Origin of the sequence: Gordonia sp. WA4-43 (assembly GCF_020520305.1) — a bacterium.
In the GTDB taxonomy this organism is placed as follows: domain Bacteria; phylum Actinomycetota; class Actinomycetes; order Mycobacteriales; family Mycobacteriaceae; genus Gordonia; species Gordonia hongkongensis.
The window spans coordinates 4655159-4711881 of record NZ_CP084736.1 but is presented as its reverse complement, the minus strand read 5'-3'; the positions used below and the strand labels follow the sequence as shown (position 1 = coordinate 4711881).

General features: G+C 68.6%; 54 protein-coding genes and 1 pseudogene (2 of these 55 running past the window's edge). 33 read left to right on the top strand and 22 right to left on the bottom strand.

Annotation, left to right across the window (positions count from 1 at the left end; genetic code table 11):
- The 6 genes from LEL84_RS21325 to LEL84_RS21300 form a co-directional block, all read left to right on the top strand.
- Positions 1 to 1251: the final stretch of a 2Fe-2S iron-sulfur cluster-binding protein gene (locus LEL84_RS21325; RefSeq protein ID WP_226512728.1), read on the top strand. Its footprint begins 1587 nt before the window's first position; the window shows 1251 of its 2838 coding nt (coding positions 1588–2838); its start codon lies off the left edge, out of view; the stop codon is at positions 1249 to 1251.
- Positions 1244 to 1843: a sarcosine oxidase subunit gamma gene (locus tag LEL84_RS21320; RefSeq protein WP_226512727.1), complete on the top strand. Its 600-nt coding sequence runs from the start codon at positions 1244 to 1246 to the stop codon at positions 1841 to 1843. Before LEL84_RS21325 ends, LEL84_RS21320 begins: the two co-directional genes overlap by 8 nt.
- A gap of 9 nt (positions 1844 to 1852) precedes the next feature.
- A complete protein-coding gene (gene purU / locus LEL84_RS21315) occupies positions 1853 to 2701 on the top strand; it encodes a formyltetrahydrofolate deformylase (protein WP_068972041.1) in 849 nt (282 codons plus the stop codon).
- A 57-nt stretch (positions 2702 to 2758) separates the two neighbouring features.
- Positions 2759 to 5215 (top strand): GcvT family protein, encoded by a 2457-nt coding sequence (locus LEL84_RS21310; protein ID WP_226512726.1) that lies wholly within the window; start codon positions 2759 to 2761, stop codon positions 5213 to 5215.
- A gap of 107 nt (positions 5216 to 5322) precedes the next feature.
- Positions 5323 to 6138, top strand: a complete 816-nt coding sequence (locus LEL84_RS21305; protein ID WP_226512725.1) for an IclR family transcriptional regulator — start codon at positions 5323 to 5325, stop codon at positions 6136 to 6138.
- Between the two features lie 58 nt (positions 6139 to 6196).
- Positions 6197 to 7291: an XdhC family protein gene (locus LEL84_RS21300; protein ID WP_226512724.1), complete on the top strand. Its 1095-nt coding sequence runs from the start codon at positions 6197 to 6199 to the stop codon at positions 7289 to 7291.
- Between the two features lie 14 nt (positions 7292 to 7305).
- On the opposite strand, the gene LEL84_RS21295 is transcribed toward LEL84_RS21300, so the two are convergent.
- The gene (locus LEL84_RS21295; protein ID WP_226512723.1) at positions 7306 to 8037 is read right to left on the bottom strand and encodes an enoyl-CoA hydratase; all 732 of its coding nucleotides are present in this window, start codon (positions 8035 to 8037) and stop codon (positions 7306 to 7308) included.
- 53 nt (positions 8038 to 8090) lie between these two features.
- Here LEL84_RS21295 and LEL84_RS21290 point away from each other — a divergent pair, with 53 nt between their 5' ends.
- The 6 genes from LEL84_RS21290 (at position 8091) to LEL84_RS21265 (ending at position 14588) form a co-directional block, all read left to right on the top strand.
- Positions 8091 to 9260, top strand: coding sequence for an NAD(P)-binding domain-containing protein (locus LEL84_RS21290; RefSeq protein ID WP_078113440.1), 1170 nt, complete (start codon positions 8091 to 8093; stop codon positions 9258 to 9260).
- Between the two features lie 46 nt (positions 9261 to 9306).
- Positions 9307 to 9630 (top strand): helix-turn-helix transcriptional regulator, encoded by a 324-nt coding sequence (locus tag LEL84_RS21285; protein ID WP_058251583.1) that lies wholly within the window; start codon positions 9307 to 9309, stop codon positions 9628 to 9630.
- Positions 9627 to 10241 (top strand): hypothetical protein, encoded by a 615-nt coding sequence (locus LEL84_RS21280; protein WP_058251584.1) that lies wholly within the window; start codon positions 9627 to 9629, stop codon positions 10239 to 10241. The genes LEL84_RS21285 and LEL84_RS21280 overlap by 4 nt, the downstream gene beginning before the upstream one ends.
- A complete protein-coding gene (locus tag LEL84_RS21275) occupies positions 10238 to 11134 on the top strand; it encodes an ABC transporter ATP-binding protein (RefSeq protein ID WP_211540090.1) in 897 nt (298 codons plus the stop codon). Before LEL84_RS21280 ends, LEL84_RS21275 begins: the two co-directional genes overlap by 4 nt.
- On the top strand, positions 11131 to 12360 hold the full coding sequence (locus LEL84_RS21270) for an ABC transporter permease (protein ID WP_211540088.1): 1230 nt from the start codon (positions 11131 to 11133) through the stop codon (positions 12358 to 12360). Before LEL84_RS21275 ends, LEL84_RS21270 begins: the two co-directional genes overlap by 4 nt.
- A gap of 560 nt (positions 12361 to 12920) precedes the next feature.
- Entirely contained in the window at positions 12921 to 14588 is a 1668-nt protein-coding gene (locus LEL84_RS21265; protein WP_226514379.1) for an HNH endonuclease signature motif containing protein, read from the top strand.
- A gap of 220 nt (positions 14589 to 14808) precedes the next feature.
- Here the strand turns inward: LEL84_RS21265 and LEL84_RS21260 are convergent, their stop codons facing one another.
- The 4 genes from LEL84_RS21260 to LEL84_RS21245 all read right to left on the bottom strand — a co-directional run bounded on the left by LEL84_RS21260 (position 14809) and on the right by LEL84_RS21245 (position 18917).
- Entirely contained in the window at positions 14809 to 16161 is a 1353-nt protein-coding gene (locus LEL84_RS21260; RefSeq protein WP_413466992.1) for a cryptochrome/photolyase family protein, read from the bottom strand.
- On the bottom strand, positions 16158 to 16526 hold the full coding sequence (locus LEL84_RS21255) for an FKBP-type peptidyl-prolyl cis-trans isomerase (protein ID WP_058251588.1): 369 nt from the start codon (positions 16524 to 16526) through the stop codon (positions 16158 to 16160). The genes LEL84_RS21260 and LEL84_RS21255 overlap by 4 nt, the downstream gene beginning before the upstream one ends.
- Positions 16527 to 16582: 56 nt before the next feature.
- Positions 16583 to 17905, bottom strand: coding sequence for a citrate synthase (locus LEL84_RS21250; RefSeq protein ID WP_078113443.1), 1323 nt, complete (start codon positions 17903 to 17905; stop codon positions 16583 to 16585).
- A gap of 61 nt (positions 17906 to 17966) precedes the next feature.
- Positions 17967 to 18917: a carbohydrate kinase family protein gene (locus LEL84_RS21245; RefSeq protein WP_211540761.1), complete on the bottom strand. Its 951-nt coding sequence runs from the start codon at positions 18915 to 18917 to the stop codon at positions 17967 to 17969.
- Positions 18918 to 19044: 127 nt separating this feature from the next.
- On the opposite strand from LEL84_RS21245, the gene LEL84_RS21240 reads away from it, so the two are divergent.
- From LEL84_RS21240 to LEL84_RS21215, 6 genes are all read left to right on the top strand, one after another.
- The gene (locus tag LEL84_RS21240) at positions 19045 to 19710 is read left to right on the top strand and encodes a 5-oxoprolinase subunit B family protein (protein WP_211540760.1); all 666 of its coding nucleotides are present in this window, start codon (positions 19045 to 19047) and stop codon (positions 19708 to 19710) included.
- On the top strand, positions 19707 to 20579 hold the full coding sequence (locus LEL84_RS21235) for a biotin-dependent carboxyltransferase family protein (RefSeq protein ID WP_226512722.1): 873 nt from the start codon (positions 19707 to 19709) through the stop codon (positions 20577 to 20579). The genes LEL84_RS21240 and LEL84_RS21235 overlap by 4 nt, the downstream gene beginning before the upstream one ends.
- Before the next feature lie 126 nt (positions 20580 to 20705).
- The gene (locus tag LEL84_RS21230) at positions 20706 to 21101 is read left to right on the top strand and encodes a phage holin family protein (RefSeq protein WP_035718303.1); all 396 of its coding nucleotides are present in this window, start codon (positions 20706 to 20708) and stop codon (positions 21099 to 21101) included.
- Positions 21102 to 21359 (top strand): DUF3618 domain-containing protein, encoded by a 258-nt coding sequence (locus LEL84_RS21225; protein WP_068970279.1) that lies wholly within the window; start codon positions 21102 to 21104, stop codon positions 21357 to 21359.
- Between the two features lie 65 nt (positions 21360 to 21424).
- Complete coding sequence (locus LEL84_RS21220) at positions 21425 to 21694, top strand: DUF4235 domain-containing protein (protein WP_058251595.1); 270 nt, start codon at positions 21425 to 21427, stop codon at positions 21692 to 21694.
- A gap of 54 nt (positions 21695 to 21748) precedes the next feature.
- Positions 21749 to 22813 carry an oxygenase MpaB family protein gene (locus LEL84_RS21215; protein ID WP_226512721.1) on the top strand — a complete coding sequence of 355 codons (1065 nt, stop codon included), beginning with the start codon at positions 21749 to 21751 and terminating at the stop codon, positions 22811 to 22813.
- 15 nt (positions 22814 to 22828) lie between these two features.
- Here LEL84_RS21215 and LEL84_RS21210 read toward each other — a convergent pair whose 3' ends face one another.
- Positions 22829 to 23902: an isopenicillin N synthase family dioxygenase gene (locus LEL84_RS21210; RefSeq protein ID WP_137810791.1), complete on the bottom strand. Its 1074-nt coding sequence runs from the start codon at positions 23900 to 23902 to the stop codon at positions 22829 to 22831.
- Positions 23903 to 23946: 44 nt separating this feature from the next.
- Positions 23947 to 25215, bottom strand: a complete 1269-nt coding sequence (locus LEL84_RS21205; RefSeq protein ID WP_065630765.1) for an MFS transporter — start codon at positions 25213 to 25215, stop codon at positions 23947 to 23949.
- A 158-nt stretch (positions 25216 to 25373) separates the two neighbouring features.
- Here LEL84_RS21205 and LEL84_RS21200 point away from each other — a divergent pair, with 158 nt between their 5' ends.
- A complete protein-coding gene (locus tag LEL84_RS21200; RefSeq protein WP_165630397.1) occupies positions 25374 to 25820 on the top strand; it encodes a hypothetical protein in 447 nt (148 codons plus the stop codon).
- Between the two features lie 25 nt (positions 25821 to 25845).
- Here LEL84_RS21200 and pdxH read toward each other — a convergent pair whose 3' ends face one another.
- On the bottom strand, positions 25846 to 26541 hold the full coding sequence (gene pdxH, locus LEL84_RS21195) for a pyridoxamine 5'-phosphate oxidase (protein ID WP_413466991.1): 696 nt from the start codon (positions 26539 to 26541) through the stop codon (positions 25846 to 25848).
- Positions 26542 to 26708: 167 nt separating this feature from the next.
- Here pdxH and LEL84_RS21190 point away from each other — a divergent pair, with 167 nt between their 5' ends.
- The 5 genes from LEL84_RS21190 to LEL84_RS21170 all read left to right on the top strand — a co-directional run bounded on the left by LEL84_RS21190 (position 26709) and on the right by LEL84_RS21170 (position 32206).
- Positions 26709 to 27836 (top strand): citrate synthase 2, encoded by a 1128-nt coding sequence (locus tag LEL84_RS21190; RefSeq protein ID WP_165630399.1) that lies wholly within the window; start codon positions 26709 to 26711, stop codon positions 27834 to 27836.
- A 175-nt stretch (positions 27837 to 28011) separates the two neighbouring features.
- On the top strand, positions 28012 to 28908 hold the full coding sequence (locus LEL84_RS21185; protein WP_226512719.1) for a hypothetical protein: 897 nt from the start codon (positions 28012 to 28014) through the stop codon (positions 28906 to 28908).
- Positions 28909 to 29093: 185 nt separating this feature from the next.
- Entirely contained in the window at positions 29094 to 30239 is a 1146-nt protein-coding gene (gene serC / locus LEL84_RS21180) for a phosphoserine transaminase (protein WP_159370288.1), read from the top strand.
- A gap of 233 nt (positions 30240 to 30472) precedes the next feature.
- On the top strand, positions 30473 to 31438 hold the full coding sequence (gene sepH / locus LEL84_RS21175) for a septation protein SepH (protein WP_137810787.1): 966 nt from the start codon (positions 30473 to 30475) through the stop codon (positions 31436 to 31438).
- The gene (locus LEL84_RS21170; RefSeq protein WP_068970273.1) at positions 31439 to 32206 is read left to right on the top strand and encodes a DUF6928 family protein; all 768 of its coding nucleotides are present in this window, start codon (positions 31439 to 31441) and stop codon (positions 32204 to 32206) included. It begins immediately after the preceding gene.
- Here LEL84_RS21170 and LEL84_RS21165 read toward each other — a convergent pair.
- Both LEL84_RS21165 and LEL84_RS21160 read right to left on the bottom strand, forming a co-directional pair.
- The gene (locus tag LEL84_RS21165; protein WP_058251607.1) at positions 32203 to 32502 is read right to left on the bottom strand and encodes a DUF2537 domain-containing protein; all 300 of its coding nucleotides are present in this window, start codon (positions 32500 to 32502) and stop codon (positions 32203 to 32205) included. The genes LEL84_RS21170 and LEL84_RS21165 overlap by 4 nt on opposite strands.
- Positions 32499 to 33353, bottom strand: coding sequence for a TrmH family RNA methyltransferase (locus LEL84_RS21160; protein ID WP_226512718.1), 855 nt, complete (start codon positions 33351 to 33353; stop codon positions 32499 to 32501). Before LEL84_RS21160 ends, LEL84_RS21165 begins: the two co-directional genes overlap by 4 nt.
- An 80-nt stretch (positions 33354 to 33433) precedes the next feature.
- On the opposite strand from LEL84_RS21160, the gene LEL84_RS21155 reads away from it, so the two are divergent.
- Entirely contained in the window at positions 33434 to 34657 is a 1224-nt protein-coding gene (locus LEL84_RS21155) for a GNAT family N-acetyltransferase (RefSeq protein WP_226514377.1), read from the top strand.
- A gap of 175 nt (positions 34658 to 34832) precedes the next feature.
- Here LEL84_RS21155 and LEL84_RS21150 read toward each other — a convergent pair whose 3' ends face one another.
- Together LEL84_RS21150 and LEL84_RS21145 are read right to left on the bottom strand one after the other, a co-directional pair.
- Positions 34833 to 35297 carry a MarR family winged helix-turn-helix transcriptional regulator gene (locus tag LEL84_RS21150; protein ID WP_137810785.1) on the bottom strand — a complete coding sequence of 155 codons (465 nt, stop codon included), beginning with the start codon at positions 35295 to 35297 and terminating at the stop codon, positions 34833 to 34835.
- A 105-nt stretch (positions 35298 to 35402) separates the two neighbouring features.
- Positions 35403 to 36971, bottom strand: coding sequence for an NCS2 family permease (locus LEL84_RS21145; RefSeq protein WP_226512717.1), 1569 nt, complete (start codon positions 36969 to 36971; stop codon positions 35403 to 35405).
- Positions 36972 to 36995: 24 nt separating this feature from the next.
- On the opposite strand from LEL84_RS21145, the gene LEL84_RS21140 reads away from it, so the two are divergent.
- Positions 36996 to 37244, top strand: a complete 249-nt coding sequence (locus tag LEL84_RS21140) for a DUF2530 domain-containing protein (RefSeq protein ID WP_058251612.1) — start codon at positions 36996 to 36998, stop codon at positions 37242 to 37244.
- Here the strand turns inward: LEL84_RS21140 and LEL84_RS21135 are convergent.
- The 4 genes from LEL84_RS21135 to LEL84_RS21120 form a co-directional block, all read right to left on the bottom strand.
- Positions 37241 to 38752 carry an APC family permease gene (locus LEL84_RS21135; RefSeq protein ID WP_226512716.1) on the bottom strand — a complete coding sequence of 504 codons (1512 nt, stop codon included), beginning with the start codon at positions 38750 to 38752 and terminating at the stop codon, positions 37241 to 37243. The genes LEL84_RS21140 and LEL84_RS21135 overlap by 4 nt on opposite strands.
- A gap of 22 nt (positions 38753 to 38774) precedes the next feature.
- The gene (locus tag LEL84_RS21130) at positions 38775 to 39845 is read right to left on the bottom strand and encodes a phosphotransferase family protein (RefSeq protein WP_226512715.1); all 1071 of its coding nucleotides are present in this window, start codon (positions 39843 to 39845) and stop codon (positions 38775 to 38777) included.
- 13 nt (positions 39846 to 39858) lie between these two features.
- Positions 39859 to 41109 (bottom strand): acyl-CoA dehydrogenase family protein, encoded by a 1251-nt coding sequence (locus LEL84_RS21125; RefSeq protein WP_226514376.1) that lies wholly within the window; start codon positions 41107 to 41109, stop codon positions 39859 to 39861.
- A 70-nt stretch (positions 41110 to 41179) separates the two neighbouring features.
- Positions 41180 to 43768: a PQQ-binding-like beta-propeller repeat protein gene (locus LEL84_RS21120; protein WP_226512714.1), complete on the bottom strand. Its 2589-nt coding sequence runs from the start codon at positions 43766 to 43768 to the stop codon at positions 41180 to 41182.
- Positions 43769 to 44095: 327 nt separating this feature from the next.
- Between LEL84_RS21120 and LEL84_RS21115 the strand changes: the two genes are divergently transcribed.
- Positions 44096 to 45355 (top strand): HNH endonuclease signature motif containing protein, encoded by a 1260-nt coding sequence (locus LEL84_RS21115; protein ID WP_226512713.1) that lies wholly within the window; start codon positions 44096 to 44098, stop codon positions 45353 to 45355.
- Between the two features lie 156 nt (positions 45356 to 45511).
- Here LEL84_RS21115 and LEL84_RS21110 read toward each other — a convergent pair.
- Positions 45512 to 46082: pseudogene (locus tag LEL84_RS21110) on the bottom strand (SPASM domain-containing protein); the annotation flags it as partial.
- 271 nt (positions 46083 to 46353) lie between these two features.
- A complete protein-coding gene (locus LEL84_RS21105; protein ID WP_226512712.1) occupies positions 46354 to 46935 on the bottom strand; it encodes a phosphatase PAP2 family protein in 582 nt (193 codons plus the stop codon).
- A gap of 110 nt (positions 46936 to 47045) precedes the next feature.
- Here LEL84_RS21105 and LEL84_RS21100 point away from each other — a divergent pair, with 110 nt between their 5' ends.
- The gene (locus LEL84_RS21100; RefSeq protein WP_226512711.1) at positions 47046 to 47768 is read left to right on the top strand and encodes a hemerythrin domain-containing protein; all 723 of its coding nucleotides are present in this window, start codon (positions 47046 to 47048) and stop codon (positions 47766 to 47768) included.
- A 19-nt stretch (positions 47769 to 47787) separates the two neighbouring features.
- On the opposite strand, the gene LEL84_RS21095 is transcribed toward LEL84_RS21100, so the two are convergent.
- Entirely contained in the window at positions 47788 to 48927 is a 1140-nt protein-coding gene (locus tag LEL84_RS21095) for an acyl-CoA dehydrogenase family protein (protein ID WP_058251620.1), read from the bottom strand.
- An 88-nt stretch (positions 48928 to 49015) separates the two neighbouring features.
- On the opposite strand from LEL84_RS21095, the gene LEL84_RS21090 reads away from it, so the two are divergent.
- Complete coding sequence (locus LEL84_RS21090) at positions 49016 to 49612, top strand: TetR/AcrR family transcriptional regulator (protein ID WP_226512710.1); 597 nt, start codon at positions 49016 to 49018, stop codon at positions 49610 to 49612.
- On the opposite strand, the gene LEL84_RS21085 is transcribed toward LEL84_RS21090, so the two are convergent.
- Entirely contained in the window at positions 49569 to 52385 is a 2817-nt protein-coding gene (locus tag LEL84_RS21085; RefSeq protein ID WP_226512709.1) for a sacsin N-terminal ATP-binding-like domain-containing protein, read from the bottom strand. The two genes, LEL84_RS21090 and LEL84_RS21085, sit on opposite strands and share 44 nt — an antisense overlap.
- Positions 52386 to 52402: 17 nt before the next feature.
- Entirely contained in the window at positions 52403 to 53209 is an 807-nt protein-coding gene (locus tag LEL84_RS21080) for a DUF3027 domain-containing protein (RefSeq protein ID WP_068971696.1), read from the bottom strand.
- Between the two features lie 87 nt (positions 53210 to 53296).
- Here LEL84_RS21080 and LEL84_RS21075 point away from each other — a divergent pair, with 87 nt between their 5' ends.
- Together LEL84_RS21075 and LEL84_RS21070 are read left to right on the top strand one after the other, a co-directional pair.
- Complete coding sequence (locus LEL84_RS21075) at positions 53297 to 55303, top strand: MFS transporter (RefSeq protein WP_413466885.1); 2007 nt, start codon at positions 53297 to 53299, stop codon at positions 55301 to 55303.
- Positions 55300 to 55812: a DUF2771 family protein gene (locus LEL84_RS21070; RefSeq protein ID WP_226512708.1), complete on the top strand. Its 513-nt coding sequence runs from the start codon at positions 55300 to 55302 to the stop codon at positions 55810 to 55812. Before LEL84_RS21075 ends, LEL84_RS21070 begins: the two co-directional genes overlap by 4 nt.
- A 6-nt stretch (positions 55813 to 55818) precedes the next feature.
- Here the strand turns inward: LEL84_RS21070 and LEL84_RS21065 are convergent, their stop codons facing one another.
- Positions 55819 to 56232 (bottom strand): cold-shock protein, encoded by a 414-nt coding sequence (locus LEL84_RS21065; RefSeq protein ID WP_004020198.1) that lies wholly within the window; start codon positions 56230 to 56232, stop codon positions 55819 to 55821.
- Positions 56233 to 56462: 230 nt separating this feature from the next.
- Between LEL84_RS21065 and LEL84_RS21060 the strand changes: the two genes are divergently transcribed.
- Positions 56463 to 56672, top strand: a complete 210-nt coding sequence (locus LEL84_RS21060) for a hypothetical protein (protein WP_058251626.1) — start codon at positions 56463 to 56465, stop codon at positions 56670 to 56672.
- A gap of 5 nt (positions 56673 to 56677) precedes the next feature.
- On the top strand, positions 56678 to 56723 hold the start of the coding sequence (locus tag LEL84_RS21055) for a flavin reductase family protein (protein WP_058251687.1). Its footprint extends 500 nt past the window's final position; only the first 46 of its 546 coding nucleotides appear in the window; the start codon lies at positions 56678 to 56680; its stop codon lies beyond the right edge, outside the window.

Below are 56723 nucleotides of genomic sequence, written 5' to 3'. Positions count from 1 at the left end.
CCTCCGTACACCCCGGTGACCTTCGCCGCGCTCGCCGGACGTGATCGCGGCGACCGGTACGACCCGGTGCGGCGGACCCCGATCCACGACTGGCACGTCGAGCGCGGCGCCGTCTTCGAAAACGTCGGCCAGTGGAAACGGCCGCGGTACTACCCGCGTGGCGGCGAGGACATGCACGACGCGGCCCTCCGCGAATGCGCCTCCGTGCGAACGGGAGTGGGCATCCTCGACGGCTCCACCCTCGGCGTGATCGATGTCGCCGGTCCCGACGCCCCGGCCTTCCTCGACCTGCTCTACACCAACATGATGAGCACCCTCGCGGTCGGCAAGGTCCGCTACGGCGTCATGTGCGGCGCGGACGGCATGGTGTTCGACGACGGCACCGTGATGCGGATCGCCGACGACCGCTACACCGTGTACACCACGACCGGCAACGCGGCGGCCGTCCTCGACTGGATGGAGGAATGGCATCAGACCGAGTGGCCGGACCTCCGGGTGTGGATGACCTCGCTGACCGACCAGGTGGCCACGTTCCCGGTGGTCGGCCCACGCTCGCGCGACGTGGTGGGCACCGTGTTCCCCGATCTGGACGTCTCGAACGATGCGTTCGGGTTCATGACGTGGCGGGACACCACCTTTCGCGGCGTGCCCGTGCGGATCGGGCGGATCAGCTTCTCCGGGGAACTCGCCTACGAGGTGAACGTCGGGGCCGGTTATGCCCAAGCGGTGTGGCAGGCACTCATCGACGCCGGTGAACCGCACGCCATCACCCCCTACGGGACCGAGACGATGCACGTCCTGCGCGCCGAGAAGGGCTATCCCATCATCGGCCAGGACACCGACGGCACCGTCACGCCCCACGACCTCGGGATGAGCTGGGCGGTCTCGAAGAAGAAGCCGGACTTCATCGGCAAGCGATCATTCGCGCGTGAATCCGCGACGGCGCCCGACCGCAAGCACCTCGTCGGACTGCTGCCGGTCGACGGCAGCACCCGGCTCCCCGAGGGTTCGCAGATCATCTCCCACCGCGTCGACCGCACCCTGCCACCGCCGCCGGTGCCGATGCTCGGGCACGTGACGTCGAGTTACCGCAGCGCCGAGCTGGACCGCCCGTTCGCCCTTGCGCTGGTGAAGGGCGGTCGCGACCTCATCGGCAGCCGGCTCGATGTCCCCATCGGCGACACGCTGTGCGAAGTCGAGATCACCACAACCGTTTTCGTCGACGCGGAAGGAGCCCGACGCGATGGCTGACACCACCGTGCATTCTCTGCCGGACAACGGCGCCCTCGAACCGGTTTCGCCGTTGCAGCACTGGTCGGCGAGGTTCGCCGAACTGGCCCCGGCCGTACTGCTGCGCCCGACATCGGTGGCACAGACGGTGATCCGACCGACCGAACCCGCCGCGGCGGAGCAGCTCGACCTGCCCGGTGCCTGCCGGATGACGCGCGACGGGGACACCACGGTCGTCTGGCTGGGTCCCGACGAGTATCTCGCCTACGCGGCCGGCATTGCACCGCACGAGTTCGCCGCGGCGATGGCCGACCGTGCGCAGGGCGGCGCGTATGTCGCCGATGCCTCCGGCCAGCGCACCCGCCTCGTCGTCGGCGGCCCGCACGCCGAGACGATCCTCGCCCACGGTTGCGCGATCGATCTGTCGCCGAGGAGCTTCGGGCCCGACGACGTGGCCCAGACACTGCTGGCCCAGGCCGCGGTGATCGTGCATCGCGTTCCCGACGGATTCGCCCTCCTCGTCCGCAACTCCTACGCCGACTACCTCGCCGCGTGGCTCGTCGACGCCGCCACCGAGTACGCCATCGTGCCCGCTCCTTCCCCGCTGCCGTAGAGGAACCACATGTCTCATCGATTCACCCTCACCCTGCGATGCCCGTCGCGCAGCGGCGTCACGCACGCGATCAGCTCGTTCCTCTACAGCCACGGTTGCGAGGTGCTCGACCATCAGCAGTACGACGACCCGATGACCCACACCCTCTTCGTACGTACCGAATTCGCGTCCGCCCACGAGTCCGGCTCGCAGCAGCTGTCGGCGGCTTTCGATCATCTCGCCACCGGTCTGGGCGCCGAATACTCGATCAACGACCAGACACCGCAGCGGATCCTGGTGATGGTCTCTCGACTGGGGCACTGCCTCAACGACCTGATCTTCCGCTGGCGTTCGGGCACCCTCGGCGGTGAGCTGGTCGCCGTCGCCTCCAACCACGCCGATCTGGCCCCGATGACCGAATCGGCCGGCCTTCCGTTTCACCATCTACCGGTCTCCCCGGAGACCAAGCCGGCGGCCGAGAACGCGATGCTCGACCTGGTGTCGTCCTACGACGTCGATCTGGTCGTCCTCGCCCGGTACATGCAGATCATCTCCGACGAGACCTGTTCGGCCCTGCGTGGCCGGGCGATCAACATCCATCACTCGTTCCTGCCGGGGTTCAAGGGCGCCAAGCCCTATCACCAGGCGCACCAGCGCGGAGTCAAGTACGTCGGCGCCACCGCGCACTACGTGACCCCCGATCTCGACGAGGGCCCGATCATCGAGCAGGAGGTCATCCGCATCGACCACACCCACGATCCGCGCCGACTCGCCACTGTCGGCAGCGACGCCGAGGCGCTGGCCCTGTCGCGCGCCGTGCGGTGGCACAGCGAGTACCGGGTGTTGATGAACGGGACCAGCACCGTCGTCTTCACCTGACCGGCCCCGGACCCGGCTCCTACAGACCCCACACCTGCCCGAAAAGGATTGTTCCCCATGGCTGCACCGAAAGTCGTGATCGTCGGCGCCGGCATCGTCGGTACCTCACTCGCCGACGAGCTCACCGAGCGCGGTTGGACCGACGTCACCGTCCTCGACCGCGGCCCGCTCTTCGCCACCGGCGGGTCGACCTCGCATGCGCCGGGCCTCGTCTTCGCGACGAATCCGTCCAAGACGATGACCGCGCTCGCCTCCTACACGATCGAGAAGTTCTCCGCGCTCGCTCATCCCGACGGCTGGTGCTTCAACCCGGTGGGCGGACTGGAAGTGGCCACCACCCCGGAACGGTGGGAGGACCTGCATCGCAAGGCCGGGTGGGCGGCCGCTCGTGGCATCGAACACCGACTCGTCGACCCCGCGGAATGCGCTGCGATGCATCCGCTCCTCGAACGCGATGCCGTCCTCGGCGGGCTGCACACGCCGAACGACGGCCTCGCGAAAGCGCTGCGCGCGGTCGAGGCCCAGGCCCGCCGCGCGATGGCGCGCGGCGCCGAGTTCCGTGGCGGACAAGAGGTCATCGACGTGGTCGAGGCCAACGGCGAGGTGCGCGGGGTGCGCACCTCGACCGGAGTCGTCGACGCCGACATCGTGGTGTGCTGCACCGGTTTCTGGGGCCGCGAATTCGGCCGCCGGGTGGGACTGACCATCCCGTTGGTACCGATGGCCCATCAATACGCGATCACCACCCCCGTCGCCTCTCGCAGGGGCGTCAACTCCGCTTTGGCCGAGGCGACGTTGCCGATCCTGCGCCACCAGGACCGCGACCTGTACTACCGCGAACACGGCGACCGGATCGGCATCGGCTATTACGGTCACCGGCCGATGCCCTCGGACGTGGGCGATCTGGACCACGACACCGCGATCACGTTGGCGGACATGCCCTCCAAGCTCATGTTCACCCCGGAGGACTTCGACGACGCGTGGCAGCGCTCGGTGGCCCTTCTACCCGAACTCGGCAACGGCAAGGTCGAGGAGGGCTTCAACGGGATCTTCTCGTTCACCCCCGACGGCCATTCGGTCATGGGCGAACATCGCGACCTGGCCGGTTTCTGGGTCGCCGAGGCCGTGTGGGTGACCCACTCGGCGGGCGTCGCGAAGACGATGGCGGAGTGGATGATCGACGGCATTCCCGGTGTCGACGTCCACGAGACCGACCTGTACCGCTTCGAAGACGACGCACTCACCGACGACTTCATCCTCACCACGAGTTCGCAGGCCTTCGTGGAGGTCTACGACATCATCCACCCGCACGATCAGCGCAAGGCCCCGCGCAACGTGCGTCTCAGCCCCTTCCACGATCGCGAGGCCGAACTCGGAGCGGAATTCTGGGAGAGCGGACTCTGGGAGCGGCCCGCCTGGTACGAGGCCAACCGTCCGCTGCTCGATCAGAAGCTCGCCGACGGGCTCGTCGTACCGGAGCGCGACAGCTGGTCGGCCCGGCACTGGTCGCCTGTCTCCGTCGCCGAGGCGGCGCATACCCGCAGCCACGTCGCGATGTACGACATGACCCCGCTGACCCGGTTCGAGCTGTCGGGTCCGGGTGCGCTCGCCCTTCTTCAACACCTCACCACCAACAAGATGGACAAGTCCGTCGGTTCGGTGACCTACACGCTGATGCTCGACGAGAAGGGCGGCATCCGTTCGGATCTGACCGTCGCCCGGCTCGCCGACGACGTGTTCCAGGTGGGCGCCAACGGTCCGCTGGACTTCGACTGGATCAACCGGCACCTCCCGGCGGACGGCTCGGTCGTCCTGCGCGACATCACCACGGCCACCTGCTGTCTCGGTCTCTGGGGCCCGCTGGCGCGCGACGTGCTGGCACCGCTCACGCCGGCCGACCTCACCAACGACGGCCTCCGCTACTTCCGTGCGCTCACCACCACCGTCGCCGGAATCCCGGTGACCCTGATGCGTGTCTCGTACGTGGGCGAACTCGGTTGGGAGATCTACACTTCCGCGGCCGGCGGACCGGCGCTGTGGGACGCGGTGGCAGCGGCGGGCGATCCCCACGGCATCATCGCGGCCGGCCGGATCGCCTTCAACAGCCTGCGGATCGAGAAGGGTTACCGGGCGGCCGGTTCCGACATGACCACCGAGCACACGCCCGCTGCTGCCGGGCTCGGTTTCGCCATCCGCAAGACCGCGGACGACTTCCTCGGCCGCGCCGCCCTGGCCGAGCGTGATGCGCCGATCACACTGCGCACCCTGCGTTTCACCGATCCGGCGGCGGTCGTCCTGGGCAAGGAGCCGGTATCGGTGGGCGGCCGGGTCGTCGGCTACGTCACCAGCGCCGGGTGGTCGGCGACGGTCGGCGCGTGCCTGGCCTACGCCTGGTTGCCCGCCGACCTCCCCGACGACACCTCGGTCGACGTCGCCTACCAGACCACCCATCACACGGCCGTCGTCATCGCCGACCCGGTGGTCGATCCCCAGATGACCCGGATCCGGAGATGAGCGGTTCCGGGTACCGACCGCCGCCCGTGAACCGCCCGGGACGGTTTGCCGCGGTTCGCGACGCGGTTCCGGTCGCACCCGCCCCCACCGGTACCCTGGGCGCTGCGATGACTGAGCAGAGTGCGGAGACCGAACGCCCGGGGGGCGCGGTCGATCGGGCACTGCAGGTGTTGGAGCTCATCGGGTCCGCCGGGTCGGCCGGCATCACCGAACTCGCCCTCGAGCTCGGCGTTCACAAATCCACCGTCTCCCGAATCGTCTCGTCACTCGAGGCACGCGGTTTCGTCGAGCAGGTACCGGACGGTCGCAAGTACCGGATCGGCCTCACGGTGGTCCGCCTCGCCGGGTCGACGATGGCAACCCTCGACATGACCAGATGTGGGCAGGACACCTGTGACGCGCTGGCCGCGCAGACCGGTGAGACCACCAATCTCGCCGTCCTCGCCGAGTCGCAGGCCATCAACGTCGTCGAGGCCAAAGGGCCGTCCGCGGTCGCCCTCCGCACCTGGGTGGGCCAGGCCTCCCCCGCTCACGCGACGTCCTCGGGGAAGGTCCTGCTCGCCGGTCTGTCCGAAGACGAGGTGCGCGAGACCTTCGCGGGCGGGTTGACCAGGTTCACCGACCACACGGTCGTCGACATCGACGACCTCGTCGCCGACCTGCGCGAGGTCGAGCGCCGGGGTTGGGCGATGGCGGTGGAGGAACTCGAGGTCGGCCTGGTGGCGATTGCCGCACCGGTACGCGATCACACGGGCACCATCGTGTGGGCCCTGAGCGTCTCCGGCCCGCGCTATCGGCTCGACCCGGACGACACGGAGGAGCTGACCGCGACCGTCGTCTCTGCGGCCGCCGATCTCAGCCGCATGTTCGGCTACCGTGCGGCGGGTTCGGCCAGCGCCCCCGGGATCATCGAGAAGTCGTGACGTCGGCCGGCCGCCGCCCACGTGGCCGCAGTCGGGGAGATCTGGTCCACTGGAGTACATGCGCGACGTCCTGCGGTCCCTGACCGAACTCCTCGACGACGACGACGCACGTCCGGTCGCACTCTGCCGGGTCGTCGGCGCGTCGGGATCGGCACCCCGCGAGCTCGGCGCGGCCATGATCGTGACCGAGGACGACACCGTGATCGGTTCGGTCTCCGGTGGCTGCGTCGAATCAGCTCTCGTGCACACCGCCCGCGACGTCCTCACCGACGGGGTCGCGATCGTCGAACAGTACGGCGTCGACGATCCCGACAGTCCCGCGCCGGGTCTGACCTGCGGCGGGCACATCGAAGTTCTCGTCGAACGTGTCGCACCGAGCAGCGGTCGGCGCGGCCAGCTCGACCGACTCGCGGCGGCGATCGACGCCGGCGAACCCGTCTCGTGGGCCACGACCCTCACCGACGAGACCGACTGGTACTTCGCCACCGCCGCCTCACAGCAGCCGTGGCGCCGCCTCGACCGCGACGTCGCCGACCTCCTCGCCACCGGCCGGACCGGCCTCATCGGCGTCGACGACTGCGATGCCCCGTCCGACGAACGTCCCCGGACCTTCGTGCAGACCTTCGGGCCGCCGGCCCGGTTGATCCTGGTCGGCGCCAACGACTTCGTGCGTGCACTCAGTTCGATCGGGGCCGGTCTCGGCATGCGGGTGACGGTCGTCGACGCACGACCGGTGTTCGCCACCCCCGAACGCTTCCCCGACGCCGACGAGATTGTCGTCTCCTGGCCGGATCGCTTTCTGGCGGAACAGATCCGGGACGGCCGGGTGGGTCCGTCGACCGCGGTCTGCGTGATGACGCACGACCCGAAATTCGACGTACCGACCCTGCAGGTGGCACTCGGCTGCCGGCAACTCGGCTTCGTCGGTGCACTCGGGTCGCGGCGGACGGTCGCCGATCGCGACGAACGCCTCCGCGAGGCGGGCGTCGACGACATCCAACTCGCCCGGCTGCGCTCACCCCTGGGCCTCGATCTCGGCGGACACACCCCGGGCGAGGTCGCAGTCGCCATCGCGGCGCAACTCATCGCCGAGCGGCACGGCGCCACCGGCGCACCGCTGCACGCCGGTGACGGACCGATCCACCGCCGGTAGCGTCGGCCTCCGCGTCAGGACCCGGTGAACCGCGGCGGACGCTTCTCGGCCCGGGCCGCGCGGCCCTCCCGCAGGTCGTCGCTCTCCCACGCACGCATCATCGCCGCCGCCCGATCCTCGGGCGCGGCGTCGCGCGCACCGTCGCCGTTCAGGACGAGCTTGTAATGCTGCAGCGTCAACGGGGCGAGGCCGGCGATCGTGTCCGCCCAGTGCTGCGCGTCGGCGAGGTCGCCGATGCGGTTGGCGAACCCGAGTGCGTGCGCACGGTCGGCGGTCAGCGGATCGCACCCGATCAGCATCCCCCGGGCCTGCCCCGCCCCCACCAGCGACACCAGGCGTCGGATGGTCCATTCGTCAACGGCGACACCGAGTTTCGCCGCCGGTATGCCCGCGATCGCATCCGGTGCCATCACCCGGAGGTCGGCGGCCATCGCCAGCTGCAATCCTGCGCCGATCGCGGAGCCGTTCAGCGCCGCGAGCACGGGCACCGGGGATGACTCGATCTTTTTCAGGGTCCCGACGAGGGTGTCGAGAAAGCCCTTCTCGTACACGGGACCGGACAGGTCGGCGCCGGCACTGAACACCGGCCCCCGCCCGGTCACCACGATGGCGCGTGCGCCGGACCCGAGGGCGGCGTCGAACGCATCGGACAGGCCGGCGACCATCTCGTCGTTCAGGGCGTTGCGCTTGTCGGCCCGGTCCAGCTCGATCGTGACGACCGCCCCGTCGGTGGTGGAGTGAATCATGGGCCCCAACCTACCCACCGCACCCATTCGACACGTCGTGACAAGGTGGGGACGTGCAGATCTCCCCGGCCGGCGCAGCGCCCGCACCGCACTCGGATGTGTTGATCATCGGCGGCGGACAGGCCGCACTGTCGGCGGCCTATTTTCTCGAGCGGTTCGGCCTCGGCGATCGCTACCAGATGCTCGACCACGCCCCCGGGCCCGGCGGGGCCTGGCAGTTCCGGTGGCCGACGCTCACCCTCGCCACCGCCAACCGCGTCCACGACCTGCCGGGGTGGGGCCTCGTCGAGGCTCTCGGCCTGGACTGTGATGAGCTCCCGGCGGCCACCGCCGTCCCCGAGTACTTCGGGCGGTACGAGGAGAAGTTCGGTCTGACCGTGCATAGACCCGTGCACGTGCGCGCCGTGCGCCGCGAGGACGACGGCTTCCGCGCCGAGCTGGGCGACGGCGGGTCGGTCACCTCGAAACTCATCGTCAACGCCACCGGCACCTGGGACCGTCCGTTCATCCCACATATCCCCGGGGCCGCCGATTTCCGCGGCCGGCAGCTGCACACGCACGACTACACCTCGCCCGCGGAGTTCGAGGGCAAGCGGGTCCTGGTCGTCGGCGCGGGCATCTCCGCCATCCAATTGTTGATCGAGATCGCCCGGGAGGCGCCCGGCAGCGAGACGTTCTGGTGTTCCCGGCGCGAGCCCGTCTTCAACCCGGAACCGTTCACCCCCGAGCAGGGGCGCGAGGCCGTCGCCCGCGTCGAACGGCGGGTGCGCGCCGGGCTCCCACCCACCTCGGTGGTGTCGGTCACCGGGCTGGCACTCACCCCCGCGATCGCGGCCGCGCAGCGCGACGGAATCCTCGCGTGGCGCCCGATGTTCACACGCATCACCGAGACCGGGGTGTGCTGGGACTGCGACGGACCATCCGGCGACTCCCCCGATCACCCGGACGTCCCGGAGCACCTGGATGTCGACGTCATCTTCTGGAACACCGGTTTTCGCAGCGCCATCGACCATCTCGCCCCGTTACGCCTGCGCGCGCCGGGTGGCGGCATCACGATGGCCGGCCGCCTCGCGACGGTCGTCGACGCCGATCCCCGGATCCAACTGCTCGGCTACGGCCCGTCGGCCTCGACGATCGGGGCCAATCGCGCCGGGCGGGAGGCGGCACGGGTCGCGGCCGAGCTGCTCGGGGTGCCCTTACGCTCTTCTGGGAACACGGCGTAGTTGTCACCACTTGACAAGGTGTTGTGTTTTCACAACACTGAGTCAGGTGAGTCCAATACGCCGTGGGGAAAAGCTCCCCATCTACAACCGCATCGGCGTGCTGCGGGCGGAGCGTCGGATGTCGCGGGCCGAACTCGCCGCAGTCGTCGGCATCAACGTCCAATCGGTGGGCGCACTCGAGCGCGGCGACAACTACCCCAGCCTCGACCTGGCGTTCCGCATCTGCGACGTCTTCGATTTACCGGTGGAGGCGGTGTTCAGCCGGCACGAGTTCGAGGCGATGTCGTCGGCGCTGTACCGGCGCCAATCGTCGCCCCGTCAAGAACTGCACCCAGCCACCCACACCGACGAGTCCGGAGGTGAACGATGAACGACCCCAATTCGGCCATCCCCGAGGAGGCCACACCCGCCCTCTGGCGCCGCTACGAGGAGTGGCGGGGCCGCCGGCACCAGGAGTTCAACGACAAGAACGCACACCGCCTCACCTCGTGGCGCACCCGGCGAACCTATCGACGACTCGTGCTCGTGCAGGCGTTCTTCGCCATCCTGCTGATCCTCAGCTCGATTCTCGCGTTCTTCGACACCGGTATCTTTCTGGTGCCCTTCCTGATCGGACTCGCCGGCATCATCACGACCCTGTACCTGACGCGGATCGTCACCGGGTCGATCGCCGACACGCCGGTCACCGCTCTCGATGAGATCCAGGTGGCGCAACGCAATTCGGCGCGTTCCATCGGTTTCACCGTTCTGTACAGCCTGATGTTCATCCCGTACGCGGTGCTGGTCGTCCTCAGCTTCGACGACCAGGTGTCCGGCCAGGCGGTCTACGGATCGGCCATCCTGCTCATCACGCTCGTCCTGGCCGCGATCTGCGTACCGACCATGCTCACCGCCTGGTGGATGGCGGATCCGGACCCCGAGGATCTCGAAGCACTGCCATCGGATACGACAACCATTCCCAGTGAGGAGAGTGCGCAATGACCGCACCACTGATCGTCGACGGGCTCCACAAACGGTATGGAGACCTCATCGCGCTGCGCGACATGACCTTTTCCGTCGACCCGGGTGAGATCTTCGGGTTCGTCGGCAGCAACGGCGCCGGCAAGTCCACCACCATGCGCATAATCCTCGGCGTGCTGGCCGCCGATGCCGGAGAGGTTCGCCTCGGCACCCAGCCGATCGACCTCGATCTGCGTCGTCGAATCGGGTACATGCCCGAGGAGCGAGGCCTGTACCCCAAGATGAAAGTCGGCGAACAGCTGACCTTTCTCGCACGGCTGCACGGGATGTCGGCGGCCGAGGCGCAGGACTCCGTCAAGCGGTGGACCGACCGCCTCGGCGTGGGCGCCCGCCACGACGACAACGTCGCCGACCTGAGCCTCGGCAACCAGCAGCGGGTCCAGCTCGCCGCCGCCCTGGTCCACGATCCCAGCGTCCTGGTACTCGACGAGCCCTTCTCCGGCCTGGACCCCGTCGCGGTCGACGTGATGAGCGACGTGCTCAAAGAGAAGGCAGCCGAGGGCATCCCGGTGATCTTCTCCTCGCACCAACTCGACCTCGTCCAGCGGCTCTGCAACCGTGTCGGCATCATCGCGCGCGGTGAGATGCGCGCCCTCGGCACGGTCGACGACCTGCGTGCACGCGAGGGCATCACCCTCGAGATCACCGGGCCGCGTGCCGATGTCGCGTGGGCCGACTCCCTGCCCGGTGTCCGCGGCGTCGACTACGGCGAGACGACCCGCCTGCTGATCGACCCGGATATCGCCGACGATCAGCTGATCCTGGCGACCGCCCTCCGGAACGGGCCGGTGCACCGGTTCGCGACCTCGACCCCGTCCCTGACCGACCTGTTCCGAGAGGTGGTTTCCGCATGACCACGCTACCCGACACCCCGGTGGCAACCACCGGTTCCGATCCGAGAGCATCTGCCGCACAGGCGATCCGACTCGTCGCCGGCCGCGAGATCACCACGCGCGCCAAGACCAAGTCCTTCGTCGTCAGTACCGCGCTGCTGATGATCGTGATCGTCGCCGGGTCCATCATCATCAACCTGTTCTCCGGCGGCGACGACGTCGAGAAGGTCGCCGTCGTGGGTCAGCCGGCCGCCGTCACCGAATCCATCGTCTCCATCGGTGAGGCCTCCGGCACGACGATCGCCACCGAGCCGGCCGACACCGTCGAACAGGCACGCGATCGGGTCAACAGCGGCGACGTGAAGGCCGCGCTGGTGCCCGGAGAGACGCCGGGATCGTATGTGATCATCACCAAGGACAGCCTCGAACCGGCTGTGGAGGGCCCGATCCGCACCGCGGTGTCGCAGGCGAATCTCTCTGCGGCACTGGCCGAACGCGGTGTCGATTCCGCCACCCTGCCGACCGTGGACATCTCGGTCTCGCAGACCGAACCGGACAACCCCGACGAGGGACAGCGCCTGCTCATCGCGATGGTCGGGGTGGTGCTGCTCGTCACCGCGATCATGATGGGCGGCACGATGGTCGCCGTCGGCGTCGTCGAGGAGAAGACGTCGCGCGTCGTGGAACTGCTCCTGGCGACCATCAAGCCGCTGCATCTGCTGTGGGGCAAGATCATCGGCATCGGTGTGGTCGCCCTCGGGCAGGTGGTGCTGCTCGGTGCCACCGCGCTGATCGCGGGCACCGCGACCGGAATCCTCACCCTTCCGGGCGCCGCCATCGGGATGTTCGCGGCGGTGATCGCCTGGTTCCTCCTCGGCTTCCTGTTCTTCTCCTCGCTCTACGCGGCAACCGGGGCCATCGTCTCCCGGCAGGAGGAGCTGAACTCGTCGTCCGCGCCGCTGACATTCCTCGCGGTCGCGGTGCTGTACTCCGGCATCTTCGGTGTGCAGGCAATGGATTCGACGTTGATCGAGGTGCTCAGCTGGATACCGCCGTTCAGCGCGGCACTCATGCCGATGCGCATCGCGACCGGTGACACCGATGCCGTCCAGATCATCGTCACCTTCGGCCTGATGGGCGCCGCCTGTGCTGCGGCCACCTGGATCGCCGCGCGGATCTACCAGCGGTCCATCCTGCGCACCGGCTCGCGGATCGGCTGGGGCGAGGTACTCAAGCTCGCCCGCTGAGCCTGAGGAGCGAGCTTGCGAGCGTCACCCTCCGGCCCCTGAGGAGCGAGCTTGTGAGCGTCACCCTCCGATCCCTGAGGAGCGAGCTTGCGAGCGTCACGAAGGGTCCTGTTGCGATGCGTGGCAGGACCCTTCGCCGCGCCCTCCGCTGGTTGAGCCGGCAACGAGCCGCTAGGCGAGTCGCCCACCCCCGCTGGTTGAGCCGGCAACGAGCCGCTAGGCGAGTCGCCGTGTCGAAACCACCTGGCGACCACCCCTTCCCTCCGCTGGTCGAGCCGATACCCCCCCTCCGCTGGTTGAGCCGGCACCCCGCTCCGCTGGTTGAGCCGGCAACGAGCCGCTAGGCGAGTCGCCGTGTCGAAACCACCTGGCGACCAGACGAACCGAGCCCACTCCAGGCCAAATCCCACGAATCGGTCTGCACACCAATACTTCTGACTACCAGACCGCCCAGCGAGTCGACCCTCCGGTTTTTGTCGGTGGTCGGGTTTAGATTGGTTGGTAACAGAACACACCCCGGAAAGGGGTGGGTCGAACAGGCGTCGGGGGGCGTTGTGCGGGTGTGGACCGATCTACCGGGCGAGTACATCGCCGGGGTCGATCCTGCCTACGCCGCCGAGTCCGACATGGTCATGTTGATGGCCGGCCTCGACGCCACCCGTCGCGGCGAGTCCTACCTCGCCTGGCACCGCTATCAGACGATCGCGGCGATGACCGACCGCCTGATCACCACCAGCGCGTCCGGGTTCGTGATGGACGGCCATGCCGATTGCGCGGCCCGCATCGCCCGCCAGGCCGGGGTGTCGCGCCGGCATGCCGAAACCCTGATCGATGAGGCGATCGCGCTGCGGGATCGGCTCCCCGAGGTTGCCGACACCCTGCGTGACGGGGTCCTGGCGCAGTGGCAGATCCGGTTGGTCATCTCCCGCACCGAACTGATCCCTACCGATGACCCGATCACCCCAGTACTTGATGCCGAGATCGCCGACACTGTGCGCCGCCGAACAGGTGTGTGGGATCGGGCGCGCCTGCGCGACATGGTCGACCGCCTCGTGTTCCGCCACGACCCCGACGCGGTACGCCAACGCCGCAAAGACGCGATGGATCAACGTGGGGTGTGGACCCACGAACTGCCCGACGGCACCGCCGAACTCACCGCCGTGATGTCGGCGGAGAACGTGCGGATCTCGGCCAAAGCCGTCGCCATCCTCGCCGACACGGTCTGCAAGCGAGACGCCCGCACCCAGGGGATACGACGATCCGATGCGATGTTCGCGCTGTTGACCCGCACCAGCTTCGACTGCCAGTGCGACGATGAACAGCCGTGCACTGCCGACATCCCGGACCCACAGAGCGTCCTCGACGCGGTCCGCGCCGAGATCGTGATCCACGTGGTCACCGATGCCGCCACCCTGGCCGGGGCACCCGGGGTCGGGTTCCTCGACGAACACGGCATCATCAGCGACGAACACGTCCGTGACCTCGCCGCCCGCCCGGACGCCACCCTGACCCCGGTCACCCCCGCCCGCACCCAACCCACCTACGTCGCCCCCAGCACCAACGACGATGACCAGCGGCGGAGCGCGCAACGCCCGGCACCAGCCGACGACACCCGAGCCGACAGCGAGAATCATTCCACCGCAACGCACTTCGGCGACTCGACCGATGCCACCGCCGCATCGGTCGCAGTGGTCTACCCGGCGACCCATCCCGGCAACGGGTACCGGCCCACCACGTCGTGCGCCGACTTCGTGCGAGTCCGGGACGGCTACTGCACCGAACCCGGCTGCACCCGTTCGGCATTCGCCTGCGATCTCGACCATGTCACCGAGTACGACCACACCGACCCCGCCCGCGGTGGGGCGACGTCGAGTGAGAACCTCAACACCAAATGCCGCCCCAGTCACCTCTTCAAGACCCACGGGGACTGGGTTGATGTGCAGTACCGCGACGACGACGGACGCCTGGTCACCGACTACGAGACCCCCGAAGGGGTCACTCTGCCCGGCGATGCCGAAACGCTGGAAGACACCTTCCCCAACCTGCGGCGCATCCGGTTCGAGCAAGCCGCCCAAGCCCCACCCACCCCACACGTCATCGCCTCCGACGACAACCCGGAGCGCACGCACAGCCGACTGGACGCCAAACTCGCCCGCCGGCGACAAGAACGCGCCCGAAACAAACGAGCCCGCGAAGAACTCGACCGCATCGACCCACCACCGTTCTGACGAACTCAGGATCTCTACGGATGGAAGGCCAGTTCGTCTCAGGACCGACTGACCCGCCCGCTCGTCCGGCAGCACGGTCGGCTGGTCGAGACGACGTGGGACGACGCAATGGGACGCATCCCTCGACGCTGGGGACAGCGGAGCTAAGGCGGGACTGGTGCAGCCTGTTGTGCGGCATGTGGTTTCGACAAGCTCAACCAGCGGGGGACGTCGCAGGAAGCTAGATCTGGCCGAAACGCCGGAGCGCTTCCTCACGCTCGGCCTTGTGATCGACCATCGGCTCGGGATAGTCGTCGGCGTCGACGTCACCGACCCAGCGTCGGATGTACTCGCCGTCGGGATCGAACTTCTTGGCCTGCGCCTCGGGGTTGAACACCCGGAAGTACGGCGCCGCATCGGTTCCCGTGCCGGCGGCCCACTGCCAGCCGTGGTTGTTCGATGCCATGTCACCGTCGATGAGCTGCTCGAGGAACCATTCCGCTCCCCACCACCACGGCAGGTGCAGGTCCTTGACGAGGAAGGACGCGGTCACCATGCGCACCCGATTGTGCATGTACCCGGTCTCCGCGAGCTGACGCATCCCGGCGTCGACGAGCGGAAAACCGGTACGCCCTGCCTTCCACGCGTCGAAACGCTCGTAGGCCTTCTTGTCGGTGTCGAGGTCGATGCCGTCGAACTGTCGATTCCAGTTGTGCCACAAGCTATGTGGCCAGTGGAACAGCACGTCGGCGTAGAAGTCGCGGAAGGCGAGTTCGCGTAGATACGCTTGCGGCCCCCTCGAGGCTCCGTCGCTGCGCTCCTTCGCACCTCGGGGAGCAGAACCAGACTTGCCGAGATCGGCGGCCATCGTGCGGGGATGGATGTTGCCGTATTTGAGATACGCCGACATCCGGCTGGTGCTGTCACCCGCGGGATCGTTGCGGCCGGAGTCGTAGTCGGCGAGACCGTTGTCGACGTACTCGGCCCACCGCTCGAGCGCCGCGTCTTCACCGGCGGGCAACGACAACCCGGTCGGCGACTTCGGTATCTTGATGCGCCCGGCCTTCGTCAGGTCCGACGGGTCGACGATCTTCTTCGCAGGCACCGACGAGTCGGCGGGCGCACGCCAGCCGTGGTCACGCCACCGCTTGAAGTACGGGGTGAACACCTTGTACGGCTCCCCGTCGTCTTTGGTGACGCGACCGGGTGAGACGAGGTACGGCGACCCGGTCGCCACGAGCTCGATGTCGCCGAGCGCGTCGGCGACGGCCTCGTCGCGTCGGCGGCCGAACGGGGCGAAGTCCTCGGAGATGTGCACCCGTTCGGCGTCGACCGCCCGGGCCAGCTTCGGGATCTCGACCTCGGGTCGGCCCCGCACGACCAGCAGCTTGCCGTCGAGCTTGTCGTCCAGTTCCCGCAGGGAGTCGAACAGGAACGCGAGCCGCCGCTCGCCCGCGGACTTCTCCAGCCGCGGGTCCACCACAAAGCAAACGAGGACCGACGAATCGGTCCTCGAGGCGGCCGCGGCGAGCGGCGGGAGGTCACTCAGGCGTAGATCGCGCCTGAGCCAGACCAGTTCGGTGGCGGACGTCAGCCCACTCCGAGCAGGTCGATGACGAACACGAGGGTCCGTCCCGAGAGACGGTGTCCGGCACCGGCGGAGCCGTAGGCCAGCTCGGGCGGAACCGTCAGCTGGCGGCGTCCGCCGACCTTCATCCCGGGGATGCCTTCCTGCCAGCCCGGGATCAACCGGTCCAGCGGGAAGTTGGCCGACTGGCCGCGATCCCACGACGAATCGAACTCTTCGCCCGTCTCGTAGTCGACCCCGACGTAGTGGACGTCGACGATGCCGCCGCGAGCGGCTTCCTCGCCCTCGCCGACGATGAGGTCGGAGATGGTGAGGTCGGCCGGCGGGGGTCCCGCCTGGAACTCGACCACTGGCTTCTCGGTGCTGGTCACTGGACTCTCCTTTGAGTCGGGTGTTCGGCGGTCAGGCGGTGCGTCGGAACGGTCGCTCAGCGATCGCCCATCTGCACGTAGTCGCGTTCGGTGTAGCCGGTGTAGAGCTGACGCGGACGGCCGATCTTGGTGGTCGGGTCCTCGTGCATCTCGCGCCAGTGCGCGATCCACCCCGGCAGGCGTCCCAGCGCGAACAGCACGGTGAACATGCGCGTCGGGAAGCCCATCGCACGGTAGATGACACCGGTGTAGAAATCCACGTTCGGGTACAGCTTGCGCTCGATGAAGTAGTCGTCGTTGAGGGCGACCTCTTCGAGACCCTTGGCGATGTCGAGCAGGTCGTCCTGCACGCCAAGCGATTCCAGGATCGTGTCGGCGGTCTTCTTCACGATGGCGGCGCGCGGGTCGTAGTTCTTGTAGACGCGGTGACCGAAGCCCATCAGCTTGACGCCGGCCTCCTTGTTCTTCACCCGCTTCATGAAGTCCTTGGTGTCGCCACCGTCGGCGCGGATGTCGTCGAGCATCTCGAGCACGGCCTGGTTGGCGCCGCCGTGCAGCGGGCCCCAGAGCGCGTTGATGCCGCCGGAGATCGACGTGAACAGGTTGGCCTGCGACGAGCCCACCAGGCGGACGGTCGAGGTGGAACAGTTCTGCTCGTGATCGGCATGCAGGATGAACAGCATGTCGAGGGCCTTGGCGACCTCGGGGTTGACCTCGTAGGGCTCCGCGGGGAAGCCGAAGGTCATCCGCAGGAAGTTCTCGACGAGGCTCAGCGAGTTGTCGGGATACAGGAACGGCTGTCCCGCCGACTTCTTGTACGCGTACGCCGCGATGGTCGGCAGCTTCGCGAGGAGGCGGATCGTCGACAGCTCGACCTGCTCGTCGTCCTTGGGATCGAGCGAGTCCTGGTAGTAGGCCGACAGCGCGTTGACCGCACTCGACAGCACCGGCATCGGGTGCGCGTTGCGGGGGAATCCGTCGAAGAAGCGCTTGAGGTCCTCGTGCAGGAGGGTGTGGCGCTGGATCTTGGTGGTGAAGTCCTCGAGCTGCGACGGAGTCGGGAGCTCCCCGTAGATGAGCAGGTAGCTCACCTCGATGAAGGTCGACTTCTCGGCCAGCTGGTCGATCGGGATTCCGCGGTAGCGCAGGATGCCGGCGTCACCGTCGATGTAGGTGATGGCCGACTTGGTCGACGCGGTGTTCACGAAGCCACCGTCGAAGGTGGTCAGATTGGTCTCGGCCAGGAATTTGCCGAGCGCGACCGAGTCGGTGCCCTCGGTGGCCTTCAGGATCGGGAGCTCCAGCTGTCCACCGGGGTAGGTGAAGGTCGCTGAGGCCGTGTCGGACGCCTGGTCGGCTGGGACTGTTTCAGCAGACACACGAACCCCTTATTCAGATCAGAGATTTTTACAGTGACCGGGTAGGACACACAGGTACAACCTAGTCGCTTCTCAGCTCGCCCGCCCACGGAGGGTCGGCGCCGGGCCTCGAGACCGTCACCGCAGCCACGTGAGCTGCGAATTCAGCCGCTTCCCGCCACTGCTGGAGGGTCAGGGATCGCACCGCTCCGGGCGTGAGTCGACCACGCCGGTCCAGGTGGTTGACAAGGCCCCCGAGCACGCTGTCCCCGGCACCGATCGTGTCGACGACATCGACGGACGGAGCCGGTGCGGTCACCTCACCGGCCGCAGTGCGAACGGTGAGGCCCGAAGCTCCCTCCGTGGTGACGACCGCGGCCACACCGTCGGCCAGCCAGTCTGTCGTCGTACTTCCCGCGGACCCCTCGTTGAGCCAGGCCGCGTCCTCGTCGGACAGTTTGACCACGTCCACCGACGACATCCAGCTCCGGAAGCGTCGTCGATAGGCCTCGGGGTCGGCGATGACCGCGGGCCGGATGTTCGGGTCCAACACCACGACTCGGCCCTCGGCCCGGCATCTGCGCATCAGGTTCTCGTACACCGTGGCACCGGGCTCCAGGACCAGAGATAGGGTCCCGAAGGTGACCGCCGCCACCGTCGGCGGCAGTGCGCCGGGATCGCCGATCGCGCGATCCGCGGTGCCCTCCACATAGAAGGAGTAGTGCGCCGAACCGTCGTCAGCGATGGTCGCGAGGGCCAACGAGGTGGGGTCGTCACGACGCTGGACCAACGCGGTTCCCACGCCGGCGGCCCGGAGTGCGTCGAGGACCGCATCGCCATAGGTGTCGGTGGACACCGCGGACAGCAGAGAGACCGCACTCCCCAACCGGCCCAGCGTGATTGCCACATTGAACGGGCCACCCCCGAGGGCGGGCTGCAACGGCGCCAGACCGCCGGCGGTCGTGTCGTGCCGGCCACCGCCCTGCTGTACGACATCGACGAGCGCCTCACCGCAGACGACGATCTCTCTCACTCTGCCTCCTCACGGCCCGCGCCGGGCACCCGCATCCGGCGTCTCGTCTCGAGTCTGCCATCGGGGCGTGGACACCTCGACGAGTTCGCGCGCCGGAACCTTGTGTCGCGCGGGGTAAGTTCGTTGGATGCACGAGCTGCCGGCGGGCCCCGACGCGGTGGTCCTCGACTTCTCGGCCGACCACTCACCGTCGGCCGCGGTACTCAGCGCGGTCGCGGCGCTCCGCGAAGCGATCCGGGGTGGTGAACTCCCCGAGGTCACCGACCTCGTGCCCAGCGCGCACACCGTCCTGGTCCAGGCCCGTCCCGACCGCGGGCTGGACGAACTCGGTGTCCGCCGGGCGCTCCGGCGTCGGAAGCGCGCGGGCGATCCCGACACCCACAGCACCGACGAGATCGTCATCCCGGTCGTCTACGACGGTGCCGACCTCCCGGATGTCGCTGCGGCACTGGAGATGACGACCGACGAGGTGATCGGGCTGCACTGTCGCACCCGATGGCGCGTCCAGTTCATGGGCTTCGCACCGGGTTTCGGGTATCTCGTCGCCGACGACGAGGCAGCGCATCCGTTCGACGCCGTCGGCCGACGCCGGGAGGCCCGCACGAATGTTCCGGAGGGGTCGGTCGCGATTGCCGCCGGGTACAGCGCGGTGTACCCGAGGTCGAGTCCCGGCGGGTGGCAGTTGCTGGGCCGCACCCATGTTCGGCTGTGGGATGCCGGTGCCGATCCCCCCGCCCGGCTCGCTGCGGGCCGGGTGGTCCGCTTCGTCGACGCCGGACGCGACGACACATGACCTCGCTGACCGTTCTCGCGACGGGACCCCTCGCGACTGTTCAGGACCACGGCCGACCCGGCTACGCCGATCTCGGTGTCCCCGGTTCCGGCGGTGCTGATCGTGGGGCCCTCGCGCTGGCCAATCGCCTTGTGGGCAACGCGGAGTGGGCGGCAGTCGTCGAGACGACGATGGGCGGGTTCCGGGCACGCGTCGACGCCGACGTCCTGGTCGCGGTCACCGGGGCGGATACCGTGGTGCGCCACAACGGGGTCCCCGCGGGGCTGGCCGCGGCACTGGTGCTGCGCGCCGGTGACGAGCTGGCCCTCGACACCCCCGGTTGGGGGTTGCGCAACTACATCGCCGTGCGGGGTGGGCTCGACGTCGAGCCCGTACTGGGTTCCCGGTCGACCGATACGCTGTCCGGGCTCGGACCGCCACCTCTCGGCACGGACGACCGTCTGCCCGTGGGCCATGCGGCGGGCGATTGGCCCACCGCGTTGTCCGCCCCCGCAGACCGCGACCACCCTCCTGTCGTCGCGCTGGAGTGCCACGAGGGTCCGCGGGCCGGGCATCTCGAGTCGCCGTCCGATCTGTTCGTCGGAACGTGGCTGGTCGGGTCCGACAGCAATCGGGTCGGGGTGCGGATCGACCGCGCGGAGGGGTCGGCGCAGCCGCTCCTCGCCCATCGCGCCGGCGCCGCCGAGCTCCGTTCGGAGGGGATCGCCCACGGGTCGGTCCAGGTCCCGCCCAGCGGCCGTCCGGTGATCTTCCTCGCCGATCACCCGGTCACCGGCGGCTACCCCGTGGTGGCGGTCCTCGCCGCGGGCGCGGTGGACCTGGCCGCGCAGCTGGTGCCCGGATCGGAGATCCGATTTCGTCGGAGCTGATCGGAGATCCGATTTCGTCGATGCTGATCGGAGATCCGATTTCGTCAGTGCTGATCGCGCGGACACGATGTTTCGCCTTCGACCGCCGCGGGAACGCATACGAGCGTCCCGATAGGAGGTACGAGCGTGAGTGATCCGTCTGTGAACGACTTGTCGACCGTGCAACTCGTCGAACGTCTGCAACAGCAGACGACGACCCTGGTGAAGACCGAACTACAGCACGCCGTCGCGGAGATGAAGGGTAAGGGCACCCGCATCGGGGTGGGTGCGGGGATTTCCGGCGCGGGCACGCTGCTGGTGTTGTTCGGGCTCGGCACGCTGGTCGCGGCGGCCGTGCTCGGACTGGCAAACGCCGTGCCGGCGTGGCTGGCAGCGGTGATCGTCGGCGTCGTGCTGCTGGTCATCGGCGGGGCCGCCGCGGCGATCGGCGCCAAGCGCGCCAAATCCGCTGTGCCCCCGGCACCGGAGCGAACCGTCGAGAGTGTCCAGCGTGACGTGGCGACTGTGAAGGAGCACCTGTAGATGAGTGAGACACATCCCGACCAGAATCCGACCGACAATCCGCCGCCGATCGAACAACAGCGGGAGGAGCTGGCCGAGACGGTCGACGCTCTCGCGGCCAAGCTGGATGTCCCGGCACGGGTGAACGAGGCGGCGTCGAAAACCGCGCATACCGCGCAGGTGAAGGCCCAGGAGAACCAGACCGTGTTGATCGGTGCGGCCGTCGCCGCGGTGGTGGCGCTGGGCGCGTTCATCGTGATCCGCCGCCGTCGTCGCTGACCGGCCGTCGTCGCTGAGAGGCCGCCGTCGGGCGGTTGTAGTCGAGCCAAGAGCAAGGAGCTGTCATGAGTGCCGTATCGAAGGCGATGTACAAACCGATGTCCCTCGCGACCAGCGTGCTCGGCGGTATCGCCGCCGGCGCGGTGTTCGGGCAGATCTGGAAGCGGATCTCCGACGACGAGTCGGCGCCCGATCCCAAGGATCTCGAGCGCAGCAACACCGAGGTTCTCGTGGCCGCCGCGCTGCAAGGACTCGTGTTCGGTCTCGTTCGCGCCGCCGTCGACCGCGCCGGAGCGCGCGGGTACCGGGCGGTGACCCACGAGAATCCGGAGTGACTCCCGGTAGACCTCGGTTGACACCCGAGTGAGACGAACCTATCGTTTCGTCTCATGGCCGAGGTTCTGCACGCTTCCCAGGACACCTGTCCCGTCGACGCCGCGTCGGCCGAGGCCACATGCCCGGCCGGCGCGGCGTCGTCGGCGACACACGGGTACGAACCCCTTGGCTCGGATTCGCTGACCTGGCAGATCTGGGGGACCTGGACGGGGATGTTCCAAGGTCTGTGGGCCGGGTCGATCCAGAACATGCATCCCAAGCTGGGTGCGGCGGTGTGGGACCACTCGGACTTCTTCGGCGAACGGTGGCAGCGCCTGATGCGCTCCCTGTACCCGATCAGCGGCGTCGTCTTCGACTCCGTCATCCCGGGTGCCCGGACGGGGGAAGAGGTGCGCGACTACCACCTCACCGTCAAGGGCACCATGGAGGACGGGTCCCGCTATCACGCATTGGATCCCGACGTCTTCTACTGGGCCCACGCCACGTTCTGGTACGGCAACGTCCGACTGTGCGAACGCTTCGGCCCCTTCCTCACCGAGGACCAGAAGCGTCAGCTCTTCGAGGAGTCCAAAGCCTGGTACGCCCAGTACGGCGTCTCCATGCGTCCCGTCCCGGAGACCTACGAGGACTTCCTGGAGTATTGGGACCACATGTGCCGCAACGTGCTTCGTGATCACGTATCGGTCCGCACGGTCCTCGACATCACCCAGCTGCCGCCCCCGCCGTTCCTGAGCTTCATCCCGACGTGGCTGTGGGACCGGTACCTGGTGCCGCAGAACCAGAAACTGTTCATGTGGCTGACCACCGGGTTCTACGACGAGCCGATCCGCGAGATCCTCGGGCTCGAGTGGACCGACAAGGACGAACGTCTATTCCGTCTGGTGGGTAAGGGCATCAACCTCGTGATGCACAAGCTCCTACCCAAGCGAGCGCTGCGCCACCCCCGACCGCGCGATGCGTGGGATCGCGTGCACGGCAAGGTCGCCGTGGATGCACCGATCGTGCACACGCCGACGCGCAATCTCCCGCCGCAGAGCGAGCGCGGCAACCCGATGCACTATTGCCCGGTGACCGCGGCACGGCGGGCGTCGTACCCGGGTGTGCTCACCGCGGACTGACATACGCCCGAACGACTACTGCTGCCCCTGGCTTCGGCGCATCGCCTGCCGGACACGTCCGGCCTCCCGAGGGGCGTGCGGGTTCGGACGGCCCGCTCGGGAGCCGGCGAGCTTCGCACCGATGTGTTCGCCCACGGTGATCGGCGAATAGCGGCTGCCCGCCCCCACGCACGACGGCAGGGTCGAGATCATCGCGTCGAGGTTGCCGTCGTGGAAATAGGCAGCCGAACGACGCCGCTCCACCGTTCCGTCGACGACGGGCGGCTTCACCCGGTGCAAGGTGGACATCCACCGCTCGTTGGTCCAGCGCGCCATCAGATCACCCAGGTTGATCAGCAACGCGCCGTCGGCGGGACTCACGTCGTGCCAGTCACCGTGCTGGTCGAGAACTTGCAGACCCTTGACCTGGTCGGCCCACAACACGGTCACGATGCCGTAGTCGGTGTGCTCCCCCATGCCGGTGAGGTCGCCGTCCAGCTCGATCTCACCGGGCGGCAGCGCATAGTTGTTCATCCGGAGCACGTCGAGCGAATGGTCGGTGAATCCCTCGAAGAAGTCGGCGGGTAGGTCGAGGGCATCGGCGAAGATCCTGGTGAGCGTGTGGGCGACGCGTCGTGCCTCGTTGAAGTATGCCGACACCGCCGCCTGGAAATGCTCGACGGCCGGCCACGTGTTCGTCGCGTAGTGGTCGGCGGGTAGATCGAGTTCCGGGTACTGCGTCGCCTCCACGCCGACGTTGAAGGCCTCGAAGAAGTCGTTCATGCGTGCCGCGGACTCGACCCCCAGCGACAACGACAGGGATTCCGACTTCGGGGGCGCGTATCCCCGATTGATCTCCGGCGGCGTGCGGTAGGTCTTCTTCAGCTCCAGTGGCAGCGCGAAGAAGACGTCCATGGCGGCGGTGAACTCGTCGATGACGGCGGCGGGGATCTCGTGTCCGACGACCTGGATGAAGCCGACCGAACTCGCCGCGTCGTCGAACCTGGCCGCCACCACGGCCCGATCGGCCGGGTCACCGTTCCGCGTGTACGGCGAGATGTCGATGAGCGGTACGTCGAATCCGGTGGCGGCGGCGGTCATGGCGTCCATGGTGGCACCGATCGCGAGACCGCGCTGGTCGGCGGAACCCGTTCTCAGGTGCGCTGACCGGCGCGGTAGTGCACGAAGGCGGGGATCAGCAACGCCGCGATGATGGTCGCGACGACGACCGCGATACCGCCGAACGCGGTCGCGGCGGCGACCCCGATCGAGGCGGCCGCGGCGCCGTGGGCGACGTCGGCGATCCGGGGCCCGCCGGCGACCACGACGATGAACACGCCCTGGAGTCGGCCGCGGACCTCGTCGGTCGCGGCGGTGAGCAGGATCGACTGCCGGAACGCCGCCGACGCCATGTCGGCCGCACCGCCGATCATCAGCAACACCACCGCGACGAGGAGCATCGGCATGGCTGTGCCGTCGGCGAACGACACCGCGATCCCGGTTCCGGTGATCGCCAGACCCCAGATGATGATGCACACGATGACCGCCAGGCCCTGGCGCTGCACGCGGGCGACCCAGCCCGAGAAGATCCCACCGACGACGGCTCCCGCGGAGATCGCCGTGAACAGCAGGGCGAAGGCGATGCCGCCGCCCTCGGGGCCGCCGAAGTTCTCGTGGGCCATCTGCGGGAAGAGCGCCCGCGGCATGCCGAAGATCATGGCGATCAGGTCGACCAGGAACGACGCCAGGAGGATCTTGTGCCCGGCGAGATACCGCAGCCCTTCGAGGACCGAACGCAGGCCGGCCACCTTGGGCGCGGCATCGCTCTCCGGCCGCAGCGACGGCAGCATCGCGACGGCGATGAGCGTCGGCAGCAGGAAGATCGTGTCCACGAAATACAACAGCGAATAGCCGAGGACGGGGATCAGGGCGCCGCCGACGAGTGGCCCGGCGATGGCGCCGGCCTGCATGACCGTCATGTTCAGCGACAGCGCGGCGGGCAGGTCCTTGGCGTCGAGCAGCCGCGGTAGCACCGCCGTCCGCGTCGGCTGGTTCACGGCGAAGAACGCCTGCTGAACGGCGAAGAGCACCAACACGATCCACACGTTCTGCCCACCCGCCGCGGCCTGCGCCCAGAACAGGGCGCTGCAGACGATGAGGCCGACGGTCGTGATGATGAGCAGGGTCCGGCGGTCGACGACGTCGGCCAGCGCCCCACCCCAGAGCCCGAACACGACGAGCGGCACCAGGCCGAAGACACCGGTCAGTCCGACGTAGGCAGAGCTACCGGTGACCTCGTAGATCTGGGCCGGCACCGCGACCACACTCAACTGCGCGCCGATGACGGTGACGATGTTCGCCAGCCACAGTCGCCGGAAGTACTGGTTGCGCAGCGGCGCGGTGTCGGCGAGGAGGCGGGGCATTTCCATGATGCTAGGACCGCCCGCCGACGTCCGGCCACGCAGGCACTCCACAAGGCCGCCTGTGGACAGTGCCGTCGCGTGGTCGCTGCCCTCCGCTATGGTCATTCCGCCCGAGGCGCACCTTGCACCTTGGTCGGGGCTCGGAGAAGGGGATGCACATGGGTGTTCGACGCTGGATGACGGTGGTGACGGTCGCGGTGGCCGTCGTACTCGGCCTCGCGGTTCCGGGGACGGCACAGGCCGGTCCGCGGTATCCGACGGCCGGCGATCGCATCACGGTGCAGGTCGCGTCGGATCAGCAGAGCGCGTACGGCTTCTGGTGGGTCGACGGTCACAACCGGATGTCACCTCGCGGGGGCCGCGTGGGCATGAACCTGCGCGACTACGATCCGAAGACCCGATTGTGGTCGACCACAACCACTTTCACTTCACACAAGCAGCGACAGCAGACAGCCGCGAACATCACGTCGTGGGGCGGTTACGCTCGCTGCACGATCTGGGTGAACGGCGTACGCGTCGCGCACCATGTGTACCGGGCACCGATCTTCGCCCAGGCGCAGTGCGGTATCGCCAGACTCGACCCGAACCGCCTCGACTACCGCTGACGGCCCGCAGAACGGGTGTCGACGCTCAGGGTTGCAGCCGTTCGGCGCCCCAGGAGTGATCGACGTGGGTCAGCCGAACCCGGTTGTGCAGGCGGTTCGCTCGCCCCTGCCAGAACTCGACCTCGACCGGGACGATGCGGTACCCACCCCAATTGGACGGGACCGGGACCTCGGCACCCTCGTCGAACCCGCCGTAGGCCTCGGCGAGTTCGGCGGCCTTCTGCTCGAGTTCGACGCGGCTGCCGATGGGCCGTGATTGCTCGGACGCGGCCGCCGAGAGCTGCGAACCGCGGGGTCGGAGCTCCCAGTACGCCTGGATCTCCAGGGCGCTGACGTGTTCGACCGGTCCGCGGAAGTGGACCTGCCGTTCCAGTGCGATCCAGGGAAACGTCACCGAGGCATACGGATTCGCGGCCAGGTGCCGGCCTTTGTCGGACTCGTACCCGGTGAAGAAGACAACGCCGTTCGCGTCGACCCCCTTGCACAGGACGGTGCGGGTCGACGGCCTGCCCTCGGCGTCGGCGGTGCCGAGGACCATCGCGTTGGGCTCGGCGATCCGGGCGTCGACGGCTTCGCGGAGCCAGACGTGGAAGAGATCGAGCCACGGCGGGTCGCCCCGCAGCCAGCTCGGGTCGAGGTTCTCGCGGATGCCGTCGGCACCGGCGGCGCGGTCGCCCTCGCCGATGTTCGGTGGGATGCCGCCGCCGTATCCGACGCGCATGTTCGGCAGGTCGATGGGGTCGCGCGACTCGTCCAGCACTTTCCTGACGCTACTCCGACCGTGCTCGTTACTCCGGGGTACACGCGGGGCGTCGTGCTGATCTACAGTTCGTCGTGGATTGCATCCCCGTGGATGCACGACACGGACGTCGAGTGAGGTGGGTTGCCATGGCCAACACTGTTCCCGAGGATTTCGTCGCCGGACTCGAGGGCGTGGTGGCCTTCACGACCGACATCGCCGAACCGGACAAGAACGGCGGCAACCTCCGCTACCGCGGCGTCGACATCGAGGACCTGGTCGAGAACAAGGTGACCTTCGCCGACGTGTGGGCCCTCCTGGTCGACGGCAGGTTCGGCGACGGCCTGCCGCCGGCCGAACCGTTCCCGCTGCCGATCCACACCGGTGACGTGCGCGTCGACGTCCAGGCCGCGCTCGCCATGCTCGCCCCGATCTGGGGTTACCAGCCGCTGCTCGACATCGACGACGAAACCGCCCGCGACAACCTCGCCCGCGCGTCGGTGATGGCGTTGTCGTACGTGGCGCAGTCCGCGCGCGGCATCCACCAGCCCGCGGTCCCCCAGCACGTCATCGACGAATGCGACACCGTCACCGCACGTTTCATGACCCGCTGGAAGGGCGACCCCGATCCCCGGCACATCGCCGCGATCGACGCCTACTGGGTCAGCGCCGCCGAGCACGGCATGAACGCGTCGACGTTCACCGCACGGGTGATCGCCTCCACCGGAGCCGATGTCGCGGCCTCGCTGTCCGGCGCGATCGGCGCCATGTCCGGCCCCCTCCACGGCGGCGCCCCCGCGCGCGTGCTGCCGATGATCGAGGAGGTCGAGAACACCGGCGACGCACGAGGACTCGTGAAGGGGATCCTCGACCGCAAGGAGAAGCTCATGGGCTTCGGGCATCGCGTCTACCGCGCCGAGGACCCGCGTGCCCGCGTGCTCCGCCGCACCGCCCAGGAATTGGGCGTCCCCCGCTTCGAGATCGCCGCCGCACTCGAGCAGGCCGCGCTCACCGAACTCCGGGAACGACGCCCCGACCGCGCCATCGAGACCAACGTCGAGTTCTGGGCGGCGGTCATCCTCGACTTCGCCGAGGTGCCGACGCACATGATGCCGGCGATGTTCACCTGCGGCCGGACCGCCGGCTGGTGTGCGCACATCCTCGAGCAGAAGCGCCTCGGCAAGCTGGTCCGCCCGGCCGCGATCTACACCGGCCCGAGCCCCCGTCGCCCCGAGGACGTCGAGGGCTGGGGTGACGTCGTGAAGCCGGGCCTGTAGGTCCGTTCCACCAGAATCGCTACTTCCCCCACAGATTCGCTATTCACAGATAGCGAATCTGTGGTCGAGGTAGCGACCCTGTGGAGGCCAATCGGCTGTGGACAACGTCTGAGTGAATTCCACAGGGACGCCGAGGCACCCGCAATCGGACCGGGGCGGCCTCACCATCGAGCGCATGCCCGACAATCACGTGATCCGACGGTCCGCTCTCGCAGCCCGTCTCGGCGAGGACGAGATCCGGTTGCGTCAGGAGACTGGCGCGCTGCGGAGCGTATGGCGAGGTGCGGTGCACCTCGGACCCGCGCCCGACGACGAGCTCGAACGCTATCGCCTGAAGATCCGCGGCGCCGTGGCCGTCGGCGGGAACGGACGCGTGGTCAGCCACGAGTCCGCCGCCGCGCTCCACGGCATCCCCCTCCTCCGACCGGACATGACCACAGTCCACTTCACCTCGTCCAAGACCGGTCGTACCGGGGACAAGATCCACATACACCGCGACAACCTGCCGGACGAGCAGGTGATGTCCGTCGACAACGTCCGGGTGACGACGCCGGCCCGCACGGTCGCCGACGTGGCCCGCCTGGGGACGTTCGAACAGGCAGTCTGCTGCCTCGACAGTGGTCTCCGCTCCGGCATCACACACGCCGAGATCCAGGCCGTCGTGGCGTCGAGCATCAAGATGAAGGGCATCCGACAACTGCGTCAGGCGCTCTCGATGGCCGACGCACGATCCGAAAGCGTAGGCGAATCCTTCAGCCGCGCAACGATGATCGCCGTCGGACTCCCGCTCCCCGACCTCCAGGTGACCATCCTCGACGGCGACGGCAGGTTCGTTGCCCGCGGCGACTTCGGCTGGGACGACAAGGTCATCGGCGAGTTCGACGGCAAGGTCAAGTACTCGGGACAGTTCGGCACGCCCGCGTCGGAAACGGTGGTCGACGAGAAACGACGTGAGGACGCCATCCGGCGAACGGGGCGGCTCGTCGTGCGGTGGACGTGGCAGGACCTCCTGGACCCGCATCACTTCCGTGGCCTCATCACAGGTGCCCTCCGCGATGCGGGACTCGTCTGACGTGCCCGCCCCAGAAGCCCTACTCGACCCAGAGGTGCGCTACTTCCAGGTAGCGCACCTTTCGATGAAACAGCGATTCTGCATGGGGCCACCGGCGCAGAGATCGCCGCTGCACCACCCGGCTGCCGACACCTAACCCGAGGCGCCCCCACAGGTGGCGAGGGCCACTCCCTAGAATTGCCGTCATGAGCGAAGCCGCCACCGCATCCATCACCCTGCCCGCCGACCTGCTGCCGTCGGACGGCCGCTTCGGTTGCGGGCCGTCGAAGGTTCGCCCCGAGCAGTTGCAGTCCCTCGTCGACACCGGCGCGTCGGTGTTCGGCACCAGCCACCGTCAGGCACCGGTGAAGAACGTCGTCGGCTCGATCCGCGAGGGGCTGTCGAACCTGTTCTCGCTGCCCGAGGGCTACGAGGTCGTGATCTCCAACGGCGGCACCACGGCATTCTGGGACGCCGCGGCGTTCGGCCTGATCAAGCAGCGTTCGCTGCACCTCACCTATGGCGAGTTCTCGTCGAAGTTCGCGACGGTCTCGAAGAAGGCCCCCTTCCTCGACTCCCCCGCGGTCATCTCGACCGACCCCGGCACCGCGCCCGACCCGGCCGCGCTGACCGTCGACGACTTCGGCGGCGTCGACCTCATCGGCTGGGCCCACAACGAGACCTCGACGGGCGTCGCGGTGCCCGTCGTCCGTCCCGCCGGTTCGGATGACGCGCTCATCGCCATCGACGCCACCTCGGGTGCGGGCGGCCTGCCCGTCAACGTCGCCGACGCCGACGTCTACTACTTCGCGCCGCAGAAGTGCTTCGCCGCCGACGGCGGGCTCTGGGTCGCGCTGATGAGCCCACGCGCGCTCGCACGCATCGCCGAGATCGCCGAGACCGATCGCTGGTGCCCGGAGTTCCTGTCGCTGCCGACCGCCGTCGACAACAGCAGCAAGAACCAGACCTACAACACCCCGGCCGTCGGATCGCTGCTGCTGTTCGCCAACCAGATCGAGTGGATGAACAACAACGGCGGCCTCGACTGGTGCGTCTCGCGCACCGCCGATTCCAGCTCGCGTCTCTACCAGTGGGCCGAGGCGAGCGAGTTCGCGACGCCGTTCGTCACCGAGGCGACCAACCGCAGCCAGGTCGTCGGCACCATCGATTTCCACGACGATGTCGACGCCGCGGCCGTCGCGAAGATCCTTCGCGCGCACGGGGTCGTCGACACCGAGCCGTACCGCAAGCTCGGCCGGAACCAGCTGCGCATCGGCATGTTCCCGGCCATCGAGCCGGAGGACGTCAGCAAGCTCACCCAGTGCATCGACTACATCGTCGAGCGCCTCTGATCCCCTGCTCGACACCTCGTCGCCGGCGCGCCGCACAGATCGTTGCGGCGCGCCGGTGGTGCTTCACCGAACCGGTAGCCTGGTTCCCACAGACCACATACGACGCATCGATCGCTGGCGTCGCTTGCGCCCCACGCGTGCTGAACTGCGGTTTTGCCGCGTGTCCCACAGTGAACCGGCAGATCGGTGAGTTAATGTGACCCCAATGCGTGCACCGACCGGAGGAGGAGCAGATGCGTGAGCTCCGCGTCGTCGGGGTGGAAACCGACGGCTCCCATGTCATCTGCCAGGACCCGCAATCGGGCGAGAAATTCCGCATCGCCTCCGACGAACGCCTCCGCGCCGCCGCCCGCGGCGACATCTCACGACTGGGACAGATCGAGATCGAGATGGAGAGTGCATTGCGGCCACGCGAAATCCAGGCACGAATCCGAGCGGGTGCAACCGTCGCCGAGGTGGCGGCCGCAGCCGGGGTGGGTGTGGACAAGATCGAACGCTTCGCCCACCCGGTCCTCCTCGAGCGCAGCCGCGCCACCGAACTCGCCGGCGCCGCGCATCCCATCCGCCATGACGGCCCGGCAGTGGCGACCCTGGTCGAGTCGGTCGCCGAGGGACTCCTCGCCTACGGCCAGAATCCCAACGACGCCGACTGGGACGCATGGAAGGGCGACGACGGGTACTGGGTGGTCCAGGTCGCGTGGAGCGTCGGACGCACCGACAACCTGGCGCACTGGCGCTACCAGCCGGGATCGCACGGTGGCAGCGTCGACCCGCTCGACGACCTGGCCGACGAACTCACCCATCCCGAGACCATCGCGCCCCGTCGTCGGCTGACCCCGGTCGCCACCCCCGAAGTCGCTGTCGAGACGACCCCGGACGGACGCGAAGAGGTCACCATCGACGCGGCCTCGATCATCGGTGCGCAGCGCGCCCGGCACGACCGCCGCACCGCGGCCGAGGACGACGGCGCCGTGCCGTTCGACTTCGGATTCGACGACGAGCCGTCCGCCGACACCGCCGAAGCCTCGGACACGGACGACGCGGCGGCCACTTCCAACGCCGACGACGCCGACGCCGACGAATCGGTGCCCGCACCGTCGTCCGGCCCCGAACGTCCGCGCCGCAAGAAGGCACGTAAACCGGCGGTCCCGGCGTGGGAGGATGTCCTGCTCGGCGTGCGCAGCAACGGGAACAGCTGAGTGTCCTCCGCGCGCGCGGCGACGGTCTGGTTCATCGACACCGACGACCCGGCCGCGATTCTCCGCTCGCATCCGGCCAACGACTCGCAGCACGCCCAGCAGGTTGCGACGACCGTCTTCGGTGACAGCGTCCTGGTCCCTCTCGTCGACACCGATCTCGCGTCCGCTGCCGCGGTCCGCGACACCCACGTCTACGCCGGGTTCTACGGCCCGCTCGCCGTCGTGTCGTGTTCGCTGTTCGAGACGACCACGCCGTCGACGCTGACCCGCGCGCTCGCGCGGATTCGTCCCAGCGCGACCACGACCCTCCTCTACACCGAGCCCGACTCCTCACTCGGAGTGTTCGCCCGGTGGGAGTCGGGGACGCTTCGACGCTCCTTCGCCGCCGACCCGGTCACCATCCACGAGGACCACGGCCTGCCGTTCACGTTCGAGAAGCCGTTCTGGGGTGGCGAACACCCGCTCAGCCACGCCGAGGGCGTGCCCACCGCACCCATGTCGCTCCCCTTCCATCCCGCGCACCTCGCCGAGGAATCGAACCGTGCGTGGCTCGGGTTCCGCTACACCCACCCGCTCGCGGAGTCCGATCTCGACCCGGCCCAGATCACCGTCACCTGCTTCGCGTTGCATCCGACCGAATACGAACCGACCGCGGCCGACTACGAGAACTACCGCGCCGCAACGGCTTCGCGCGCCCGGGAGCGGACGGGATCGCCAGGTCAGGACGCTCGCAAGCGCGGGCGCATCCGCGAGTACTTCGGGTTCTAGGGTGCGGGGCGTCCCAGCGCGAGCAGCGCGATCGACGACGCGACCCCGGCGAGGAAGCCGAGCAGCAATCCCCACACGACCCACCGCCACACGGGCCGCGCCCGGAACTCCCAGAGGGTCCACCCGAGTCCGCCCGCGACGACCAGTACGGCGGCGATTCCGAGGAACCGCAGGATCTCGCCGATGAGCAGGTAGACGCCGACCAAGACGAATGCGGCGAACAGGGCGCACGAGGCGCCGACGATCAGCCCCAGGGCCCACGGCGTCGGTTCGACACCCTCCCGCTCGACGGTCACGATCCCATGGTGCCCGACCGGGCGCGCTCGTAGAACGCAACGGCCGCAGCGGTCGCCACGTTCAGCGAGTCGGTGCCCCGGCTCATCGGGATGCGCGCCTTCACGTCGGTGGCCGCCATCGCCGACGCGGTGAGACCGGGGCCCTCCGCACCGACCAGGAAGCCGACCTTCTCGGCGGTGACGGCTTCGGCCAGGGTCACGGCGGCGGGATCGGGCGTCAACGAGACCAACTGGAAGTCGCGTTCGGCCACCAGGTCCAGGCCGCGCGGCCAGTCGTCGAACCTCGCGAACGGCACGAGCAGTGCATGGCCCATCGACACCCGCACGCATCGGCGGTACAGCGGGTCGGCGCAACCCTGACCGAAAAGCACTGCGTCGACGCCCAATCCGGCGGCGTTGCGGAAGATCGACCCGATGTTCTCGTGGTCGTTCACACCTTCGAGGATCGCAACGGTCCGCGCGCTCTCGAGGACCTCCGGCACCGTGAGCACGGGCGGTCGGCGCGACACGGCGAGCACGCCGCGGTTGAGGTGGAAGCCGACGATCTCGGCCATGACCTCGGCGGTGGCGCGGAAGAACGGGACACCGGCCAGCCCGGGATCACGGAGATCGGCGTCGAGCTCGTCGAGGCGTTTCGCGACACCGAGGAAGGCGTGGGTCGCGAACCGTGACGCGATCATCCGCTGGGCGACGAGAACGCCTTCGGCGATGACCAGACCGCGGCCCGGGCGCCCGCCGGGCAGAACCGGGAGATCGGGCCGTCGGTCGACGGAGTTGAGGTCGCGGAAGTCGTCGACGCGCGGGTCCTCCGGGTCGTCGATGTCGATCACGTTCACTGCGAGCCCGGGCACCGCAACAGTCTGCCACCCGGACGAAACCGGCAGCGCACGGGTGTGAAACTGTGGAGAGCGTGACCAGCGATTCGACTCCGATGTCACGTCTGTCCCTCACCCGCGCCACCGACGCGGACTGGGCCGACATCATCACCACCGATGCCCGCGCGTTCGCCATGCGCAATCCGCTGCCCGACGACGAGGTCGCCGATCTGCGCGGCAAGGTCGCCGACGACGACGTCGTGCTGGTGCGCGACACCGGGTTGGACACGCGGCCCCTCGTCGGGGTGGCGATGTTCTACCGGATGTCGATGTCACTGCCCGGCGGTGGGGTGTCCGACGCGGCCGGACTGTCGTGGGTCTCGGTGGCGTCGACCCACCGGCGGCGTGGCATCCTCCGCCGCATGCTCACCGAACTCGTCGAGCAGTGGGAATCGGAGAAGTACACCTTCGGAATCCTCACCGCGAGTGAGGGCACCATCTACGAACGCTTCGGCTTCGGACCGGCGTGCTTCGCGAACTCGGTGTCGCTGAGCCCGGGCGCCCAGATGCGCGCGGCCCAGCCCAACGATGCCACCGTCCGGTATGCCGACGCCGACGCGGTGGCCGCCGCGATCCCCGACCTCCACGCACGGTGGACGCTGACCACCCCGGGCGCGCTCACCCGCACCCCCGCCTGGTGGAATCCCATCCTGGCCGACCGGGCGTCGGAGCGGCCGCTGTCGGCGAGCGGTCTGCACTACCTGCTCCACGCCGACGGCTACGCGAGCTATCGCATCTACAAGGACGAGACCGGCGCGGTGCGCGGCGAGGTCAACGAGGTCTTCGCGGTCACCGACGACGCACACACCGATCTGTGGCGCGTCCTGATCAGCCTCGACCTCATCCCCTCGCTCACCGCGACCATCCCGGTCGACGACCCGCTGTCGCAGAAACTCGTGAATCCGCGGTCGGTGTCGGTCACTGGGACCGCCGACACGATGTGGCTGCGCATCCTCGACGTCCCGGCCGCCCTCGGCGCCCGTCACTATGCCGCCGACCTGGACGCCGTGATCGAGGTGACCGACGAATTCCGCGGCCACGGAGGAGTTTTCGACATCTCGGTACGCGAGGGCGGGGCGATCGTCGCGCCGGCGAAGTCGGGAGCGACGCCCACCGTCTCGCTCGACATCTCGGTGCTGTCGAGCATCTACCTCGGCGGGATCCGACCCTCGGCCTTCGCGGCGGCGGGACGGTTGCGCGTCGACTCCCCGGCGACGCTGCGCGCGCTGGACCACGCGTTCATGACCGACCGCGCACCCTTCTCGGGCACGTTCTTCTGACCCTTCGAGACGTCCCTCCGCAAGCTCCGGGACTCCTCAGGGAGCGGTGAGACGTCCCTCCGCAAGCTCCGGGACTCCTCAGGGAGCGGAGAGACGTCCCTCCGCAAGCTCCGGGACTCCTCAGGGAGCGGAGAGACGTCCCTCCGCAAGCTCCGGGACTCCTCAGGGAGCGGGATTAGATCGCGCGTGAGCGCGGGACGTCGGTGTCGGCCTGCCCGAGGATCTTGTTGGCGATGCGCACGGCCTCGCGCAGGATGTCCCGCTCCTCGGCGGACAGTTCCGCGAGGCGGTCGCTCAACCATGCCTTGCGGGCGGCGAGTTCGTCGGTCACGACTTCGACGCCTTCCGGGGACAACGTCACGATGGCCTGACGGCCGTCGGTGGGATGGGGTTCGCGCTTGATCATCCCGAGATCCGACAGCGAGGCGATGACCCTGGTCATCGACGGCGGGCGAACCCGCTCGGCGGCCGCGAGCGCACCTGGTGTCATCGGGCCCTCGTGGTGCAGCGTGTTGAGGGCGGACAGCTGAGTGAGCGAGACCAGCTTGTTCTCCCGCCGACCTCGGAGTCGGCGCGCCAGGCGCACCACGGCGAGGGACAGGTCGCCGGACAGACTTCCGTCACCATAAGGTGCATGCATTGCCAAATCGTAGGCCAGGAAATCGGCCTCACTGCCCGTCCGCGACGAAATTGAACCGGGTGGACTACACCGAAACGGGCAAACCCGGACAGACGACCAAGTCCGTCAGCCGATGAGGTCGGAGATCGGTCCGCGCGCGAAGTAGGCGACGAAGATCGCGGCGACGAACCAGAGCAACGGATGCACGGTGCGGGCCTTGCCCGCCGCGGTCGCCATCACGACCCAGCTGATGAAGCCGATGCCGATACCGTTGGCGATCGAGTACGTGAACGGCATCGAGACGACCGTCAGGAAGGCCGGCAGCGCGTAGTCGAGCCGTTTGAAATCGATGGACGTGAGCTGGCCAATCATCATGGCGCCGACGACCACCAGCGCGGGGGCGACCGCCTCGAGCGGGATCACCTCGTAGAGCGGCGTCAGGAACATCGCCACCAGGAACAGGATTCCGGTCACCACGTTGGCGAGGCCGGTGCGCGCACCTTCGGCGATACCGGACGCGGACTCCACGAACACCGTGTTCGACGACGCCGAGGCGGCACCGCCGGCGATGGCGCCGGTCCCCTCGACGACGAGCGCTCGGCCGATACCGGGCAGGTTGCCCTTCTCGTCGGCGAGCCCGGCCTCCTTGCCGAGGCCGGTCATCGTGCCCATGGCGTCGAAGAAGTTGGAGAGCACCAGCGCGAAGACCAGCACCGATGCCGCGAGCACACCGATCCGGGTGAACGCGCCGAACAGGTCGACGTCACCGACCAGGCTGAGATCGGGCAGACCGCCGAGGGCGCTGGGGATGTCGGGCACGCTGAGACCCCAGCCGGAGGGGTTGTCGACGCTGGACCCGTAATCGAAGATCCGCTCCAGCACGATCGACAGCACCGTCGTGATGGCGATACCGATCAACAGGCCACCGGGGACCCGACGCACCACCAGGACGCCCATCAGCAGCACCCCGACCGCGAAGATCAGTGTGGGGATCGTGGAGATCGAGTTGTCGCTGCCCAGCTGCACCGGGACGGTGGTGCCGGCGGCATCGGGGATGCGCTTGACGAATCCCGCGTCGACGAAACCGATGAAGGCGATGAACAGACCGATCCCCGCCGCGATCGCGGCTTTCAGTTCGGGGGGCACCGCGTTGAACACCGCGGTGCGGAATCCGGTGACGGCCAGCAGGACGATGATGATGCCGTCGACGACCACCAGACCCATTGCCTCGGGCCAGGTCACCTGCGGCGCGATGGACACCGCCAGCAGGCTGTTGATGCCGAGACCCGCCGCGATCGCGAACGGATAGTTGGCGACCAGGCCGAACAGGATCGACATCACGCCCGCGACGAGCGCGGTGACCGCGGCGACCTGCGCCAGCGGCAGGACGTCGCCCAGGACGTCGGTGTTCTTGTCCCCGCCCGGGATACCGCCGATGATGATCGGGTTGAGCACCACGATGTAGGCCATCGTGAAGAACGTGACCAGGCCACCGCGGAACTCGCGGTTGATCGTCGAACCGCGTTCGGAGATCTTGAAGAACCGGTCGAGCGGGCCGCGCGGGACCGCAGAATCCGGCCCCGGGGTGGTCGCGGGAAAGTCGGGCTCGGTGGGGAGGTTCCCCTTCGACATGTCCGCACCCGGGGTGTCGGAGGACCTCAGATCGCGAGACTCACTCGGCTCATCGTGTGGCACGTTCCGAAAGCTACCCTGTTGTCCATGTCCACGACACTCGAGATCCCCGAACTCCCCCGCGCGTTGCGCGCCCCGGAGCCGGTGATCGTGGTCGGGATGATCGGGTGGGTGGTGGCGACCGTGATCGTCGCCCTCACCGATCTCGGTGGCGACCGCGCGCTGCCGGTGTGCCTGGTGGGCCTGGCCGTCGGTCTGCTCGGGACGACGATCGTCCTCGTCCAGCGCGCCGGTGTCCGACGCGGTGATCGGGGCGCGCAGGAAGGTCTCGACTAGCTTCTGTCCGGTTCAGCCCCGTCCGGTTCTGCGGCCGCGGCGAATTCGTCGACACCGGGTTCGTGTTCGAGGACGCGACCGGGCCCGAAAAGCAGGGCGACGAAGTAGAGGCCGCCCGCCGCGATCAGCCCGAGCACGATCAGGGTCGGCACCCGCGCGTCGTCGGGCGTGACGAGCACGAACAGGGCGACCCCCACCCAGATCAGCGCGGCGACCGCGACCGGCATCTCGAGGCGTCCGAGACTGAACCCACCGGACTTGCGCTCCAGACGCTTTCGGACGACCAGGTACAGCACGACGGTCCCGCCGTAGATGAGCGCGGGCAGGATCGTCGACGCGATGATCAGCTCGATCAGCGCAGCCCCGGGCAGGGCCAGCATCAGCACCACTCCGACGCCGAGGATGAGCAGCGTCGCCGGTACCGGGGTCTGGGTCCGGGGGTTGACCCTGGCCATCAGCCGGTGCGCCGGGAAGCGCCGGTCGCGGGCCATCGCGAAGACCTGCCGGGCGCAGGCCGCCATCACCACCATGCCGGCGCCGAACATCGCGAAGACGATGCAGGCGAGCAGGATTCGCTCGGCGACCGGCCCGAGTTGTTCCCGGATGATCGCGGCGACCGGCGACCCGTCGGCCGTGACCGCCTGAACGTCCTCGATCGCCGTGGTCAGGACGATGAGGAAGACCAGTCCCAGGACCGCGGCGGCCACCACCGATCCGACAATCGCCCGGGGGACGCTGCGGAACGGATCCTTCGCCTCTTCGGCGAGGTTGGCCGCGGAATCGAACCCGACCAGGGTGGTGAGTCCCATGACCATCGCGGCCATCACCCCGCCACCGATCGCCCAGTAGTCCGGTGCACCGGCGGCCACCCCCTCGGACACCAGGTTGCCCGGGTGACCGCTACCGCTGAACACCATCACCGCCGCGAGCACCAGGATCAGGATCGTCACGATCGCCAACTCGACCGCGACCGCGCCGGAGGTGAACAGGCCGAGCAACCGGGTCGAGGCGATCACCAGCACGGCCTGGATGACGAGCACGACAAGGGTGATGACGCGGGCGACGTCCTCGTCCTCGGCCATCCCGGCGAGCGGCATCAGCGCCTGACTGGCCAGCGCGTTGTCCATGGCGACCACGCCGATCGCCAGGTACCAGAAGCTCAGCCAGCCGAAGAACCAGCCGACCTTCGGGTTCGCCAGCCTCGACGCCCACTGATACGACGACCCGCTCAATGCGATCCGGGCGGCGAACTGGGCGACGACCAGCGCGATCAGGGTCTGGCCTACCGCGGCGGCGATCCACAACCAGATCCCGACCGGACCCGCCGTGGTGAGCACGCTGCCGTAGGTGGCGAAGATCCCGACCGCGACGGAGATGAACGCGAAGGAGATCGCGAACACCGCGAACCCGCCGAGCGTCCGGCGCAACTCCGGACGGTAGCCGCTGATGCGGATCTCGTCGGGTGATCCGCTGCCGGCACCCGCCGGGGTGACCACGTCCTCCGCCATGGCGGTCCCTTTCGTCGGGTGGTTACACGAGCAGGTCGTCCAGCCGTTGCGCGATGATCCCGACCGCGTATCCGAGACGTTCGAACGCCTTGTTGGTGGTCTGGCCGTGGTAGTAGCGGTAGTAGATCTGCTGGGCGATCACCCCCGCCCGGAACAGTCCGAACACCTCATACCAGCGCCAGCGTTCCGGTGTCATGTCGAATCCCATGCGCTCGCAGTAGTTCTCGACGAACTCGGCACGACTGAGCATGCCGGGCAGGTGCGTCGGGACACGTCGCATGAGCTGCATGGCATCCGGGTCGTCGGCCTGGATCCAGTAGGCCATCGAACCCGCGACATCCATCAGGGGATCGCCGAGGGTCGCCATCTCCCAGTCCAGGATGCCGATCACCCGCGTGGGATCGTCCTTGTCGAGGACGACGTTGTCGAGCTTGAAGTCGTTGTGGATGACGCAGTTGGCGACGTCGTCGGGCTGGTTGTCGGCCAGCCACGTCATCGTCGACTCGAAGTCGGGCACGTCGTCGGTGTGCGCGTTGCGGAATCGCGCCGACCAGCCCTCGACCTGCCGTCGCACATAACCCGGCCCCTTGCCGAGATCGGCGAGTCCGGTCGTGCTCGGATCGACCGAGTGGACCTCGACCAGGGTGTCGATGAAGTTCAGACAGAGCCGGCGTGCCTGCTCGGCGTCGAGCGGGACGTCGGCGGGCCACTCGGTCCGCGGGATGACACCGTCGATGCGGCCCATCACGTAGAAGTCCGCGCCCAGGACCGACTCGTCGTCGCAGAAGGCGATCATCGGCGCGATGTAGCGGATGGCGGTCGCGAGTTCGGACTGGATCCGGTACTCGCGTGCCATGTCGTGCGCGCCCCGCGCCTTGGTACCCCGGGGCGCCCGGCGCAGGATCAGGTCCCTGGACGGATAGCGCAGCAGGTACGTGAGATTGGAAGCGCCACCGCCGAATTGACGAACTTCCGGCACGGCGTCGAGACCGGTCGGGTCCGCGGCGTTGGCCTCCAGCCACTTGGCCATCGCCTCGACGTCGAATGCATCCTCGGTGCGGACCTCGCCCGCACCGGCCACCTCGTTGGTCATCCTCGTCCCCCGATCAGCGGTACTTGCCGAACTCGATGCGCGCAACCACGTTGCGGTGCACCTCGTCCGGGCCGTCGGCGAGTCGGAGCGACCGCGCGCCCACCCAGGCCTGCGCGAGCGGGAAGTCGTCGGTGAGACCGGCGCCGCCGTGCAACTGGATGGCGAGGTCGATGACGTCGAGTGCCATGTTGGGCACCTCGACCTTGATCTCGCTGACCGCCGACAGGGCTTCGCGGGACATGCCCTGGTCGAGCAACCAGGCCGCGTGGTGGACGAGCAACCGTGACCGGTTGATCGCGATGCGGGCGTCGGCGATGCGCTCGCTGTTGCCGCCGAGCCGGGCGAGTTGCTTGCCGAACGCCTCCCGCGAGAGTGCGCGACGCACACCGAGTTCCAGCGCGCGCTCGGCGAGTCCGATCGCCCGCATGCAGTGGTGCACGCGACCCGGACCGAGCCGGCCCTGGGCGATCTCGAAGGCGCGGCCGGGTCCGAGCAGGATGTTCGACGCCGGGACGCGCACGTTGTCGAAGCTGATCTCGCCGTGGCCGAACGGCTCGTCGAAGTAGCCCATGGTGGTGAGCATCCGGTCCATCGTGACCCCGGGGGCGTCGATCGGGATGAGCACCATCGTGTGCCGCGACTTCCGGTCGGCCTCGGCGTCGGTGACGCCCATGAAGATGAGGACCTTGCAGTCCGGATGGCCGACACCGGTGGAGAACCACTTGGTCCCGTTGATGACGACGTCATCGCCGTCGAGCACGGCGGTCGCGGCCATGTTGGTGGCGTCCGACGACGCGACGGCCGGCTCGGTCATGCAGAAGGCGCTGCGGATCTCCGCGGTCAGAAGGGGTTCGAGCCACTGTTTGCGCTGCTCGTCGGTGCCGTAGCGCAGCAACACCTCCATGTTGCCGGTGTCGGGGGCGTTGCAGTTGAAGATCACCGGCGCGAGCCCGGACGATCCCATCGCCTCCGCGATCGGCGCGTACTCGGAGTTGGTCAACCCGGCGCCGCCGTCGGTGCCGAAGTCGGCGGCGTAGCGGCCGGCGTGCTCGGCGGGCAGGAAAAGGTTCCACAGCCCCTCCGAGCGGGCCTTCTTCTGCAGTTCGGCGATGATCGGCGACGGCGTCCACGGGTTGCCGTTCTCGTCGCGGCGGGTCTTGATGTCCCGATGGATCTCGGGTTCGACCGGCTCGATCTCGGTGGTCACGAAGGTGCGCACGCGTTCGGTGAGTTCGGCCGACCGCGCTGACGGAGAGAAATCCATACCCGACCGTATCGCGATGAACCGATTACTCGTCATCGTTCCGAGCAAACCGGCGCGGCGTCGGGCACCGTCACTTCCAGTAGAGGGTCGTCCGCTCCGGTCCGGCCGTGGTGCTCACCAGTTTCGCGAAGCAGTTGTCCGGGCCGAATCCCTGGGCGCGACACCAGTTGTTGGCCTCGACCGGGCCCGGGAAGGTCGCCGCGGCCACCGTCACCCACCAGCCGCGGTACGAGAACACCGGCCACTCGTCACTCCACAGGAGCCGAACGTCGTTGAACCGCAACCGGAGTGCCAGGAACTCGTCGAGGATGGCCTGGTCGGTCCAGGTCCGCCCCTCGGCGACGAGACCCGGCCGTTTGGAGCTCAGCTGCGCCACCCACCGGTTGTTCAGGTTCGCCACGATGAAGGCCCGATCCGCGTCGGCCTGCAGACGGAGGGCGCTGACGCTGCTCGCCGTCACGTCGGCTCCGGCCGGGAACGACACCCCGGTGGCGGTCGACGACGCGGCCGTTCCCGACTGCGGAGTCGCGAGCTTCGGCGCGGCCCCGGAGGTCGGGCCCTTGTCGCAGTCGACGAGGTAGCGGCCGCCGCCGGCCGCGCTCCCCTGGGCACCGAGCGTGTCCGGCAGCCGGAAGAAGCTCCCGGGCGGATAGGTGAGTTCCATCGTCAGCGCCTCGCCCGCCCCGTCGAGCGAGGGCACCGCGACCGGCGCCCGCTGGAAGTCGAAGTTCCCCGACGCGACGATGCCGCTGCCGTCGGAGATGGTGATGCGTGTCTGCGGCCCGTACAGGACGTCGCCGCCCGGACACTTCGCGGTGACCTTCATCGTCACGCCCAGCCCACCCGCCGACGTGCGGAACGACTGCGGCGTGAACACCGGGGGCGCCCCGCACGGCGTGACGTATTCGGGTTCGCCGCCGTCGGCGGTGTCGGCCTCGCGAGTCGTGCCCGGAACGATGGCCTCCGGACCGGTGGGCGCGAAGCCGGTGATCGTGGTCGCGGTCATCGTGATCAGGCGGTCGCCGACGGCGAACGTCAGCGGCGGACGCGGTTCGGTGACACCCGCGGCGGGGGTGTTGCCGATCGTGGACGGGGGCATCGACCACACCGGCGCACCGCTCACCAGATCCAGGGCGGTCACGCCGCCGTTGGCCATGGGCGCGATGAGGCGTTCGCCGTCGGTGACGGCGTGGCCGGTCGACCCGTAGACCGGCCCGGTCGGAGTCGTCCACAACGTCTGGCCGGAGATGGCATCGACTGCGGTGACAGCGTCGTGCGTCGTCCACACGACTTCACGGTCATCGGCCAGCACGACGGTCGGCGAGGTGTGGGCCGGGAGATCAGTCGTCGTCCAGATCCGCGCGCCGTCCGCGACGTCGGTGTATGCACCGTCGATGAGCACACGCCCGCTCTGAGTCGGAGTCATGACAGCAGCGGACTCCACGCTCATACCCGCCAAGTCGCTGGTGGTGCCGTCCGGCCGGACCACGACGACCGGACCATTCGTCGGTGTGCCGCTTGTCATGCTGCCCGTCACCACGAGGATCGATCCGTCTGGGCGTGGCGCCATCCCGGTCCGGCCCGGACTCGTGAAGATCTCCCGGCCGTCGTCGGCCGAGATGACGGCGACCACGCCGTCGGCGCTGGCGACGAGCTCGTCGGTGGCGATGAACTGCGAGGCGTCGCCGCTCGGAAGCGCTTCGGGCAGGTCGATCGTGCGCCGCCATTCCACGCCTCCTGGTGTCACCTTGTGGAACACGACCTGGCGTTCGTTGCCACCACTGAAATCGCGGACGAAGGCCGCTTTCCCGTTGAACGCGATCCCGAACGCCTGCGGCGGAGCGGGAGCACGGCCGATCTCGCGACCTGTCCGGACGTCGATGAAATACGCGGCGCCCCGACCCAGGCAGGCGATGGTGCTGTCCACGATGGAGTCCGAGCACCCGGACACCAGTTCGCCGAACGACCACTTCCCGCCGGACTCGGCGTCTATCCCGACAAGACGCAGCGCCGGGCCGTCCACCGAGGCGCCGACGTTCACGAGGGTCGCCAAAGTTCTGTCGTCGTGTACCGCACCGAGCGTCATGTAGTTCGACTCGAGCGGTAGCCCGGAGACGTAGGCAGTGCCACCGACCGAACTCGCGTCGACGCTCCAGGCTGGACTCGGCGCGGTCGGGAACGAACCGGTGAGCTGACCGGCGACGAGGTCCGGCGTGTCGTCGGAACCGCCGTCCGACGAGGACACCTTCCACCACACGACGCCCCCGAGGACCAGCGCGAGGACACAGACCAACGCGACGCCCGTGATCAGGTACGCGCGCCGATTGGATCTGCGCGGGTATCCGGGCTGGGGATATCCGGGCTGGGGGTACCCCGGTGGTGGATAACCCGGCGGTGGGTAGCCCGGCGGCGGGTAGCCGTACTGGGGCTGTCCGGGTGGCGACGGATAGCCAGTCGGCGGTTGTTGATACGGCGGTGGTGGGTACTGCGGCGTCGGGCCCGTCTGCGTGGCGGCGTAGGGGTCCGGCGCCGGGGCCTTGTTCAGCGACACCCCCGGGACCACCGTCGGGCGGGCAGGTTGGATCGTCGTCGGCGACTCGTCGCCGTCGGCTGATCCGGGCACGGTCGCGTCATCGTCGGGTGGCCCCGCATTCGACATCCGTCCAGTGAATCCCAGTCCGACGCGGTTCGACTGTCCCCCACCCGGGGGAATTTCGGCGGCCGCTCACGCCGACCGAGCAGCTCCCGCATCTGCACAGCGAGCCCGGGTGCGCCCCGCCGGCTGAGTAGCTCGCGCTCGCCGAGCGACCCCGAGCGACCGTCGAGGCCTTCGTTCGTGACAAACCCACCACTTTTCGACCGGAAATCGAAACGGGTGTGACTGAAGTTCATCACTGTCAACGATCAACGCGCATTCAACGAAATCGACTGCACAGTCGACAATTTCGGGATCTCGAGCCTGTGGAGAAACCTCGAAATCGAACGAATGTTCCGGTACCTTGGAGTCATGCCAGAGCTCGCCACTCTCCTCGATCAGCTCATCGAAACCACACCACCCGCCGATGACCCCACGGGCAGAGCGACGTTCGACGCCCTCGAGACGCTGCGTTTGATCCGCAACACCGTCGACCACCAGATCGTCACCCACACATCGCAACTCGACGAACTCCGTATCGCCCAGAAAGCCGGCAGCACCACCAAGAAGCTGCTGATCGAGTCAGGCCATGCGCCGGCCGCCGCTCTTCGCACCATGCGGAGTGTCGATGCCCTGCCGACGTTGCCGGCCCTGGCGCGTCACGCCGCCGACGGGCGGCTGTCAAGCGAGATCGTCGATGCCATCATTCGTGGAATGAACCAGATCGAGAAGTGCTGCGCCGACGGCATTTCCGATGACGAGCGCTCCGAGTACGAGATCGAGCTCATCGCCCAAGCACTGTCGGGCGCGACACCGGCAGAAGTGCTCAAGTTCGCCCGAGCCGTCGCCAACGGCCTTGCCGACGCTTCCGATACCGGAGTCCCCGCCGCCGCCGACCCATCGCTGAACTCGGTGAACGCCCACACCACCGACGACGGCCGCGTCGAAATCCGGGCCGACCTCACCCAGATCGTCGGCGAGAAGTTCCAGGCCATGATCGACGAACGATCGTGTCCACGGCCCGAACCCGACGGCGCCGAAGATCGTCGCACCGCCGAGCAGCGCCGTGCCGACGCTTTCGAGTTGATCCTCGACCAAGCCGCGATCGGCGCGACCATCGATACCGTCGGAAGTCCACGCACGCAACTGATGCTGACCATCCCCGCCACCGGAGATCTCGCAACGCTGCCGTGGACCGGGACGGTCAGCCATGCCACCGCGAAACAGGTCTCCTGCGACGGATCCCTGACCGAGATCGTCCTCGACAGTGAGGGCGTACCGCTGCAGATGGGTCACACCCGTCGGTTGTATCCGGCGCACCTACGTAAGGCGGTGATCGTCCGCGACGCGTGTTGCGTCAAATGTGGTGCACCACCGTCACATACCCAGGTTCACCACGTCAAGTCGTGGGCCGACGGCGGACCCACCGACCTCGACAACGGCTGTTTGCTGTGTCAGCGCTGCCACACCCAGGTCCACCACCACGGCTGGGACGTCGTGATGGGATTCGACCGTCATCCCTGGCTTGTCCCACCCGCGACCATCGACCCGCACCGCCGACCACTACCCGCCTACAACAGACGCACCATGCGACTCGACGACGCCGCCTGACCGCTGCCGCCACAGACCACCAGACTTTCGCGTAGCACCTTCCGCACCCGGGCCACACCCGGGACCGCATCAGTCCCTTGACAACTCCACAGTGACACCCCAGTCGAATTCACCCCGCTCGCAACCAGGCCGGACCCGGGTCGAAAAGCTAGGCGGGTTGGCGGTCGGTTTCGTGCGGTCGCCGGCGAGGAGTTCCTCGCCATAACCCTGCACGCACTCCGGGTCGGGGCCGGCGAGCGGGAGGCCGGTGAAGAACTTCGCGGCCATGCAGCCGCCGCGGCCGGCGTCGAAATGCGCACACTTAGTGCAGGCGCCGGCGTGCGGTTCGCGCAATTCGGTGAACAGGTCCGCCGTCGGACAGGATGTTCCCGGCGAGGAAGTTCTCGTGGATCGCGAACGGGCACGCGTACACGTCGCCGACCGGGTCGATGAGGCAGACCACGCGTCCCGCACCACACAGATTGAGGCCGGGGAGGCCGCCGCTGGAATCGGAACCGAACGCCGACAGATGGAACGAGATCTCCTCTCCCATCACCGTTGTCGTCATCTCGCGATCGGACTGCGCACCGACGGCATGCGGCGCCCAGCCCAGTTCGGAGAACGCGCGGACGTTGTCGTCGACGGTGACACCGGCCTGCGTGCCGGCGACCAGCGACGAGTACACCGATTTGGGCAGCCGCTTCTTGGCGCGGCGCTGCGCCTCGGTGACGGTCGCGTCCCACCAAATCCTGTGACGAGAACCCGCTCGCCGGGTTCACCCCGCCGCGCGGTAGATCGCCCGCGGAACACCACGGGGCGCGCCGTCGTCAGAACCGGCGCCCCGTCTCCATGAGAGCCAACCGGTCTCCATGTATGGATCAATGAGTAGGAAGAACATGTCTGCCAACCCCTGGGCCCGAAATCCTCGCACAAGCAGGGGGCAATATGAGTCGCATGTCGAACCAAACTGCCCCCGCTTCCGGAGATGTCGCGGCGGATGGTCCGGGTGAACGCGTGACCTATTGCCGGTTCCCGGCGAGACCACCGGAGCCGCGGCGTGATTCGTACCGGAGCAGTATCCAGGTACAGAACACCACCCAGATCGCCCCGAACAACCATCCGGCCACGACGTCCGTGGCCCAGTGCACGGCGAGTTGTATTCGGGTGAGGCCGACGAGGATCGACAGCACGGGGGCGATCACGAGGATCCAGCGATGCGCCCGCACCCAGGGCGAGCAGCGAAACGCGGCGACAGCGAACAGCCCGAACACGACCATCGTCATCATCGCGTGCCCGGAGGGGAACGAGAAGGTGTCGATGTTCAGTAGACGGTCTTCGACGGGTGGCCGGTCCCGCGCGAACGAGTACTTGAGTGCCTGCATCAGACCGTATCCGAAAAGCACTCCGGCGCCGACGAAGACCGCGTCGACCCGGTGCCGGGTCACGGCGAGTGTCACCACGACCGCACATGTCAGCACCAACATCGTCACCGTGTTGCCGAGCACCGTCACCACTTCGGCGATCGAGACCCACGGCTCCGAACGGTTCTCGACCACCCAGTTCAGGATGTTCTCGTCGATCGTCGTCGGAGAGGGGAACATCCCGCCACCCTATCCAGGCGTCGCTCAAGTCGCCCTCAAGTACGCCGCAAGCGTCACCGCCCAGTGTGGTCCTCGAACCCGCCCGACCCGTATCGATGAGGACCCGCACGATGACGACCCACCCCGCCCACACCGCTCACCCGATCCAGCTCCGGCTCCCCGGCCAGGCGGCCGCGCCCGACGGACCGCTCGACCCGTTCATGATGTACGTCCTGCACCACGGATTCCGGCGAGACCTCGCCGACTTCGCCGCCACCGTTCCGGCCACCCCCGTCGACGACGCGGGGACCTGGCGTGCGCTCTCTCGTCGATGGGCGATGTTCGCCCATGCGCTGCACCACCACCACACCGGCGAGGACCTGGAACTGTGGCCGCTGCTGCTCGAGCGGTGCGACAACGCCGAGGCGGAGATCCTGCAGGCGATGGAGGACGAGCACGACGAGATCGATCCGCTACTCGAGGAGTGCGCGGTCGGCTTCGCCCGGATGGCCGAACGCGCCGACGAACAAACCCGGGCCAGCCTCGCGGACGCGCTGCACCGCGCCCAGGAGGTCCTCGGCAGACACTTGGCCCATGAGGAGACCGACGCCATCGCCATCGTGCAGCGCCGCCTGACGCCGCAGGACTGGGACGCCTTCGAGGAGAAGATGAGCAGGCGCGCCGGTCTGGCCGAGACCCTGCGGACGTGCCCGCTGATGGCGAAAGGGCTGACCGGTCCCGACCGCGAGGCGGTCTACGCCCGCATCCCCGCCATCCTGCGGCTGATGATCAGACTCGGCGGACCGAGATTCCGGCGCCTCGACGACCGCGCGTTCTACTACAACCCGCGCTGAACACCGACGGCCGGCGAACTCACCGCGCCAGCGACCGACCGATCACCAGCCGCTGGATCTGGTTGGTGCCCTCGAAGATCTGGGTGATCTTCGCTTCGCGCATGTAGCGCTCGACCGGGAAGTCGCGGGTGTAGCCGTAACCGCCGAACACCTGGACCGCATCGGTGGTGACCTTCATCGCGGCGTCGGTGGCCACCAGTTTGGCGGTCGCCGCCGCTCGCGTGTAGTCGATGCCGGCGTCGCGGCGTCGAGCGGCGTCGAGGTAGGTCGCGCGGGCCGAGTCGACCGCGGCGGCCATGTCAGCGAGCACGAACGACAGCCCCTGGTGATCGATGATCTTGCGGCCGAACGCGGCTCGTTCCTGCGCGTAGTCGACGGCGGCGTCGAGCGCCGCCTGCGCCAGGCCGGTGGCCACCGCAGCGATGCCCAGGCGTCCGGAATCGAGCGCGGAGAAGGCGATCTGCAGCCCCTGCCCCTCCGCCCCCAGCCGGCGTCCCTCCTCGACGAACGCGTCGTCGTAGGTGGCGCCGGTCGTCGGGACCGCGTGCAGGCCCATCTTGTCCTCCGGCTTGCCGAAGCTGAGCCCCTCGGTGTCCCGGGCGACGAAGAAGCAGGACACCCCCTTGGAACCCTCACCGGTGCGGGCGAAGACGTTGTACACATCGGCGATGCCGCCGTGCGTGATCCACGCCTTCGAGCCCGTCATCGAGTAACCGCCGTCGGTCGGTGCGGCGCGGCACGCGAGCGCCGCGGCGTCGGAGCCGGCCTGGGGTTCGCTCAGGCTGTAGGCACCGATCAGCTTGCCGTTCAACAGGTCCGGCAGCCACTGCTGCTTCTGTTCATCGGTGCCGAAGTTGAACAGCGGATGGCAGGCCAGCCCGTGCACGCTGACCGCCACGGCGACCGCAGCCCAGCGCGCGCCGAGCTCCTCGAGCACCTGCAGGTAGACCTCGTACGGCTGGCCCCCGCCGTCCCACTCCGTCGGGTACGGCAGCCCGAGCAATCCCGCCTCACCCAGTTCGGCGAACAACCCGTCCGGGTACCGACGGTCCTTCTCGTGCTGGTCGACGATCGGCGCCATGCGCTTGTCGGCGATGTCGCGGACCAGCGCGATCAGATCGCGCGCCTCGTCGTTGGGGAGCAGGCGATCGACCGGCATTCCAGACCTCCAGGGTTACGAAACTAGTACTCAGGTCTTCTTCACAGTACTATTTCGGGCAGCGTTCGTACAGCGGAAGGGAGCACGCATGGCCACCCAGGGTTTCGCCACCCGCCGACGGGCCGCGCTGTTCGACGCCCTTCTCGAGCTGATCCTGCGTGAGGGGTTCGCGCACCTGTCGATGGGTTCCATCGCGGCCGAACTCCGTTGCTCGAAGTCGACGCTGTACACCCTCGCCGCCAGCAAGGAACAACTGGTCACCGCGACCGTGACGCACTTCTTCCGCAGTGCGACCGAACAGGTCGAGTCACGGGTCGCGGCGTCGTCGAGTCCGCGCGAACGGGTCATCGTCTACCTGGTGGCGGTGGGTGAGGCACTCGCACCGGCCTCGGAGGCGTTCATGCGCGATCTCGACGCGTTCGAACCGGCACGCGCACTGTACGAGCGCAACACCGCGGCGGCATCGTCCCGGGTCCAGGCGCTCATCGCCGACGGGGTGTCGGCCGGCGAGTTCCGCAACGTCGACGCCGCGTTCGCCGCCGACCTCGCCTCATCGATGATGAGCCGGATCCAGCGTCGCGAGGTGTGGGCCGCGACCGGACTCGACGACGCGGCCGCCTACCGCCAGCTCGCGTCGATCCTCACCGCGGGGATCGACGCCGGCCCGGTCGCTCGAGGTGGGTGACACCCGCGTCGTCGACCCACCATTCGACCCGCACTTCCCGTGCGACATCGGGGCCGTCTCCGCCATCGTTGCTGCGCAACGCGATCCACAGTTCGTCGTGTAGCCGAACATCGCCGTGCGGGATCTCGATCCCCCGCGACGCCCCGAAGCGCACCACCGCCGGGTGCGCCCAGCCGACTGCCTCCCCCGGCGCGGACACCGTCGCCGAATACTCCTCGCTCGCGAGCGGCAGGTCGAGCAGCGTGCCCAGCAGGTCGGCGTCGGCCGAGACCACGGTGGGTCCGGCGAGTACCGCCTCGTCGTCGGCCAGCGTCTGCAGGAACCACGGCCGGTCGACGACCACCGCGCGGTCGGCGGTTGTGCCGGCGAGGGTGCGCACCCGCTCGGGCACCTCGACGTCGTGCGCATCGACGATGCCGCTCCGGCACGCCGCGACGACGGCGGCATGCACGGACACCGTTGCGCCCGCACTGATCACACGCTCCCGATCGCCCAGCCGGGTCAGCAGCAGCGTCGCGTCGTCGGCGGAGTCGGGTTCCAGCCGGGCGAGTGTGCCGGCGAGCTCGTCGGCATACGGGTGGTCGAGGGGATCGATGATGTTCTCGAGAACGTCATCCGATGGCGACCGGTACTCCCCCAGCAGCAGACCGTCGATCTCCGCATGGCGTCGTAACCACCACGCGGTGTAGCCCGTCCGGTCGGCGAGCAGCGGCCGGATGCGTTCGTCGGTGGCCATCATGGTCAACGCCTCCGGCCAGCGCCCGTCCTCGATCAAGTCGAGATCCCGCACCGCACTGAGCTTCTCGGGCGCATCCGGGAGGGTGGCCCACCAGTCCTCCTCGTCGGGCAGGTCATGCTCGGGCGCGACGGGCAGGTCGTCGTCGACGGTCACGAAACCCCAGCCGACGCCGATCCGCCGCAGTTCCTCGACGCCGCACTCGGCGACCACCTCGGCGTCGACCACACCGAACGGGTGATCGTCGACCAAGACCTCGAGCAGCGGGCTGCCCGGCAGCAGGAGTTCGTCGGCCGGCCGCAACTCGCCGTCGGCGTCGGGGAGCGCGAGCGCCGAGAGCCACGACGGCACCGGTGCTTCCGGATCGGCCCGCAACACCGCACACACCTCGACGGCGAGCCGGTCATCGTCGGGGCCTGCCGAATCGAAGTCGACATCGTCGACGAGGCTGCGCAGCGCCGGGTCCGAGACTGCCTGCGCGACCGTCAGATCCGCGACGCCGAGTCGGGTCAGCAGTTCGTGGCGCGCCTCGGGATGCACGGTGGGGATCCACCGCATGGGGGTCGAGATCCGGTCACTGACAAAGAGTCCGCGCACCCCGATCGCCGTCCGTCCGTCCGATCTCGGGATCGGCAGGGCGCCGAGTTCCTCCACCTCGCGGCCGGTCGACACCAGGGGCGACAGGGCGTCGTACAGGTCGTGCCACCACGACGGTTCACGGTCGACGCCGACGAGACGTTCGGCGAGCTCCGCGAGCCCGAGCTCCGACACACCCAGCCGGCCCAGCGTCGGGAGATGTTGTGTCAGCGACAGATCCGGGTGGATCAGGTCACCGAACAGGTCGCCGAGGATCTCCGCGAGCCGATCGGTCAGACCCACGAGCATCACCCCGCGCGGTGGCACCAGGTCGGCACCGGCCGCCGCCGGAAGCCACGCGACATCCCGCAGTTCGCGACGAACCGCCTCGATCAGGCGCGCGTCGTCGGGATTACGCGCGAGATGCAGTTCGGGTACCAGCTCGACCCTGCGCACCGGTTCGACGAGCCGCACGAGATCGACGTAACCCGCTGCTGCATCGCCGATCTCGGCACGTGGATGGAGGTGCCGTCGATCCGGCGTGAGTGCCAGGTCGGTGATGCACCGGCATGGCAGGCTGAGTTCGATGTCGGTGGGCGTCGGGGCGCGCAGGACCTCGCCAGCCGCCGCGGGCTCACCGTCGGCGTCGACGAGCCAGCGGGTGCCGCCCCGGGCGACCTCGAGCCATCGGCGCGTCGACGGCAGGTCGGTCGCGTCCGGCGCACCGACGACGGACACCGTCGTCACGACCGCGCGCGCGTCATCGTCGTCGACGTCCGGCCCCGCCGACCGTTCGGCCGACACCTCGACATCACCGACGCTGATCCGTTGCAGCGCAGTCAGTTCGACGACCAGGTCCGGCGCCTGGCCGAGCATGGCGTCGAGGAGCGGGCCGGGTTCCTCGCGGAGGTGCAGGACCACCTCGGCGTCGAAGCCATCGGTCGGCGTCTGATCCGTCGGCCACACCAGCCGCAGCACCGGCACATCGGCGGGCCCGTCGACGGAGATCCCGGCAGCGCGCGCGGCGTCCATCGCGTCCGCTCGGTCGAAGACCACCGACCCACTGCGCGAACGGATCTCGATGCGATCGGCGACCGTCGCGGTGGCGGTGAAGCCGACCCCGAACCGCCCGATCTGCCGGGCGCCCGAGTCGTCCGCGGTCTTCGCCGACACCCGCAACGCGGCGAGTGAACGCACCCCCGCATCGGTCAGCGGGGCGCCGGTGTTGGCGACATGTAACTCGGTGCCGTCCACCCAGACCGCCAGCCGGCCCTCGACACCGGCCGCCGCGGCCGCGTCGGCGGCGTTCGCGGCCAGTTCGGTCAGCAGTCGATCCCGGTAGCCGACGGTCACCAGATCCGCTTCGGCGGCCGCGTCCTCGGCCAACCGGGTCGGCGACGCCGCCCACGCATCCAGGGTCGACGACCGCAATGTCGCGGTGCCGAACGGATCGTCGGTCACGGTCGGTTCGCGCCGGATCAGGTCCGGGCCGGTTCCGCGTCCCGGGAGATCTCGACGACCTCGATCGCGCCGTCGTCGTAGGCGTCGTACGCGGGCGATCCGTTCCCCTTGGGGCCCTGCACGTCCGAGTGCGCACCGCATCCGTATTCGGCCGACACCACGCGCCCGTCGACGGCCAGTTCGTTGGTGCAGGCGCCGAAGCCGGCGCGCAGCGCACCCGCGAGCGGAACGTAGAAACCACAGGTGCAGCACGAGTACGGCGCGGCCTGCGCCATCTCCGAGCCGGGACCGAAGTCGCCGTCGTACCAGCGCTGCGCAGCCTCGGCGCGTCCCTCCGGGCTCAGGAGTCTCTTGCGGCCGAGGCCCAGCTCGCCCGCGACCTGACCGATGTCGTCGGGTTCCACGGACTCGGACTCGAATCGGAACTCGTCGCCGGTGTCGATCTGGTTCGGGACGAGACGCGGGTCGTCAGGTTCGGCGGCGAGCAGATCGCCCGGTGCGAGATCGCCCGACGCGACCCGCTCCGACCACGGCACCCACGGCGGCGCGAGCAGCGAGCCGTCACCGGGAAGCAGCACGACCTCGCTGAGCGTGATCTCGTCGCTGCCCGGGGAACCCGCCAGCACGACGCACCACTGCCAGCCCCGATAGCCCGTGAGCTCGGCATCGAAGTAGTGCGCGGCGGCCCAGTCGCCCTCGGCGACACTGCGCCGGTGCGCGCCGGGCCGCTGACCTTCCTCGAGCAGCGCGGAACGAGCGATGTCGACGGCTGCCAGCAGCCGTTCGGCGTCACCGTGCCGTTCGCCGTCACCAACCTGAGTCACCGCTCCAGTGTGCAATACCGCCGACGTGTGCCACACAACCGACCCGCTTCAAGCGACCACAGTCGGAGATGAGGAACAATCGTCTGCGTGATCCCACGGAGTTCCCGACACGACGAGGGGCGCGGGGCCCCCAGGGGTCCCGCCGACCAGCACCCTCGGCAACCGCCACCCGACGGTCGCGCACGACGCGCCGCGCAGCACCCCGGTTCGACGAACTATCCGGCCGACGAGACGCGGCAGATGCGGACCCGGCGACCGGCGCCGGGATGGGGAGAGCCGCCGTCCGGGCCGGGTCCCGGCCGCAACGCCTACCTCCCCCCGCCGACCCACAATCCGCATCTCCCGCCGCTCGACGACCGCGCCCGTCCGCCGGCCGACGAGGCGACCCGGGCGATGCCGACCGACCACGGGCCCCAGAACGGTGGAAGCCGTACACCCAAGAAGCTGACGGTGATGCGGGTCGCGGCGATGCGGAGTCGCGAGCTGACCGGCAGGGGGATCGGCAAGATCCACCGGGCGGCCACCGCCGACGGCGCCGACCAGTCGGGCCTGACCGCGCTGACGCTGCCGGTGATCGCCAACTTCGCCGCCGACGCCGCGATGGCCGTCGCGCTCGCGAACACGCTGTTCTTCGCCGCCGCGACCGGTGAGTCGAAGACCAATGTGGCCTTGTACCTGGCACTGACGATCGCGCCGTTCGCCCTGATCGCTCCACTCATCGGCCCGCTCCTCGACCGACTGCAGCGCGGCCGGCGGATCGCCATGGCCACAACCTTCGGACTGCGCGTCGTCCTGGCCCTGCTGATCATGGCCAACGTCCAGTGGAACGACGTGACCCAGCAGCTGGAATACGACCCATGGGTGCTCTATCCCTGTGCCCTCGGTCTGCTGGTGCTGTCCAAGTCGTTCGGCGTCCTCAAGTCGGCCGTCACGCCGCGTGTGGTGCCGCCGACCATCGACCTCCCCCGGGTCAATTCACGGCTGACCACCTTCGGCCTCATCGGCGGCACGATCGTGGGCGGCGCGGTCGCCGCAGCCATCGAGTTCCTCCTCGGCCAGCTGCTCCCACTGCATCTGCCCGGCGCGATGGTGTGGCTGGCCGTCGTCGCCGCCGCCGGCGCCTACCTGTGCATGCGCATCCCGGCGTGGGTCGAGTCCACCGAGGGCGAGATCCCGACGACCCTCACCTACCACGGCGAGCCCGCGCGATCGGCCCCCGGCGACTCCGAGCAGCCGACGAGCGCTCGCGACGGCGCGAAGATGATCGCGGCGAAGATGCGCCAGCCACTCGGACGCAAGGTCGTCGCCGGGTTGTGGGGCAACGGCACGATCCGCATCCTGACCGGCTTCCTGACGCTGTTCGTGGCGTTCTACGCCAAGGCCCAGCAGGGCGACGCCTCGGACTGGACCCAGCTGCTCCTCCTCGGCGCGGTCGGCGCCGCCGCCGGCGTCGGCAACATGATCGGCAACGGCGTCGGCACCCGCCTTGAGCTGAAGAACCCGCCGAACATCGTCGTCGGCGCGACCGCCGCCTGCTTCGTCGTCGCGGTCCTGGCCGCCATCTTCGGCAACATCGCCGCGGCCGCCGTGGCAGCCCTGGTCGCCTCCGGCACCAGCGCGATCGGGAAGGTGTGCCTCGACTCGTCCATCCAGGACGACCTGCCCGACGAGTCCCGCGCCTCGGCGTTCGGCCGGTCGGAGACGGTGCTGCAGCTGTCGTGGGTCTTCGGCGCCTCGCTCGGGGTGCTGCTGCCGCCGACCCTGTGGATCGGGTTCACGGTCGTCTCGGTACTGCTCGGCCTCGGGCTGCTGCAGACGGTGATGACCACCCGCGGCAAGTCACTGGTCCCCGGTCTGGGCGGTCGACGCCCCAACCACGCCGCGCCCACCGTCGCCTTCCGCGCGGCAGATGCCCGATCGGCCACCCGGACCGGTCCGGCGGACGCCGACACCCGACCGCACGCCGCGCGGCCCTCGACCGCCCGCATGCCCACCCGGACCCCGTCGACCGCCCCGTTCGAGACCCGGGGTGCGCGCCCGTACAGCCCCGGCGATCACCCGCCGCCCAACCAGACAGGACAACGTCGTCAGTGATCAGCAGTGGTGAGAAGAAGGCTCTGTCGATCATCGCGATCGTCGTCGTGCTGTTCGTCGCGGTGGTGGGGACGTCGGTGTTCCTGCTGACCCGCAACGCGGCGCACGACGATCAGCCCTACCTACACGTCGCGGTCGGCGACGAATTGCACACCGTGGACCCACGCTGGTGGTGCGACCTGATGCTGACCGTGTGCGATCCCGAGATCACCGCGCCGAACGAGACCGTGACGGTGCCGGTGCCGGTGGGTTCGACGATCATGCTGACGGTATCGAGCGAGATCGCGCAGGGTCCGTGGAACCTCGCGGCGGTCTATCAGACTCCGCGCGGGATCGTCGAGGACGAGCAGCAGCAGGGTGCGGACGACACCTTCACCCTGACGCTCCGGTCGGAACCGGACCGGGTGCTGGTCGGGTTCACCGTGATCTCGGCGTCGGCGCGGCTCACCCCCGCCGACGACGTCCTGCCGCGCGGCGAGCTCGCGGTTCAGACCGCGCCCGCCGCGTAGTCGGCCCTAGGAGTCGAGCTCCCGCGCGACGGCACGCACGACTTCGGAGATCCGCTGCGCGGTCTTGCGGTCGGGGTAACGCCCCTTGCGCAGGTCCGGCTGGACCTTGCCCTCGAGCAGGGTGATGAGGTCGGCGACCATCCCGTGCAGTTCGTCGGGGGTGTGCCGCTTCACATCCTTGCGGGCGGCCTCGCGCACGTTCTTGGAGACGCTGGGTGCGGGTTCGAGCACTTTGACGCTCAACGCCTGCGGGCCGCGACGACCGGCGGCCATGCCGAACTCGACGCGTTGGCCCGGCTTGAGCGCCTCGACTCCGTCGGGCAACGCTGCCGAACGGACGTAGACGTCCTCACCGCTCTCCTGGGAGAGGAAGCCGAAGCCCTTGTCCGCGTCGTACCACTTCACCTTGCCGGTCGGCACTGTGCTCACCCTCATCTGTTCTAGATCTGTCGAAAAACGACCCGTCACGACAAAAGACGCCGTCACCCATCTCGCGGCCCGGACGGCGGAAGACCGTGCGAGCCCAGACGGATGCAAGGCGCCTGCTTCGGACCATCCTAGCCAACGCCCCGCCGCGCGGTCACACCATTACCCGGCGGGCACCGATCGCGCGGCGTCGCACCGGCCGGCGTTGCACTACCGTGGCGGGTATGCAGAAGACATCCTCCCCGCGGTTGCTGCAGGCTGCCGGGGTCGTGTTCATGATCGGAATTCTGGCGATCGTGGCGTTGTTCCTGACACCGTTGGTGACCGGCGGCGACACCGCGCCGACCGCCGTCTATCTGCTGACCATGTGCGCACCGCTGGGATTCGTCCTGGGCCTGGTGTACGCACTCCGTGCCGGACGCCGAGCCAGGTGAGGACCGTGACCACAACCATCGACACCACCCCCGATCTCTCCCCCGTCTCCG

What these genes read in the sequence shown, in the direction of transcription:
- LEL84_RS21320 (WP_226512727.1), top strand. Translation starts at nt 1,244, where the DNA reads ATGGCTGACACCACCGTGCATTCTCTGCCGGACAACGGCGCCCTCGAA.
- purU (WP_068972041.1), top strand. Translation starts at nt 1,853, where the DNA reads ATGTCTCATCGATTCACCCTCACCCTGCGATGCCCGTCGCGCAGCGGC.
- LEL84_RS21310 (WP_226512726.1), top strand. Translation starts at nt 2,759, where the DNA reads ATGGCTGCACCGAAAGTCGTGATCGTCGGCGCCGGCATCGTCGGTACC.
- LEL84_RS21305 (WP_226512725.1), top strand. Translation starts at nt 5,323, where the DNA reads ATGACTGAGCAGAGTGCGGAGACCGAACGCCCGGGGGGCGCGGTCGAT.
- LEL84_RS21300 (WP_226512724.1), top strand. Translation starts at nt 6,197, where the DNA reads ATGCGCGACGTCCTGCGGTCCCTGACCGAACTCCTCGACGACGACGAC.
- LEL84_RS21295 (WP_226512723.1), bottom strand. Translation starts at nt 8,037, where the DNA reads ATGATTCACTCCACCACCGACGGGGCGGTCGTCACGATCGAGCTGGAC.
- LEL84_RS21280 (WP_058251584.1), top strand. Translation starts at nt 9,627, where the DNA reads ATGAACGACCCCAATTCGGCCATCCCCGAGGAGGCCACACCCGCCCTC.
- LEL84_RS21275 (WP_211540090.1), top strand. Translation starts at nt 10,238, where the DNA reads ATGACCGCACCACTGATCGTCGACGGGCTCCACAAACGGTATGGAGAC.
- LEL84_RS21270 (WP_211540088.1), top strand. Translation starts at nt 11,131, where the DNA reads ATGACCACGCTACCCGACACCCCGGTGGCAACCACCGGTTCCGATCCG.
- LEL84_RS21240 (WP_211540760.1), top strand. Translation starts at nt 19,045, where the DNA reads ATGCACGAGCTGCCGGCGGGCCCCGACGCGGTGGTCCTCGACTTCTCG.
- LEL84_RS21235 (WP_226512722.1), top strand. Translation starts at nt 19,707, where the DNA reads ATGACCTCGCTGACCGTTCTCGCGACGGGACCCCTCGCGACTGTTCAG.
- LEL84_RS21225 (WP_068970279.1), top strand. Translation starts at nt 21,102, where the DNA reads ATGAGTGAGACACATCCCGACCAGAATCCGACCGACAATCCGCCGCCG.
- LEL84_RS21220 (WP_058251595.1), top strand. Translation starts at nt 21,425, where the DNA reads ATGAGTGCCGTATCGAAGGCGATGTACAAACCGATGTCCCTCGCGACC.
- LEL84_RS21215 (WP_226512721.1), top strand. Translation starts at nt 21,749, where the DNA reads ATGGCCGAGGTTCTGCACGCTTCCCAGGACACCTGTCCCGTCGACGCC.
- LEL84_RS21210 (WP_137810791.1), bottom strand. Translation starts at nt 23,902, where the DNA reads ATGGACGCCATGACCGCCGCCGCCACCGGATTCGACGTACCGCTCATC.
- LEL84_RS21205 (WP_065630765.1), bottom strand. Translation starts at nt 25,215, where the DNA reads ATGCCCCGCCTCCTCGCCGACACCGCGCCGCTGCGCAACCAGTACTTC.
- LEL84_RS21200 (WP_165630397.1), top strand. Translation starts at nt 25,374, where the DNA reads ATGGGTGTTCGACGCTGGATGACGGTGGTGACGGTCGCGGTGGCCGTC.
- pdxH (WP_413466991.1), bottom strand. Translation starts at nt 26,541, where the DNA reads ATGCGCGTCGGATACGGCGGCGGCATCCCACCGAACATCGGCGAGGGC.
- LEL84_RS21190 (WP_165630399.1), top strand. Translation starts at nt 26,709, where the DNA reads ATGGCCAACACTGTTCCCGAGGATTTCGTCGCCGGACTCGAGGGCGTG.
- LEL84_RS21185 (WP_226512719.1), top strand. Translation starts at nt 28,012, where the DNA reads ATGCCCGACAATCACGTGATCCGACGGTCCGCTCTCGCAGCCCGTCTC.
- serC (WP_159370288.1), top strand. Translation starts at nt 29,094, where the DNA reads ATGAGCGAAGCCGCCACCGCATCCATCACCCTGCCCGCCGACCTGCTG.
- sepH (WP_137810787.1), top strand. Translation starts at nt 30,473, where the DNA reads ATGCGTGAGCTCCGCGTCGTCGGGGTGGAAACCGACGGCTCCCATGTC.
- LEL84_RS21155 (WP_226514377.1), top strand. Translation starts at nt 33,434, where the DNA reads ATGTCACGTCTGTCCCTCACCCGCGCCACCGACGCGGACTGGGCCGAC.
- LEL84_RS21150 (WP_137810785.1), bottom strand. Translation starts at nt 35,297, where the DNA reads ATGCATGCACCTTATGGTGACGGAAGTCTGTCCGGCGACCTGTCCCTC.
- LEL84_RS21140 (WP_058251612.1), top strand. Translation starts at nt 36,996, where the DNA reads ATGTCCACGACACTCGAGATCCCCGAACTCCCCCGCGCGTTGCGCGCC.
- LEL84_RS21135 (WP_226512716.1), bottom strand. Translation starts at nt 38,752, where the DNA reads ATGGCGGAGGACGTGGTCACCCCGGCGGGTGCCGGCAGCGGATCACCC.
- LEL84_RS21130 (WP_226512715.1), bottom strand. Translation starts at nt 39,845, where the DNA reads ATGACCAACGAGGTGGCCGGTGCGGGCGAGGTCCGCACCGAGGATGCA.
- LEL84_RS21125 (WP_226514376.1), bottom strand. Translation starts at nt 41,109, where the DNA reads ATGGATTTCTCTCCGTCAGCGCGGTCGGCCGAACTCACCGAACGCGTG.
- LEL84_RS21120 (WP_226512714.1), bottom strand. Translation starts at nt 43,768, where the DNA reads ATGTCGAATGCGGGGCCACCCGACGATGACGCGACCGTGCCCGGATCA.
- LEL84_RS21115 (WP_226512713.1), top strand. Translation starts at nt 44,096, where the DNA reads ATGTTCCGGTACCTTGGAGTCATGCCAGAGCTCGCCACTCTCCTCGAT.
- LEL84_RS21105 (WP_226512712.1), bottom strand. Translation starts at nt 46,935, where the DNA reads ATGTTCCCCTCTCCGACGACGATCGACGAGAACATCCTGAACTGGGTG.
- LEL84_RS21100 (WP_226512711.1), top strand. Translation starts at nt 47,046, where the DNA reads ATGACGACCCACCCCGCCCACACCGCTCACCCGATCCAGCTCCGGCTC.
- LEL84_RS21095 (WP_058251620.1), bottom strand. Translation starts at nt 48,927, where the DNA reads ATGCCGGTCGATCGCCTGCTCCCCAACGACGAGGCGCGCGATCTGATC.
- LEL84_RS21090 (WP_226512710.1), top strand. Translation starts at nt 49,016, where the DNA reads ATGGCCACCCAGGGTTTCGCCACCCGCCGACGGGCCGCGCTGTTCGAC.
- LEL84_RS21060 (WP_058251626.1), top strand. Translation starts at nt 56,463, where the DNA reads ATGCAGAAGACATCCTCCCCGCGGTTGCTGCAGGCTGCCGGGGTCGTG.